Annotated in this window: 46 protein-coding genes and 1 pseudogene; 39 read left to right on the top strand and 8 right to left on the bottom strand. The window is 41.4% G+C overall.

What is annotated here, in order from left to right; all coding sequences use genetic code 11:
• Positions 1 to 310: 310 nt before the first annotated feature.
• Both AC4HAF_RS08500 and AC4HAF_RS08505 read left to right on the top strand, forming a co-directional pair.
• The gene (locus AC4HAF_RS08500) at positions 311 to 781 is read left to right on the top strand and encodes a Fur family transcriptional regulator (protein ID WP_491091499.1); all 471 of its coding nucleotides are present in this window, start codon (positions 311 to 313) and stop codon (positions 779 to 781) included.
• Positions 782 to 875: 94 nt separating this feature from the next.
• Complete coding sequence (locus tag AC4HAF_RS08505) at positions 876 to 1,022, top strand: hypothetical protein (RefSeq protein WP_491097408.1); 147 nt, start codon at positions 876 to 878, stop codon at positions 1,020 to 1,022.
• Between the two features lie 40 nt (positions 1,023 to 1,062).
• Here the strand turns inward: AC4HAF_RS08505 and AC4HAF_RS08510 are convergent, their stop codons facing one another.
• Positions 1,063 to 2,100 carry an oxidoreductase gene (locus tag AC4HAF_RS08510; protein WP_491097409.1) on the bottom strand — a complete coding sequence of 346 codons (1,038 nt, stop codon included), beginning with the start codon at positions 2,098 to 2,100 and terminating at the stop codon, positions 1,063 to 1,065.
• A 406-nt stretch (positions 2,101 to 2,506) separates the two neighbouring features.
• Entirely contained in the window at positions 2,507 to 3,442 is a 936-nt protein-coding gene (locus AC4HAF_RS08515; protein WP_491097410.1) for a dihydroorotate oxidase, read from the bottom strand.
• 249 nt (positions 3,443 to 3,691) lie between these two features.
• Between AC4HAF_RS08515 and AC4HAF_RS08520 the strand changes: the two genes are divergently transcribed.
• Together AC4HAF_RS08520 and AC4HAF_RS08525 are read left to right on the top strand one after the other, a co-directional pair.
• Positions 3,692 to 3,904, top strand: coding sequence for a hypothetical protein (locus AC4HAF_RS08520; RefSeq protein ID WP_491097411.1), 213 nt, complete (start codon positions 3,692 to 3,694; stop codon positions 3,902 to 3,904).
• Between the two features lie 729 nt (positions 3,905 to 4,633).
• Complete coding sequence (locus AC4HAF_RS08525; protein WP_491097412.1) at positions 4,634 to 5,326, top strand: phosphoglycerate mutase; 693 nt, start codon at positions 4,634 to 4,636, stop codon at positions 5,324 to 5,326.
• A 16-nt stretch (positions 5,327 to 5,342) separates the two neighbouring features.
• On the opposite strand, the gene AC4HAF_RS08530 is transcribed toward AC4HAF_RS08525, so the two are convergent.
• Positions 5,343 to 5,510: a hypothetical protein gene (locus AC4HAF_RS08530; RefSeq protein ID WP_491091493.1), complete on the bottom strand. Its 168-nt coding sequence runs from the start codon at positions 5,508 to 5,510 to the stop codon at positions 5,343 to 5,345.
• Positions 5,511 to 5,570: 60 nt separating this feature from the next.
• On the opposite strand from AC4HAF_RS08530, the gene pbp2b reads away from it, so the two are divergent.
• From pbp2b to AC4HAF_RS08605, 15 genes are all read left to right on the top strand, one after another.
• Positions 5,571 to 7,649 (top strand): penicillin-binding protein PBP2B, encoded by a 2,079-nt coding sequence (pbp2b, locus tag AC4HAF_RS08535; protein ID WP_491097413.1) that lies wholly within the window; start codon positions 5,571 to 5,573, stop codon positions 7,647 to 7,649.
• 10 nt (positions 7,650 to 7,659) lie between these two features.
• Positions 7,660 to 8,259: a recombination mediator RecR gene (gene recR, locus AC4HAF_RS08540; protein ID WP_491091491.1), complete on the top strand. Its 600-nt coding sequence runs from the start codon at positions 7,660 to 7,662 to the stop codon at positions 8,257 to 8,259.
• A 227-nt stretch (positions 8,260 to 8,486) separates the two neighbouring features.
• A complete protein-coding gene (locus tag AC4HAF_RS08545) occupies positions 8,487 to 9,533 on the top strand; it encodes a D-alanine--D-alanine ligase (RefSeq protein WP_491097414.1) in 1,047 nt (348 codons plus the stop codon).
• 157 nt (positions 9,534 to 9,690) lie between these two features.
• Entirely contained in the window at positions 9,691 to 10,644 is a 954-nt protein-coding gene (locus AC4HAF_RS08550; protein WP_491097415.1) for a bile acid:sodium symporter family protein, read from the top strand.
• Between the two features lie 360 nt (positions 10,645 to 11,004).
• Positions 11,005 to 12,381 carry a UDP-N-acetylmuramoyl-tripeptide--D-alanyl-D-alanine ligase gene (locus AC4HAF_RS08555; protein ID WP_491097416.1) on the top strand — a complete coding sequence of 459 codons (1,377 nt, stop codon included), beginning with the start codon at positions 11,005 to 11,007 and terminating at the stop codon, positions 12,379 to 12,381.
• Positions 12,382 to 12,444: 63 nt separating this feature from the next.
• On the top strand, positions 12,445 to 13,641 hold the full coding sequence (locus tag AC4HAF_RS08560; RefSeq protein ID WP_491097417.1) for a hypothetical protein: 1,197 nt from the start codon (positions 12,445 to 12,447) through the stop codon (positions 13,639 to 13,641).
• A gap of 44 nt (positions 13,642 to 13,685) precedes the next feature.
• Entirely contained in the window at positions 13,686 to 14,363 is a 678-nt protein-coding gene (locus AC4HAF_RS08565) for a YwaF family protein (protein WP_491091486.1), read from the top strand.
• Positions 14,364 to 14,564: 201 nt separating this feature from the next.
• Positions 14,565 to 16,109 (top strand): peptide chain release factor 3, encoded by a 1,545-nt coding sequence (locus AC4HAF_RS08570; protein ID WP_491097418.1) that lies wholly within the window; start codon positions 14,565 to 14,567, stop codon positions 16,107 to 16,109.
• Between the two features lie 311 nt (positions 16,110 to 16,420).
• Positions 16,421 to 16,894 carry an Rrf2 family transcriptional regulator gene (locus AC4HAF_RS08575; RefSeq protein WP_491091484.1) on the top strand — a complete coding sequence of 158 codons (474 nt, stop codon included), beginning with the start codon at positions 16,421 to 16,423 and terminating at the stop codon, positions 16,892 to 16,894.
• A gap of 45 nt (positions 16,895 to 16,939) precedes the next feature.
• Positions 16,940 to 18,076 carry a low temperature requirement protein A gene (locus tag AC4HAF_RS08580; protein WP_491097419.1) on the top strand — a complete coding sequence of 379 codons (1,137 nt, stop codon included), beginning with the start codon at positions 16,940 to 16,942 and terminating at the stop codon, positions 18,074 to 18,076.
• Positions 18,077 to 18,289: 213 nt separating this feature from the next.
• Positions 18,290 to 18,721 carry a YjdF family protein gene (locus AC4HAF_RS08585; RefSeq protein ID WP_491097420.1) on the top strand — a complete coding sequence of 144 codons (432 nt, stop codon included), beginning with the start codon at positions 18,290 to 18,292 and terminating at the stop codon, positions 18,719 to 18,721.
• A gap of 320 nt (positions 18,722 to 19,041) precedes the next feature.
• Entirely contained in the window at positions 19,042 to 20,844 is a 1,803-nt protein-coding gene (locus AC4HAF_RS08590; RefSeq protein ID WP_491097421.1) for an SH3 domain-containing protein, read from the top strand.
• Positions 20,845 to 21,037: 193 nt separating this feature from the next.
• Entirely contained in the window at positions 21,038 to 22,597 is a 1,560-nt protein-coding gene (cshA, locus tag AC4HAF_RS08595; RefSeq protein WP_491097422.1) for a degradosome RNA helicase CshA, read from the top strand.
• 288 nt (positions 22,598 to 22,885) lie between these two features.
• A complete protein-coding gene (locus tag AC4HAF_RS08600) occupies positions 22,886 to 23,134 on the top strand; it encodes a bacteriocin-type signal sequence (protein ID WP_491097423.1) in 249 nt (82 codons plus the stop codon).
• Between the two features lie 43 nt (positions 23,135 to 23,177).
• Entirely contained in the window at positions 23,178 to 23,537 is a 360-nt protein-coding gene (locus AC4HAF_RS08605; protein WP_491097424.1) for a hypothetical protein, read from the top strand.
• Between the two features lie 248 nt (positions 23,538 to 23,785).
• On the opposite strand, the gene AC4HAF_RS08610 is transcribed toward AC4HAF_RS08605, so the two are convergent.
• Positions 23,786 to 24,784 (bottom strand): GIY-YIG nuclease family protein, encoded by a 999-nt coding sequence (locus tag AC4HAF_RS08610; RefSeq protein ID WP_491097425.1) that lies wholly within the window; start codon positions 24,782 to 24,784, stop codon positions 23,786 to 23,788.
• Positions 24,785 to 25,108: 324 nt separating this feature from the next.
• Here AC4HAF_RS08610 and AC4HAF_RS08615 point away from each other — a divergent pair, with 324 nt between their 5' ends.
• The 12 genes from AC4HAF_RS08615 (at position 25,109) to AC4HAF_RS08670 (ending at position 39,373) form a co-directional block, all read left to right on the top strand.
• The gene (locus AC4HAF_RS08615; protein WP_491097426.1) at positions 25,109 to 25,861 is read left to right on the top strand and encodes a lysophospholipid acyltransferase family protein; all 753 of its coding nucleotides are present in this window, start codon (positions 25,109 to 25,111) and stop codon (positions 25,859 to 25,861) included.
• 66 nt (positions 25,862 to 25,927) lie between these two features.
• The gene (locus AC4HAF_RS08620) at positions 25,928 to 26,590 is read left to right on the top strand and encodes a helix-hairpin-helix domain-containing protein (RefSeq protein WP_491097427.1); all 663 of its coding nucleotides are present in this window, start codon (positions 25,928 to 25,930) and stop codon (positions 26,588 to 26,590) included.
• Positions 26,580 to 28,811, top strand: coding sequence for a DNA internalization-related competence protein ComEC/Rec2 (locus tag AC4HAF_RS08625; protein WP_491097428.1), 2,232 nt, complete (start codon positions 26,580 to 26,582; stop codon positions 28,809 to 28,811). The genes AC4HAF_RS08620 and AC4HAF_RS08625 overlap by 11 nt, the downstream gene beginning before the upstream one ends.
• Positions 28,812 to 29,047: 236 nt before the next feature.
• Positions 29,048 to 29,650, top strand: a complete 603-nt coding sequence (locus AC4HAF_RS08630) for a DUF805 domain-containing protein (protein WP_491097429.1) — start codon at positions 29,048 to 29,050, stop codon at positions 29,648 to 29,650.
• A gap of 252 nt (positions 29,651 to 29,902) precedes the next feature.
• A complete protein-coding gene (holA, locus tag AC4HAF_RS08635) occupies positions 29,903 to 30,940 on the top strand; it encodes a DNA polymerase III subunit delta (RefSeq protein ID WP_491097430.1) in 1,038 nt (345 codons plus the stop codon).
• 72 nt (positions 30,941 to 31,012) lie between these two features.
• A complete protein-coding gene (sodA, locus tag AC4HAF_RS08640; RefSeq protein WP_491097431.1) occupies positions 31,013 to 31,624 on the top strand; it encodes a superoxide dismutase SodA in 612 nt (203 codons plus the stop codon).
• A gap of 571 nt (positions 31,625 to 32,195) precedes the next feature.
• A complete protein-coding gene (locus tag AC4HAF_RS08645; protein WP_491097432.1) occupies positions 32,196 to 33,257 on the top strand; it encodes a serine hydrolase in 1,062 nt (353 codons plus the stop codon).
• Between the two features lie 126 nt (positions 33,258 to 33,383).
• A complete protein-coding gene (locus AC4HAF_RS08650) occupies positions 33,384 to 33,848 on the top strand; it encodes a MarR family transcriptional regulator (RefSeq protein WP_491097433.1) in 465 nt (154 codons plus the stop codon).
• Positions 33,849 to 33,890: 42 nt separating this feature from the next.
• Positions 33,891 to 35,138, top strand: a complete 1,248-nt coding sequence (locus AC4HAF_RS08655) for an acyl-CoA thioesterase/bile acid-CoA:amino acid N-acyltransferase family protein (RefSeq protein WP_491097434.1) — start codon at positions 33,891 to 33,893, stop codon at positions 35,136 to 35,138.
• Between the two features lie 168 nt (positions 35,139 to 35,306).
• On the top strand, positions 35,307 to 36,395 hold the full coding sequence (locus AC4HAF_RS08660) for an NAD(P)-dependent alcohol dehydrogenase (RefSeq protein WP_491097435.1): 1,089 nt from the start codon (positions 35,307 to 35,309) through the stop codon (positions 36,393 to 36,395).
• 36 nt (positions 36,396 to 36,431) lie between these two features.
• On the top strand, positions 36,432 to 38,258 hold the full coding sequence (locus AC4HAF_RS08665; RefSeq protein ID WP_491097436.1) for an FAD-dependent oxidoreductase: 1,827 nt from the start codon (positions 36,432 to 36,434) through the stop codon (positions 38,256 to 38,258).
• A gap of 251 nt (positions 38,259 to 38,509) precedes the next feature.
• Positions 38,510 to 39,373, top strand: coding sequence for a hypothetical protein (locus AC4HAF_RS08670; protein WP_491097437.1), 864 nt, complete (start codon positions 38,510 to 38,512; stop codon positions 39,371 to 39,373).
• 321 nt (positions 39,374 to 39,694) lie between these two features.
• Here the strand turns inward: AC4HAF_RS08670 and AC4HAF_RS08675 are convergent, their stop codons facing one another.
• Both AC4HAF_RS08675 and queA read right to left on the bottom strand, forming a co-directional pair.
• Positions 39,695 to 39,868, bottom strand: a complete 174-nt coding sequence (locus AC4HAF_RS08675) for a hypothetical protein (RefSeq protein WP_245543135.1) — start codon at positions 39,866 to 39,868, stop codon at positions 39,695 to 39,697.
• 308 nt (positions 39,869 to 40,176) lie between these two features.
• Complete coding sequence (gene queA, locus AC4HAF_RS08680; protein WP_491097438.1) at positions 40,177 to 41,205, bottom strand: tRNA preQ1(34) S-adenosylmethionine ribosyltransferase-isomerase QueA; 1,029 nt, start codon at positions 41,203 to 41,205, stop codon at positions 40,177 to 40,179.
• Between the two features lie 213 nt (positions 41,206 to 41,418).
• Here queA and AC4HAF_RS08685 point away from each other — a divergent pair, with 213 nt between their 5' ends.
• Both AC4HAF_RS08685 and AC4HAF_RS08690 read left to right on the top strand, forming a co-directional pair.
• Positions 41,419 to 42,099, top strand: coding sequence for a VIT1/CCC1 transporter family protein (locus tag AC4HAF_RS08685; RefSeq protein ID WP_491097439.1), 681 nt, complete (start codon positions 41,419 to 41,421; stop codon positions 42,097 to 42,099).
• Positions 42,100 to 42,266: 167 nt separating this feature from the next.
• Complete coding sequence (locus AC4HAF_RS08690; RefSeq protein WP_491097440.1) at positions 42,267 to 42,968, top strand: glucosamine-6-phosphate deaminase; 702 nt, start codon at positions 42,267 to 42,269, stop codon at positions 42,966 to 42,968.
• A gap of 83 nt (positions 42,969 to 43,051) precedes the next feature.
• Here AC4HAF_RS08690 and AC4HAF_RS08695 read toward each other — a convergent pair whose 3' ends face one another.
• Both AC4HAF_RS08695 and AC4HAF_RS08700 read right to left on the bottom strand, forming a co-directional pair.
• A complete protein-coding gene (locus AC4HAF_RS08695) occupies positions 43,052 to 43,723 on the bottom strand; it encodes an ABC transporter ATP-binding protein (RefSeq protein ID WP_491097441.1) in 672 nt (223 codons plus the stop codon).
• A 2-nt stretch (positions 43,724 to 43,725) separates the two neighbouring features.
• Positions 43,726 to 44,784, bottom strand: a complete 1,059-nt coding sequence (locus AC4HAF_RS08700) for an ABC transporter permease (protein ID WP_491097442.1) — start codon at positions 44,782 to 44,784, stop codon at positions 43,726 to 43,728.
• 302 nt (positions 44,785 to 45,086) lie between these two features.
• Between AC4HAF_RS08700 and AC4HAF_RS08705 the strand changes: the two are divergent.
• From AC4HAF_RS08705 to pepF, 6 genes and pseudogenes are all read left to right on the top strand, one after another.
• Positions 45,087 to 45,224: pseudogene (locus AC4HAF_RS08705) on the top strand (LytTR family transcriptional regulator); the annotation flags it as partial.
• Positions 45,225 to 45,473: 249 nt separating this feature from the next.
• Positions 45,474 to 46,406 carry a competence protein CoiA gene (locus AC4HAF_RS08710; protein ID WP_491097443.1) on the top strand — a complete coding sequence of 311 codons (933 nt, stop codon included), beginning with the start codon at positions 45,474 to 45,476 and terminating at the stop codon, positions 46,404 to 46,406.
• 85 nt (positions 46,407 to 46,491) lie between these two features.
• Complete coding sequence (locus tag AC4HAF_RS08715; RefSeq protein ID WP_491097444.1) at positions 46,492 to 48,375, top strand: BglG family transcription antiterminator; 1,884 nt, start codon at positions 46,492 to 46,494, stop codon at positions 48,373 to 48,375.
• A gap of 188 nt (positions 48,376 to 48,563) precedes the next feature.
• Positions 48,564 to 49,010 carry a PTS sugar transporter subunit IIA gene (locus tag AC4HAF_RS08720; RefSeq protein WP_491097445.1) on the top strand — a complete coding sequence of 149 codons (447 nt, stop codon included), beginning with the start codon at positions 48,564 to 48,566 and terminating at the stop codon, positions 49,008 to 49,010.
• Entirely contained in the window at positions 49,010 to 50,407 is a 1,398-nt protein-coding gene (locus AC4HAF_RS08725; protein ID WP_491097446.1) for a PTS fructose transporter subunit IIC, read from the top strand. The genes AC4HAF_RS08720 and AC4HAF_RS08725 overlap by 1 nt, the downstream gene beginning before the upstream one ends.
• 147 nt (positions 50,408 to 50,554) lie before the next feature.
• Positions 50,555 to 52,354, top strand: coding sequence for an oligoendopeptidase F (pepF, locus tag AC4HAF_RS08730; protein ID WP_491097447.1), 1,800 nt, complete (start codon positions 50,555 to 50,557; stop codon positions 52,352 to 52,354).
• Positions 52,355 to 52,734: the final 380 nt, after the last annotated feature.

A 52,734-nucleotide genomic window follows, 5' to 3' on the forward strand; every position in this document is an offset into this window, starting at 1 on the left:
TTATAATCTGGTTTTTCTTTGTGAAACATGGCCTTACCTCACAAACCGTTTTCTTTTAGTATACTCCTAAACAGAGCAAAAAGCTCTTAGAAACCAATTTCTAAGAGCTTTGTCTTCAGTCTGAACCCTGCCCGTACGGGCAGGGTTTTTGCTGCCGCTTTGATCTGACATCAAAACAACAGCCGTCAGATACTGTTAAAATGAGCTGGCACTGTGCCATTATCCTGCTGTTTGAGCTTTCTATTTTCGCCTTTAAGCGAAAATAGTGTATAATAGAAAAAGATAAAGCAGAAAGGAGCTGGGATTAAGAATGGCACTGCATGTCTATGACAATGATCCAAAACAGGCGGCATATAATCGTGTGCTGACACATCTTAAAAGAAAGCATATCCGTATTACAGAGACCCGGAAGGCCGTTATTGTTTATATGATTAATGCTCACCATCATCCGAGCGCAGAACAGATTTACCGCGACCTTCTTCCTCAGTATCCCAGCATGAGTTTAGCGACCGTCTACAACAATCTCAAAGTCTTGATAGATGAAGGGTTTGTTGCAGAGCTCAAACTCAGCAATGACAATACGGCTTATTTTGACTTTATGGGGGATGATCATCTGCATGTTGTCTGTGAGTCTTGCGGCAAGATTACAGATTTTGCAGATGCCGACCTTTCTTTAATTGAGAGGGAAGCGCACCAGCAGACGGGTTACGACATCACACGGACACAGCTTCTGATGTACGGTCTTTGCCCGGACTGCCAAAAAAGAGAAAAAATGAAATAAAAGCTTAAAAAATCAGGTGGTATGATTCCATTTTCTGAAGAGACGGAGCTAGCCATTTTTTGATATATTCTAATAAAAGAAAAAAGGAGCTGTTATGGAAAAAATTTTTCTCATTTTTTTGATGGTCTTTTCCCTTGCCAAAATAATTAGTGCTGTCATTATCAGCAAAACAATGACGGCTCCTAACGCAAGGACACAAAAGGATTCGGCAGTCTCAGCCGATAAACAAGAAAACAGTTAAAAAGCACCTGCAGTACATTTACTGTTGGTGCTTTTTGCATTTATTTTATCTGTCCGCGTTGATAAGAATTGTTGTAAGGCTTAAACTGGTGATCGTGCAAAACACTGGCAGCATCACTCAGCCAGTTAACGTTTCGAATCAGGCCGCGGCCGATTTCAATCAAATCTGCCTGCTTAGTTTGCAAGAGGTATTCATCTAATTCCGGAGAATTCAGCAGCCCAACAGCAGTAGCAGGAATGGAGACAGCTTCCTTCATTAGGCTGGTGTAGGGTGCTTGATAGCCGCCATAAATGGGAATGTTTGGGCGACCGTCGAGCAGCCCGCCTGTTGAAACATCAATACAGCTGATCCCATCACGCTCAAGCCACTGTCCGATGGTCTGCCAGTCTTCAATAGTATTTTGCTGCTGTGTATCATCATAAGCAGTCAAGGATAAACGCATCCAGACAGGCCCCTTAAAAGCATCTTTTATATGAGGCAGCATCTCTTGAACAAAGCGATAACGATTTTCCAAGCTGCCGCCGTAACGATCCTTGCGGTGGTTGGTCAGAGGTTCCAAAAATTGATTGATGAGATAGCCATGAGCCCCGTGCAGCTCAACCATATCAAAGCCGGCTTTATGGGCGCGCCCGGCTGCGGCAGCAAAAGATTTTTGAACCCGTTCAATATCTGTGAGTGTCATTTCGCGCGGGACTCCATAGTCCTGATTGTAGGCAGTAGGACTGGGAGCAATCTTATCCTTGGCATCAGCTGACTTTCGGCCGCCATGCCCTAACTGTACTCCGACTTTGGCTCCGAAAGCATGCAGCTCATCTACCAAACTTTTGAGTCCCGGAATATGTTCATCACTCCAAATACCTAAGTCATTATTAGTTAAACGGCCGTCGGGCTCTACAGCTGTTGCTTCTAAAATAATCAAGCCGACCTGCCCGATTGCACGGGCACCGTAATGCGCATGGTGAAACGGTGTGACTTTTCCGTCTTCTTTGTCAACAACATACATACACATGGGCGGCATAACGACTCGGTTTTTCAGTGAAAGACCTGCAACGTGAGCAGGTGATAATAATTTTGACATGTAACCCCTCCTTTAGATTCTTGCTTCCATTATAGCAGAAGTGCTGCCGAAAGAGGCAAATAAAAAGAGAGTGGGACAAAAATCGGTAAATCGTCATGAAATGGCGATTTCGATTTTGTTGTCCCACCTCCGCACAGTTTATTAGGGATTGACATGAACTAACGTTCATATAATTGGATATCCTCCAACAGTTCCCCAAACTGTTGGAGCTATCACTTGCCTAGCAAGGGATAAGGACTTCCAATTAGCAGTGGTTCATTGGTGCTAAAGCATCTAATGAACTGTGCAGGGGTAAGACTAAGTCGGCTAAGCCAACAAGTCTTACTCCCAACCACTGCGTTAAATATGTGATACTTTATAAATTGAAAGAGTTTGGGACTTTTGGCCCAAACTCTTCTTGAAAAAATTAGTCGATATAGGTCAGCTTGCCGCGGAAATCTTCCAGACTGTCATAACCTTTGGATGACATAATGTCTTTTAGTTCTTTGGTAATGCGTTCAAAAACTTCCGGGCCTTCCTGATGAAGGGCAGTTCCAATCTGTACCATGCTGGCACCGCAGAGAATGTGTTCAAAAGCATCGCGGCCTGTTTTGACACCGCCGGTTCCGATGATTTGAATAGACGGATTCAGCCGTTTGTAAAAGGCATGGACATTTGCTAAGGCTGTTGGCTTGACATAGTCACCGCCAAGTCCGCCAAAGCCGTTTTTAGGCTTGATAACAACTGCTTCATCTTCAATGACCAGGCCATTGCCGATAGAATTGATACAGTTAACAAAGGTTAAAGGATATTTATTGAAAATAGCGGCTGCCTGATCAAAATGCACAATATCAAAATACGGCGGCAGCTTAACACCGAGAGGCTTGGTGAAGTATGAAAAAACTTCTGCAAGAATTTGGTCAGTCGTCTCAAAATCATAAGCAATCTGCGGTTTGCCGGGAACATTTGGGCAGGAAAGATTGAGCTCAACTAGGCCTTGATAATCAGAAGCTTGGACCGCTTTTAAGATGGTATGGGTCTCTTCAGGAGACATACCAACGAGGGAAAGAAAATGATTTTTACTGTCAGGCTCTTGCTGCAGTTCAATAACATAGTCTAGATAATACCGGAATCCTTTGTTAGGCAGACCCATGGAATTAATAGAACCCAGAGCTGTGTCTGCATAGCGTGGTTCAGGGTTGCCGGCACGCTCTTTGAGTGTTCCTGTTTTGGTGACAAAAGATCCTGCAGCCGAATCTTCAATCGCCTTTAATTCCTCGCGTGTCATGCAGTAGACACCTGCGGCATTCATAAGACAGTTGTCAAAGGTAAAGGAACCAATTGTTGTATGAGTTGAAACCATAGAGCCTCCAAAAAGATGATTTTTTCTATTGTAACACTAGATATGAGCAGCTGCAAGCTTATTTGAGAATCTTCTTATGATTTTATGGCTTCCTTATGGGTGTCGGTTTCTTTTTATTACCATATTTTTTCGGAAAATTTACGTTTTTTCATAGAATATACAGTTATGTTAAATTCGGTCAAATAGTATTGATTTAGAAACATCAAATGTTAAAATAATTTTCAAATACTAAATTAACGCTTCAAGAGCTTGCTGCAAGCTGATAGAAGCTTAGATAAGGAAGATTTTTATGAATATGGTAACTTTGGATTCATTGGCGGAGCGGCTGTAGGTGCAGGGCTTGGTACGGTAACTGTGCCTATCTTCGGAACAGTATCTGGAGCAGGAGCTGTAGGTGCGAGTACTGGCTTTGCCTGTATGATGGCCGGATTAAGTTATGATAAATGTGGGCCATTGATTTAATAGGATTGCTTATGTTTTTAGAGAAATATCGACGCTATATATTTTTAAGTTATATATTCCTAGCTTTATTGTGTGTATTGATTCCCAACAATGACGCCAAGTTAATTATATTTACTTTGCTCATATTGCAATCTCTTTTTGTTATTGTCATATACTTAAAAAGTAATAGGTGAATGAAATTTTTAATAAGATAGGCTTATAAATATGGAATATTATATTATTGGAGCCATTGGAGGCCTTGTTTTCATAATGCTTCTAAGTCTAATGAATTGTAAAAAATAATAAATTGGATTGCTGCTGCACTGCTTAAAGTAGGTGTATACTAGCACTGGTTTCTTACCGCAGTAAAAACATTATTATTTCATTTATATGTGTCATTGTATTGCTTGCTTGGTTTGCTTATTCTCTTTTGCATTAGTAAAAGCAGTCAGTACTCGTTATCTGTAAGCAATACCTGCTCAGACTTTTCTGTGCTTTTAATGCTAAATGTTTTTCTTTTGGTGTCTGCATCTCAGAGGCTTTCTAATTGTTGTTGTGGTGATTACAATTGTAGCTCTCTGAGATGTTTTTGTCTGATCTCATGCGGCTAACTTCATTTTAGAACTTTCATTTGCTTTTGAAACAGGAGATTTCAATCTTTTTCGAAAATGCAGTAGATTTTTTCACGATATTTTTGTAAAATAAAACAGTAAACTATTTGACATTGGTCAAAAATAAAGGAGAACATTAATGGTAAAATTAGTATTTGCTCGTCACGGTGAATCAGAATGGAACAAGGCTAACCTTTTCACTGGCTGGGCTGATGTTGACCTTTCAGATAAAGGAACTCAGCAGGCGATTGATGCCGGTAAATTGATCAAAGAAGCAGGCATTGAATTTGACCTCGCTTTCACATCAGTTTTGACACGTGCCATCAAAACAACTAACTTAGCTCTTGAATATTCTGATCAGCTTTGGGTGCCTGTTGAAAAATCATGGCGCTTGAATGAACGCCACTACGGTGGTTTGACTGGTAAAAATAAGGCTGAAGCCGCTGAACAATTCGGTGATGAACAAGTTCACATTTGGCGTCGTTCTTATGATGTTTTGCCTCCAGCTATGGCTAAAGACGATCAATACTCTGCACACACTGACCGCCGTTATGCAAACCTTGATGATACTGTCGTTCCGGACGCTGAAAACCTGAAAGTAACGCTTGAACGTGCTCTGCCATTCTGGGAAGATAAAATTGCTCCGGCACTTAAAGACGGCAAAAATGTTTTTGTCGGTGCACACGGTAATTCGATTCGTGCCCTTGTTAAGCACATCAAACAATTATCAGATGATGATATTATGAGTGTTGAAATCCCTAATTTCCCACCATTGGTATTTGAATTTGATGAAAATCTGAACGTGACTGCTGAGTACTACTTGGGAGAATAAGTTCGGCATTGTTTGTCTAATGAGAAACAAGTGAGATTGGCTGAAGTCCAATCTCATTTTCTATAGGGAATACCCCTTTTACCCGCAGCGCAAAAAGTAAGACAGGTATGACAAAATCAGCTTTGCTCAGTTCCTGTCTTGCTTTTTCTTTGCAGGAATTTTGCCCTGTTTGAAGAAAAGTCATAAGTTTTTAGCTAAATTATGATAAAATAAAAGACGTAGTTTCATCAAAATAGGAGGAAAAATGGTACGTAAACTCAAGAAACCTAAAAAGAATCAGTCCAGAACTTTTGTTCTTATCTCAAACAGAATCAATCTCCTATTTTTCTTTATTGTAGCTCTGTTTACAATCTTGCTGTTACGATTGGCACAGATGCAGATCTACGATGCTAAATTTTACAAGGCCAAGTTAACAGAATCAACGAATTATACGATTAAAACGTCAAGCCCGAGAGGCCAGATTTATGATGCTAAGGGTGTTCCTCTGGTTGAAAATGAGGTCAAGGAAGTTGTTGCCTTCACCAGAAGCAATACGATGACTGCTGAAGACATCAAAAAGAATGCTCAAAAATTGGCAGGCATGGTTACGCTGACGGAAAGCAAGGTCACTAAGCGTCAGAAAAAAGATTATTATTTGGCGGATCCTAAGATCTATCAAAAAGTGGTTAAGAAGCTGCCGGATAAGAAAAAGTATGATAATTTCGGCAATAATCTGAAAGAATCAGATATTTATGCCAATGCTGTCAAAGCTGTTCCGGACAGTGCGATTAATTATTCTGAGGATGAAGAAAAAATCATTTATATTTTCAGCCAGATGAATGCAACATCAGTCTTTAACACGGCCTCTTTGACAACGGGAGATCTGACGGCCGAACAAATCGCTGTGCTGGCAACCAGCAAGTCAGATTTGGAAGGGATATCTGTTAAGACGGACTGGGAGCGCAAGGCCGATAAAAATTCAATTACTTCCATTATTGGTAAGGTTTCCAGCCAGAAAACCGGTCTGCCTGCTGAGGAAGCAAGTGACTATGTCAAAAAAGGCTATTCGCTGAATGACCGTGTCGGAACTTCTTATTTGGAAAAACAATATGAGGATTATCTGCAGGGCAGCCGAACTATTCAGTCCATTAAAGTGAATAAAGAAGGCAAGATTGTCAGCAATAAAACCACTGCCAAGGGTACCAAAGGAAAAAATTTGAAACTAACCATTGATCTGGAATTTCAAAAGGGTGTTGAACAGATTCTCAGCCGATATTTTAAATCAGAATTAGCGGCCGGAAACACCAAGTATTCCGAAGGTGTCTATGCGGTTGTTTTAAATCCTAATACGGGTGCTGTTTTGTCTATGGCTGGTTTAGAACATGATCTGAAATCAGGAGAAGTTTCATCCAATGCACTGGGGACCATTACAGAGGTTTTCACACCCGGTTCTGTGGTTAAGGGAGCAACCTTAACTGCCGGCTGGGAAAATAGTGTCTTATCAGGCAATCAGGTTATCAATGACCAAGCCATCCAGTTTGCAGGCTCTAATCCCATCAAATCGTGGTTTACCAATGGTTCAATTCCGCTGACTGCCAGCCAGTCTTTGGAATATTCGTCCAATACCTATATGGTTCAGCTGGCTTTAAAACTGATGGGGCAGGATTACCACAGCGGGATGACCCTGTCTTCAGACGGTTATGAAAGTGCTATGGAAAAACTGCGGACAGCTTATGCCCAGTACGGTCTTGGTGTGGCAACTGAAATTGACCTTCCGGGAGAATCAAAAGGCTACACGCCGGATAAGTTTGATGCTGCCAATGTCTTGACAGAATCATTCGGCCAGTTTGACAACTATACGGCCATGCAGCTGGCTCAGTATGCTGCGACTGTCGCTAACGGCGGCAAACGCATTGCGCCTCATTTAGTTGAGGGTATATACGGCAATAACAAGACCGGCGGTTTGGGCAGTCTGGTTCAGTCTGTCGATACCAAGGTCTTAAATGAAGTGCCGATTTCCAGTGATAACATGGCCATCATTAAAGACGGTTTCTATAATGTTGTTAATGGCGGCAGTTATGCGACTGGTAAAACGCTTGCCAACGGTGCCAGTGTTCCGATTTCTGCTAAAACAGGGACAGCCGAAGCCTATGTTACCGGTGAAGACGGCAAATCTGTTTACACATCCAATCTGAATGTTGTCGCCTATGCGCCAAGCAGCAACCCGCAGGTAGCGGTAGCCGTAGTTCTGCCGCATGAAACAGACCTGCACGGGACAACCAGCCATGCTATTACACGGGATATTATCAATCTTTATCAGAAAATGAATCCGATGAAACAGTGAGGAAGAAAGAATGCTCTACCCAACTCCCATAGCTAAATTGATTGAAAGCTTTACCAAGCTGCCCGGAATTGGAATCAAAACGGCGACACGTTTAGCTTTTTATACCATTGGTATGAGTGATGAGGATGTCAATGACTTTGCAAAAAATCTTCTGGCTGCTAAGCGGGAGCTGACCTATTGTTCAGTCTGCGGCAATCTGACCGATGATGATCCTTGCAGTATCTGTACAGACGATAGCAGAGATCACTCAACCATTCTTGTGGTAGAAGACAGCAAGGATGTGTCAGCCATGGAAAAAATTCAGGAATACCACGGACTTTATCACGTTTTGCAGGGGCTTATTTCTCCGATGAATGGTGTCGGTCCGGATGACATTAATCTGAAAAGCCTTCTGATGCGTCTGCGGGATGACAGCAGTATTACTGAAGTTATCATTGCCACCAATGCGACAGCAGATGGAGAAGCAACTGCTATGTATATTTCCAGAGTACTAAAGCCGGCAGGAATCAAGGTGACCCGTCTGGCTCGGGGCTTAGCAGTAGGATCGGATATTGAATACGCTGACGAAGTGACCCTCCTGCGCGCCATCGAAAACAGGACAGAGTTATAAAATAAGGGTGCTGCCTGCCGCAGATAATCTGACAGCAGGAGCAGTATGCTTATTTTCCATAAAATGAACCAATTGGAATCAGCCAATTGGTTTTTTGCTGGATTGGGATAAACGGATGCTGAGTTTTGAAATATTAGTCTGCGGCGGGCTTTCCAATATTTTTTGAAAATGCTTCCTAATTATGATATGATTAAAAAGAAATTACTGAAAAATAGAAAAGGATACTTATGTCTAAAGAAACGCTTGTTTTATTGTATGGCGGCCGTTCTGCTGAGCGTGACGTTTCAGTGCTCTCGGCTGAAAGTGTTATGCGGGCAGTGAATTACGATAAATTCTTGGTCAAAACCTATTTTATCACTCAAGAAGGTGATTTTATAAAGACTCAGGAGTTTAGCGGTCAGCCTGCAGACTCAGAAAAATTGATGACTAATGAAACAGTTGTTCCTTCTCAGAAAATTAAGCCTAGCGATATTTACGAAGATGGCGCTGTCGTTTTTCCTGTCCTTCACGGACCGATGGGTGAAGATGGTTCTGTTCAGGGCTTTTTAGAAGTTTTAAAGATGCCTTATGTAGGAACAAATGTGCTGACTTCAAGTGTCGCTATGGACAAGATTACAACCAAGCAAGTCTTAGAAAGCGCTGCTATTCCTCAAGTTGCTTATGTAAGCTTCGTTGAAGGGGAAGATTTAGAAGCTAAGCTGGCTGAAATTGAGGCGAAACTGTCTTATCCTGTATTTGTAAAGCCTGCCAATATGGGATCAAGTGTGGGTATTTCTAAGGCGGATCATCAGGCCGAGCTGAAAGCAGCTATTGAGCTTGCTTTGAAGTATGACAGCCGCATCTTAATTGAACAAGGTGTCAATGCGCGTGAAATTGAAGTCGGTATTTTGGGGAACAAGGATATCCAAACAACCTTACCGGGAGAAGTTGTCAAAGATGTCGCCTTTTATGATTATGAAGCTAAGTATATTGATAACAAAATCACCATGGCCATTCCGGCAGCGGTCGATGATACTGCCGCTGAAAAAATGCGAGTATACGCTGCGGCAGCTTTCAGGACTTTAGGCGGCTGTGGTTTATCACGCTGTGATTTCTTTTTGACCGCAGAAGGCGATGTTTTTCTCAATGAGCTCAATACTATGCCCGGTTTTACTCAGTGGTCCATGTACCCTCTGCTTTGGGAGAATATGGGCCTCAGCTACCCGGAATTAATTGAAAAATTAGTTCAGCTAGCAAAAGAAATGTTTGCCAAGCGGGAAAGTCATTTAATCTAAGGATAAAAGAGAGTGCTCTGCTCTCTTTTTTTATTGCCTTGCAGCTGGACAAACAAAACAATTTTTCGGAAAATATTCAGAAAAAATAAAAGAATTTTTTGAAAATTTCAAAAAAGAGGACTATAATGGAGGTGATTATTATATAGGAGGATTTTTTATGAAAAAGTTTCAGCAATTTAGCACTTGGATCAGTAAGTGGTTTACCTTGGTTGTTGTCCTATGGGCAGTGTTTAATTATTTTTTGCCGCAGACCAGCACCTGGGTTATTCCTAATACGTCTTACCTTTTAGGAATCATTCTCTTTGGCATGGGGCTGACCCTGACAACGGAGGATTTCCTGAGAATTTCTAAACGTCCGGTACCTGTAGTATTGGGAACAGTGGCTCATTACGTCATTATGCCTAGTCTGGCCTGGCTGCTTTGCTTGATTTTTCACTTAAAAGGAGCTGCCGCTGCCGGTGTTATTTTGGTTGGTTCCTGTCCCAGTGGAACGTCATCAAGTGTCATGGCCTTTCTTGCGGGCGGTGATGTTGCTTTAGATGTTTCTATTGAAGTCCTGTCTACCCTGCTTGCACCTGTCATGCTGCCGCTGCTTTTGTCAGTACTGGCAGGACAGTATATTGCAGTACCGGCAGCCAGTCTTTTTCTGTCAACTTTACGGATTGTTGTCGTGCCAATCATTCTGGGTGTCATTGTTCATACACTCTTTGGCAGAAAGATCACCGCTGTGATTCAGCTAATGCCTTTGATATCGCAAATGGCGATTCTTTTAATCATCGGTGCAGTGGTTTCAGCAAACCATGCCAATATTTTTACTGCCGCAACAGCGCTGGTTATTCCGGTTGTTATGCTGCATAATTTATGCGGTTACGGCCTGGGCTTTTTGTTTTCAAAATTACTGCATTTGGAAGAACCGCAGCAAAAGGCGATTACCTTTGAAGTTGGTATGCAGGATTCCAGCTTGGGTGCAACCTTGGCAATGAAATATTTTCTTCCTCAGGCAGCCATCCCGTCAACGATTTTTTCTATCTGGCACAATATTTCAGGGTCTATTCTGTCATCATGGTGGCGCAGGCATTCTGGAATAAATTCGGCAGAAGAAGCAAATTAAGGGCAAAACCCCGCTTAGTTTTATGTTATAATGAAATGAAGAAAACTTTATCCCGAACTCACCGTTGGAATTCACTATTTTGATTTTAGCGGTTCAAGAAGTCTGCCAAAAGGTCAGTGACATCTCTGGTGATTGCTGCACATTTTGCAGATAGGTTTAAGTGGATAGCCCGTAAGAGGTGGGAGCGAAAGCTCCAGCCTTTTAACTCTGTTGAGCAGCAGCGGCTAAGCCGAAAAGCTGATTGGGGCTGGTCATAAGCTAACGGACCTTCACTGCAATCAGCCTTTGGGATATAGGGCAGCAAAGCCGATTTTTCATAAATCACAGCCAAGGCCTGCTCCCTTATTTAGGAGAATAACTATGAAACTAACATTGCATGAAATTGCCTCGGTTGTCGGCAGTCAAAATGACATCAGCTCTTTTGAAGATATTCCTGTCCGACAGATTGAATTTGACAGCCGTAAAATTGCAGAAGGCGATCTTTTCTTACCGCTTCAGGGTGCGCGTGACGGTCACGACTTCATTGAAACAGCTTTTGCAAATGGAGCGGCGGCAGCTTTTTCCGAAAAAAAATTAGACGGCAGCAAACCTTATATTTTGGTTGATGACTGTTTGAAAGCATTTCAGGTTCTGGCCCGGTATTATTTGGAAAAAATGCGTGTCGATGTTATTGCAGTAACCGGATCAAACGGCAAAACAACGACCAAAGATATGATTGCAGAGATTTTGGCGGCGACCTATAAAACCTATAAAACCCAAGGCAATTACAACAATGAAATCGGTCTTCCTTATACTGTTTTGCACATGCCGGATGATACCGAAAAAATCGTTCTTGAAATGGGGCAGGATCACCTCGGTGATATTGCGCTGCTGTCCAATTTGGCTCATCCGCATATCGCTGTGGTGACCTTAATTGGTGAGGCACACTTAGAATTTTTTGGCAGCCGGGAAAAAATTGCCCAAGGAAAAATGCAGATTACGCAAGGAATGGACGGACATGGTATCTTGATTGCACCGGCAGACAAGATTATCAACCGTTTCCTGCCGGATAATCAAAAGGTTATTCGCTTTGGCCCTGATGCAGATATTTATGTGACGGCATTGGAAGAGCACAAAGATTTTCTGACTTTTGCTACGAATTTTTTAGAAGAGAAGGTTACATTGCCTGTCACCGGCAAGTACAATGCGGCCAATGCCATGATTGCCGCTTATGTCGGTAAGCTGCTCAATGTTCCGGAAAAAAAGATTATTGCTTCTTTGTCTGAGCTTCAGCTGACCCGCAATCGTACAGAATGGAAAAAGGCAGCCAACGGAGCTGATATCCTTTCAGATGTTTACAATGCCAACCCTACGGCCATGCGTTTGATTTTGGAGACTTTTTCGGCTATTCCAGGCAATGAGGGCGGTAAAAAAATCGCTGTTTTGGCCGATATGAAAGAGTTAGGACCTGATTCTGTTCAAATGCATAAGGATCTGATTACCAGTCTGAATCCTGATGTTTTAGATACCGTCATTTTTTACGGGGAGGACATTGCTGGTTTAGCTCAGTTAGCCGGTCAGATATTTCCGCTGGGTAAGGTTTATTATTTCAAAAAGACAAAAGACCAAAATCAGTTTGAAGAGCTGCTTGAGCGGCTTAAAGAAATCCTTCAGCCTGAGGATCAAATCCTTCTTAAAGGGTCAAATTCGATGAATTTAGGCAAGGCTGTAGAGCTTTTAGAAGCAAAACCGGATTAGCTGCCTTTGGTTTTTGGGTCAGCCGGCCAATGCTTTTGACATGTAATATTTTGGAGAAGAAGAATGGATTTAATGAAGGAAGAGTGGCACTTTTTCCTGGAAAACAAAGGCAATAGGGTTTACCAGTGTTTTTACAGTATTGCTTTTATCGTTGCAGTTTATACTTATTTTATCAAGCGCTTTGTGCCGGAGGATTCTTATATAGGGTTCAGTATGTTTTCTCTGCTGCTGAGCCTTGTGACCTTTATCTGGCACCTTTATTTAACAAGGCTGTCAAAGGAAAAACTATTTGCGGCAGCTGCGGTAGCAATCTGCTTGGTTTTGCTCCCTTATCAGTTTTATCTGTTAGATTTTGTTCCGGATTTTTCCCTGCTGTCTTTCTTTTTGCTGTCGGTTTCGGTTGATCCTAAGCAGTCTAATTTGGTTGCGATTATTTTTTATGCCAAAATACTTTTAGCCATAGGGGTTTTGCTCTTTTATATCAGCGGCAAAATACCAGATGCTACTCTTTACAGGCCTGCAAAGCATCTGCTTCGCCATTCTTACGGTTTTATGCATCCCAATTCTTTGAGTATGTTTATCATGAGTCTGTTTTATGACTTTTCACTCATGCGTAAGAAAACAGTGCCTTTGTCTGAAGTGTTGTGGCTGATTATGCTGGGTCTTCTGGTCTATTCAATAACAGATTCAAGGACAGGCTTTCTTACTTTTGCAGTTATCCTGATAGTTTCCTTGTTTAAAAAGCGATTGATGATGTATAAAGTATCGGGAAAAGTTGTTTTTCGCTCCATTTTGCTCATCTTTGTGCTTGGCACTCTGCTGTCGTATTTTTATAAGCCTGAGTCATCTGTTTTTGATTCTTTAAATTCGATGTTCTCCGGCCGCTTGAGAAATGCTCACGCTTATATCAAGGCTTACGGTTTTAAGCTCCTGCCCAGACGGGTTTCGGATCTGCACTATGCCAACGGAGCCAGAATTTTTAACGAGAATTACTATGTTGACTCTCTCATGCGTCAGGGCATTTTAGTTTATCTGCTCTTTCCAATTATGATTGGCTTTCAGACGCTGAAAAAGAAATTCACTCTTTATCATTTTATCTTTATTTTATCCGCTTTTTTGACAGCTATGATCGAAGACTACGGTGTCAGCCTTAGTATCTGCACGATTTTACTCTTTAACTATTTTGCCCTTGCTGATGAAAGGTCCGAAAGGTCCGGCAGGTCAGAAAAGGTTGAAGAGCTCAGTCAGTCAGAAATCTAAGAAATCAGCGCAAGCCTTTATAAAAGATACATAGAAAGGACAGGATGAAGGCATTTTTAACCTCTCAGCAGACTCAGCCGCCCGAGATTTCTCTTTTGTGGTATCTTGTGATGATGGCAGTGCTGTTTGCATTGATTTATATTTCTGTTAAGTATTATCAAAATCCTATTTACACTAAGGCTTTTATACTCCTTCAAGCTTTTCAGCTGATAGCTCTTTATGCCTGGTATGGGTTTGCGGCTGTTCCGCTTTCCAACAGTCTGCCGCTCTACCACTGCAGGCTGGCAATGTTTGCTCTGTTGCTGCTGCCTGATAGGACAAAGCTCAAACAGTATTTTGCTTTGATGGGGACAAGCGGAGCCATTTTTGCTTTGGGCTATCCCATCATGGATGCCTATGATTTTCCCCATATTACCGCTTTTTCTTTTATTGCCGGACATTATGCGCTATTGGTTAATGGTTTGGTTTATCTGCTCAGTCACTATGACAGCCGCTTGCTCAGCCGGCGCAGTATAACTGTTTATACGCTGGTGCTCAATCTCTTCTTGGTTCTGGTCAATAAAGTAACTGGTGGTAACTACGGGATTCTGCGCTATACCCCTTTCATCACTCAGAGTGCTTTATGGGTACGCTACACAGCAGTGTCTCTGGTTTTAATTGCTATGCTGCTCCTGATTGATGAGATTTTCAAAAGGGTAAAGGAAAAGACAGCCGTTTTTTAAAGAATGTACAGGCAAAAGAGCTGATTAAAACAGCTCTTTTGTTTTTTACAGCCGCCGGATTTTGAAGATGATTGAAAAAAAGCTGAAAATTAAGTATACTAGTAGGGTTGGTATGCTTGGAAACAGCAGAGTGATTATCATTAAAAATGCATCTCTGATAAGCATCAAAGAATTGTATACAATTAACTAAAAAGAGGACTTATGAATTTACAAGAAGAAATCAAAAAACGCCGAACGTTTGCCATCATCAGCCACCCGGATGCGGGGAAAACGACAATTACCGAGCAGCTGCTTTATTTTGGCGGTGAAATTCGTGAAGCAGGAACGGTTAAAGGGAAAAAAACGGGAACCTTTGCGAAATCAGACTGGATGGACATTGAAAAGCAGCGCGGTATTTCAGTAACATCATCTGTTATGCAGTTTGATTATGCGGGCAAGCGTGTCAATATCCTTGATACACCGGGGCACGAAGACTTTTCAGAAGACACCTATCGGACCCTCATGGCAGTAGATGCCGCGGTCATGGTTGTGGATTCGGCTAAGGGGATTGAGGCACAGACCAAAAAACTGTTTGAAGTTGTTAAACACCGCGGTATTCCGGTATTTACCTTTATGAACAAATTAGACCGTGACGGCCGTGAGCCGCTTGATCTCTTGGAAGAACTGGAAGAAGTTCTGGGAATTGCTTCCTACCCTATGAATTGGCCTATCGGTATGGGAAAATCTTTTGAGGGCCTTTATGACCTGTATAATCAGCGTTTGGAGCTCTACAAAGGCGATGAGCGTTTTGCGGATTTTGACAAAGGAGCAAAGCTTTTTGCCAATAACCCCTTTTATGAGCAGGTCTTAGAAGATGTCGAATTGCTGCAGGAAGCAGGCAATGAATTTTCAAGAGAAGCCGTTTTAAAAGGAGAGCTGACCCCTGTCTTCTTTGGCTCTGCCCTGACTAATTTCGGTGTTCAGACATTCTTAGATACCTTTTTGGAATTTGCGCCTGAGCCGCATGGGCACAAAACAACCGAAGGAAGTGTGATTGATCCGCTCAATAAGGATTTTTCCGGCTTTGTTTTTAAAATTCAGGCTAACATGGATCCAAGACACCGTGACCGGATCGCCTTTGTCCGTATTGTATCCGGAGAATTTGAACGCGGTATGTCAGTGAACCTTAGCAGAACCGGCAAAAATGTCAAACTGTCAAATGTTACTCAATTCATGGCAGAAAGCAGGGAAAATGTTACCAATGCCGTTGCCGGTGATATTATCGGGGTTTATGATACAGGCACCTATCAGGTTGGCGATACTTTGACAGTCGGTAAGAACAAGTTTGAGTTTGAACCGCTGCCAACCTTTACGCCGGAATTATTTATGAAAGTAGCAGCTAAAAATGTCATGAAGCAAAAGTCCTTTCATAAAGGGATTGAACAGCTGGTGCAGGAAGGAGCTATCCAGCTTTATACAAATTACCAGACAGGTGAATATATGCTGGGAGCGGTCGGCCAGCTGCAGTTTGAAGTTTTCAAACACCGGATGGAGAACGAATACAATGCAGAAGTTGTCATGACATCAATGGGCAAAAAGACTGTTCGCTGGATTAAGGAAGAAGATCTGGATGAGCGGATGTCTTCCAGCCGCAATATCTTGGCGCGTGACCGTTTTGATCAGCCTGTCTTTCTCTTTGAAAATGACTTTGCCCTGCGCTGGTTTGCTGATAAATATCCGGATGTTGAATTGGAAGAAAAGATGTAAAGCAATCTTTAAGGATAAAACTTCTGATTATTCTTACATCAAAAATTAAGAACTGATATGTTCAGTTCTTTTTTTGTCAAAATGAATTTGAGCTAAAAAATCTCATCCGCTGCCGGTCTTGACAGGATAAATTTGCTGATTTTGATTTTGCCTAGAGAACACACAACAGGTTTGTTCAGTTTATGTTATGTAACAATAATAAGGTCGGCCGGCAGCTTTACAGTTTGTAGATGTATTTTCATTATATACACCATTTTTCTTCTTTTCTGATATAATAATTCAAGAAAAAATTAATTTTAGAAAGGAGCAAAATGAAACAGTCCGTACAATTCAGCGATGCCATCCATATCATGGTTTATGTGTCCTGTACCAACAATCCTGATTTTTTAAAAAGTGAAATGATTGCAGCCAGCGTTCAAACCAATGCTTCCAATGTCCGTAAAATCATGGGCAATCTGAGAAGAGCAGGCTTGATTGTCAGTCAGCGCGGCAAGGCTCAGCCACGGTTGGCAAAAGACAGTTCAGAGATTACCCTGTTAGATATTTTTGACAGCCTGCCGGCCAATAATACCCTGCTGCAGGTAGACAGAAATACCAATGCCGACTGTGTCATCGCAAGTGGTGTTCAAGAAGTTTTGACTGCCAGATATCAAGAAATACAAGAAGCGGCTGAAAAGGCCATGGCTAATATTACCTTATCCGATATTATGGCTGATTTTTCGCAGATTGCTGTGCAAAGATACCCTCATTTTGCTGAGGAGCTAAGCCGATTTTTACCCGATTAAGCAGCAGGACTGAGATGATAAGGTACTAACTATTTTGGAGGATTTATGACTGCACTTATTAAGCACAAAAAAGTTGAACTGACAGAGCTCTTTTATGACTTGGTTTTTGTCTATGGAATCAGCAAGGAGACAGCTCTGATTCACCATGTTCATGGAGGAGTTGTTCCTTTTGCGTCCTTTTGGGCTTTTGCCATCGGTATGGTGATTATGATTAATTCATGGATGGTTCAGACCGTCTTTACCAACCGTTTCGGTAAAAACTCACTGACCAATATTTTATTTATGTTTGCGCAGATGAGCATGCTCTTGATTTCTTTAACTTCGATAACAGGTGAGTTTAATCATCGAAGCTTTCTTTATTTTTACGGGCCTTTTGCGGTTATTTCTTTTTTGCTTTTGCTGCAGTATGTTACCCAGTATTTTAAGACTGACAATCCGGCAGACAAAGCCTTGATTATACGCTTTTTTTATATTTTGAGCAGCCGTTCGCTGGGACTGCTGATTGCCTTATTTCTTCCTTACAGGTTTGGTTTAATCGTTGCTGCAGTCAGTGTAATTGCAACATGGATTTTGCCGGGAATTCTGGCAAACAATAAAACGGAAGTCATCAACGAACGGGTTACGCCTGTCAGTTTTCCTCACCTTGCTGAGCGCCTGTCTCTTCTGGTTATCATCACTTTTGGTGAAATGATTATCGGTATTGCAGATTACTTTGCTCCCAATCACCTTGGTTTGTCATCTTTCTTAATCTTTGTCTCTGTTGCCAGTCTTTTTATGGTCTATATTGTGGAGATTGACCACATGCTGGATTTGGAAACGCAGGAATATGCTGTTAATAGTTTGATTTACTGGCACTATCCTATTTTTTTTGGATTGAGTTTTGTGACAGTGTCGCTTGGTTTTCTGGAGCGTCAGGAGGCTCAGAACAGTTTTGCTGTCTGCTTGCTTTATCTGGGTATTTTTCTGCTGCTGCTTGGCATTTACGGTATTCAAAAATTTAATAAAGCCAGCCACAGCTTTACCAAGTCCTTAGTCATTGCTCTTCTGGGAGTGCTGGCGGCAGGTTTTTTGCTCAGCTGGCCGGCAATAGCAGACAGTCAGCTGCTGATTGTTATTTTATTTACAATCAGTTTGGCTTTAGCCGTGCTGCTGGTCAGATTCAATCTCTCCAGACAGCCTTAGCAGCAGAGATTTTGTATGATAAATTCTTGGTTCATTTGCCCGTACTTTATTTTTTGCTATAATAGAAGCGGTATAAAAACACATTGCAGTTGGTAGTCTGTAAGCATCGTGAGATGTCAGTAACCTTCCCTCCAAGGTCGTCCCATACCAGTTACAATATTATTAACCGAAAAGGAATCAACCTTTTTGGTTTCTTAGTTTGGAGGGACTGGCATGAAAATGACAGTTTATTTTGACGGTGCCTTTTGGGCTGCCCTGATAGAATACGCTGATGTTAAAGGGCAGTACAAGGCTTTTCGCTATGTTTTTGGTAAGGAACCCAAAGATGAAGATATCCTTGCTTTTATTTATCGAGATTTGGGAAAATGGCAGAGCAGGTATGATCATATCAATACACATGTGAGTACAGACAGCTCAGCTCTTTCGCCAAAGAAAAGCAATCCCAAGCGCATGCAGCGAGAAATGAATAAGGCAAAAAGAAAGCCTGTTGTAACTTCGACTAGAGCGCAAATAGCTATGCAGGAGATTCATGACAGCCTGAAAAAGGAGCGCAGATTGCAAAGCAAAGAGGAGCGCGATGCTGCAAAAGCTCTTAAATATCAGCAAAAGCAAGAAAAGCGCCGTCAAAAGAAAAAAGGACACTGATGTGTCTTAAATAAAGGGCCGAGACAGATGTTTCGGCTTTTTATTTATTGACAAGTGGATAAAAAGGTTCTTCTACTGATGAGTATGCTGAAAAAGAGTGCGGCAAAAGCGTACAGAGGTTTTAGTCTTGCTTGTTATTGGTGAGATTAGGTCAAACAATATTTCAATTATTACATTTATATTGCGTTATATTTCTTTTATGTTACAATGAAGATGTAAAAAGTAATCTTAAGACGTGCTTACTTTTAAAAATCAGCTAGGCAGCTCCGTTAAACGGCAGGGATCCTTGCTGAAACTCAAGTGGATAGAAGGAGAAAATCATGAAAAGAAATTATTTAGATCATCAGGCACAGCGTTTTTCAATCCGTAAATATTCGTTTGGAGCGGCTTCTGTTCTTATTGGCTGTCTCTTGTTTCTAGGTGCTCAAAATATTTCTGCAGATGAAGTGACAAGTCCGCTTTCAACAGCTGAAACGACGGTGACTCAGCCAGCTGTTTCTGAAACTGAAGCTAATCAAGACAGTCAGACAGCATCAGTTGCTGCTGTTCAGCCTGAAAATGAACCTGTCAGGACAGCTGAAGCAGAAACCAGCAGGCAAACAGCAGAGGTTCCTGCAGCTAACACGAGCACTGCTGTCAGCCCCGCTCCTGAAAATCCTTCTGCTGTCTCCTCAAAACCAGTCAGCGAAGTCAAAGCTTCTGCTATGACAAGCGAGGTTAAACCGGCTGCTCAGCCAGTAGAAAAGCCTGCTCCTGTAAGCAGCAAGTCTGCGGTCAGCACCCCAGCTCGCACTAGCAGTAAGGTCAGTGTCAAAGCAGTTCAGCAGCCTGTGAAAAAAACGACAGTCGCTTCAGCAGTTTCTCTTGCGCCCCAAGGCAACTATACCTTTAAAAAACAAACGCCCGTCAAAAATCAACCTAAAATGTCCAGTACAACCCAATTCTTCTTTAATGCGGGAGATAAGGTCTATTATGACAAAGTTCTGAATACTGACGGACATCAATGGTTAAGTTATATTTCCTACAGCGGCACTCGCCGCTACGCTCCAATCGGGGTAACGTCTTCTGTACCTGCAGTGCCAAAACCTGCAGATACGAAACCATCTCTTCCGGCTTCCGGAACTTATCATTTTACCAAGCAGGCAGATGTGAAAAATCAGCCTAAAATGTCCAGTCCGACCCAATTCTCCTTTTATAAGGGTGACCAAGTTTATTATGATAAGATTATGACTGCGGATAATCACCAATGGATCAGCTACATTTCTTACAGCGGTATCCGCCGCTATGTGGTTATTGCTTCGCTGACCTCACCAGCCAAACCGCAGCCAAAACCAGCAGCTCCGCAAGCAGCCGGCAGCATTAACATTCAAAATAAGACTGCTCAGCAGTTTGATGTTCTGATTTCTAAGGTTTCAAGCAATCAAACTATTAAAGAAGTCAGAGTTCCTGTCTGGTCAGACCAAAGCGGTCAGGATGATATTGTTTGGTATAAGGCAGCTAAAGCAGCAGATGGCAATTATAAGGTTACTGTAAAAATCAGCGAACATAAAAATAACACTGGTAAATATCATGTTCACCTCTATTACCTGCTGAGCAGCGGTCAGCAGATTGGCGTCGGAACTGCTGCAACGACTATTGAAACAGCTAAACCATCTCCATCAGCACCGGCTAAGTTAACTCTTCCGGCTTCCGGAACCTATACTTTCACAGCCAAGACAGATGTTAAAAATGAAGCCAGAATGTCCAGCCCAACCCAGTTCTTCTTTAATAAGGGAGATAAGGTCTTTTATGACAAGGTCCTAGAAACTGACGGCCATCAATGGATCAGCTACGTATCCTACAGCGGTATTCGCCGCTATGCTCCAATAGCTGTACTTTCATCAAAGAATAGCGGCCAATCCAGTCAGCCGGCACCAGCAAAACCAAATCTTCCTGCCCAAGGCACCTATACCTTTACCAAGGAAGTCAGTGTGAAAAATGCAGCTAAAATGTCCAGCCCGACCCAATTCACATTTAGAGCAGGTGAAAGCATTAATTACGATAAGGTTCTGACCGCAGACGGTCATCAATGGCTCAGCTATGTTTCTTACAGCGGTATCCGCCGCTATGTTCTCTTTGCTTAATAACAAGCCTCCGGAAAGCAGTGCAGTAAACACGGCGTCACTTTCCGGAGGTTTTTAGTTTTGAAAACGGATTATTGTTTCTTTCAAAACTAAAAAACTATCAATTTATGCTATTTATGTTATAATAATTAGGTTGCACATACTAATACGTTTAATAAGGCAGCTTCGCACTGCCTTTTAGAAAGAGAAACCATTGAAATTTACAGAATTAAACCTAACAGAAGACATTCTTTCGGCTGTTGAAAAAGCCGGCTTTACTGAGCCCTCACCTATCCAAGAATTGACTATTCCTCTGGCTTTGGAAGGAAAAGATGTTATTGGTCAGGCTCAGACAGGAACCGGGAAAACAGCGGCTTTTGGCCTGCCGACTTTAAATAAGATTGATATTGCCAGCAACTTGGTGCAGGCGCTTGTAATTGCTCCAACACGTGAGCTGGCTGTTCAAAGTCAGGAAGAGCTGTTTCGTTTCGGCCGTGAAAAAGGTGTTAAGGTGCGTTCAGTTTACGGCGGCTCCAGTATTGAAAAGCAGATTAAAGCTCTGAAATCAGGTGCCCATATTGTTGTCGGTACGCCGGGACGCCTGCTTGATTTGATTAAGCGCAAGGCGCTTAAACTGGATCATGTTGAAACCTTAATCCTTGATGAAGCCGATGAAATGCTTAATATGGGCTTTTTAGAGGATATTGAGGCAATTATCTCCCGTGTTCCGGAGACACGTCAGACTCTCTTATTTTCAGCAACCATGCCGGAGGCTATTAAGCGCATCGGCGTGCAGTTTATGAAAAATCCAGAGCATGTCAGAATTGCCGCTAAGGAACTGACAACCGATCTTGTTGACCAATATTATGTCCGTGTCAAGGAACATGAAAAGTTTGATACCATGACGCGTCTCATAGATGTGGAGCAGCCTGACCTTGCGATTGTATTTGGCCGGACCAAGCGCCGAGTGGACGAATTGACCCGCGGCTTAAAATTGCGGGGCTACCGTGCAGAAGGTATTCACGGTGATTTGGATCAGGGGAAACGCCTGCGTGTTCTTCGTGATTTTAAAAACGATACGCTTGATATTCTGGTTGCGACAGATGTTGCTGCACGCGGACTCGATATCTCGGGTGTCACTCATGTCTATAATTATGATATTCCTCAGGATCCGGAAAGCTATGTTCACCGTATCGGCCGTACGGGCCGTGCCGGCAGACACGGGCAGTCCATTACGTTTGTTTCGCCAAATGAAATGGGCTACCTGCAAATCATTGAAAATCTGACCAAAAAACGCATGAAAGGGATGAAACCAGCTACTGCAGAGGAAGCCTTTCGTGCTACTAAGAAAGTTGCTCTTAAGAAAATTGAACGTGACTTTGAAGATGATAAAATCCGTTCTAATTTTGAAAAATTCACAGATGATGCTCAAAAATTAGCTGCTGAATTTTCATCGGAAGAGCTGGCGCAGTATATCCTGACTCTGACCGTTCAAGATCCGGAAATGATGCCTAAGGTCGAAATTGCCAAAGAAAAACCGCTGCCCTTTAAATTTGGCGGCGGCAAGGGCGGCAGCGGACGCCGCCGTGATGACCGCCGCGGAGGCCGGCGCAGCCGCAACGATGGCCGCAATCGAGATAAGAATCGCCGTGAATTCAAGCGCGTATCCAACAAGAACCGCAAGGATTTTGAAAACAAGAGCAATAAACGTCCGCATCGTACTTCCAGCGAAAAACAAAGCGGCTTCACCATTCGCAATAAGGGTGACAGATAAGCAGTCAAACTCTCTTGAAACGTGTATTTCAGGAGAGTTTTTTGATAAATTTCAAATTAAGTTAATAGCTTAAGAAAATAGTCTGAAAATTTGCTCTTTTTTTATGGTTTATTATCGATTTCATTAAATAAGCCAAATTCCCTTGAATAAGAGAAAATTAAGCACTAGAATAGATGTGTAGTTTTCACAGGGAAACTTTTAGAAACATTTCATGCTTCCTTAGGAATCTTGTGAAAATAAAAAACTTGTAAGCTGATAAGCTTATGTGAAATTTTAGGAGGACATTTTATGAACACAGTAACATTAGATTCAGCGGCCTTTGATAACTTTGAGGTTGCAGATAATCAATTACTCGCTACTTTGGAGGCTGGAGATGGTGTGGACTCTATACTTTCTGGTGTCGCTACCTATGGTGCTGCAACAATGGGGCTTTGTGCAGTTTCTGGTCCAATTGGATGGGGACTCGGTGGTGCATATCTACTTACATGTGCTGCTGCAGGAGGAATGATAGGTTACGGTGCAGCAACATTAGATTAAAATGATTTGATGATAGTATTTTCAATCATTTGAGGTATAGATAATGACAAAAAAATGGTCGTTTATTTTTTGTTCATCTTTGAATATTATAGCTAATTTGTTAATGATTTGGCCATTCAATAATGGAGAAGAGACATTTTCTAATTTATTTTTGATTATTACTACTTTACTGCTGCTTCCTAGTTTTTTACGAACAGTTGACAATCAACTGACTTCCCTGATTAGAATTGAATCCTCGCTGCTGATTATACTTACAGTCGTTTCAATTATGCGGCTGCTATATAGAGTTGATGCTATATCTGGGACAGTTGCCAGTACAGCAGCACTTATAGCTTGTGGTTTAATAACAGTATTGCTGTTTGCTGGTATTGTCAGGTGGATAAAGAAAGATAAAAATCATTGATGGCTATCTTCTTTTTCATGACTTCTGAAAAGAAAAGCGGCTTCACTATTCGCAATAAGGGTGACTGGTAAATAGGCAAACTTTCCTGAAACATGTGTTTCAGGAGGTTTTTTATGTGATAATTTGTGCGCTGGAAAAACTCGTTCACGTTTAGGCCTCTGATTTTGTGAGTGCATTTTTTTCAAAATTTTTCTGGAAAAGATGTACCCAATTAAGAAAGAAACAGGCGTAGTGCGCCTGTTCTAGTCTTATTTAGTATGTTTTGCGATATAATCCAGCTTTTCCTGACGTGTTTTTTGTTTAAATTTTGCTTCGGCACTCATGGCAGCATTTTTGTGGTTAAATGTTTCAAAGTAGACCAATTCAACCGGCAGTCTGGCTTTGGTATATTTGGCGCCCTTGCCTGCCTGATGGGCGGCCAAACGTTTGTCAATATCGGTCGTGTAACCCGTGTAGAGGCTGCCGTCAGCACATTTGAGAACATACATATAGGCCTTGTGATCCTTGCCAAAGTAAATATCGTGAATCTCGTCGGTATAATCACCATTATCCTTATGAACAATCAAAGGTGGCAAAAATTTCATACCATCGATAGCTCCATCTTTAATCGCTTCAATCAAAAGCATGTTAGCTTCTTTGTCAGCCTTAGGGTAGACAAACTGGATGCGTTTTGGCGCCAGTTTGTATTTTTTCAAAGTATCAATGATTTCAAGGAAGCGATCAGGACGATGTACAATCGCCAGCCGCCCCTTGGTTTTAAGCGCCTGCTGGCTGATGCGGCAAATCTCGTCAAGATTAGTTGTGATTTCATGGCGAGCTAAAAGGTAGTGCCTGCTGGCATTCTTTTTAGATGTCTCGCTTGCTTTAAAATAAGGCGGATTGCAAAGGATGAGATCGACTTTGGAGCGGGGAACATGGTTCATGAGATTTTTTAAGTCGTCGTTAATCATACTGACTTGGTTTTGCAGCTGGTTGAGTTCGATTGAGCGTTGGCCCATATCAGCCAGCCGTTTTTGAATTTCAATTTCAACAATTTTAGCCTTGGTTTTAGTTGAAGCAAATAGTCCGACGGCTCCGTTGCCTGAGCAAAGGTCCACAATCAAACCTTTGGATGGAAATTTTGGAAAACGAGAGAGCAGGACACTGTCAATAGAATAAGAAAAGACGTCTTTATTTTGAATAATTTTGACATCGGTAGAAAAGAGCTGATCAATCCGCTCTTTTTTCTTTAAAAGAGGAGTTTTCATAGGACTTATTATAGCAAAAAAATAATGCCTTGTCTGTCGCTTCAATCTGTCACGGGTGTCGAAATTCTTGTCATACGCAATAGTTTTTCAGAAGTCTGACAAATAGTTTAACGATAAATCAAATGGCAGCTCTGGAATAATTCTTCTGTCAAAAATGTTAAATTTTGATATAATGAAATCATTACTGTGTTATCAAAATTGAATACGGGCTAAAAGCGTCGAGAAAAAGACAGCCTGCCTGATGCGCCAGCGCATGGCGCTAGGGTTCTATTTTCTTCTCGCTTTCTTCATGCCCTTTGTATCTTAAATAAAGGAGAATTTTCAGTGCTTTACACGTATCTGCGCTCTCTGCTGGTCTTTTTAATTTGGGCAGCTAACGGCAACATTCACTATCATCATCGGAATAAGCTTTTGCCTCAAGATGAAAATTATGTTTTGGTGGCGCCTCACCGTACGCTGTGGGATCCTATTTTTCTGGCTTTTGCAGCTCGTCCCAAGCAATTTATTTTCATGGCCAAAAAGGAACTCTTTAGAAATCGTGCCTTTGGCTGGTGGATCCGCATGTGCGGAGCTTTTCCTATTGATCGGGAAAATCCGGGAACGGAAGCCATTCGCTATCCTGTGAAAATGCTTAGAAAGAGCGATCGTTCTCTTATTATGTTTCCAAGCGGCAGCCGCCACTCTTCTGATGTCAAGGGAGGTGTTGCTGTTATTGCAAAAACCAGCAAGGTCAAAATCATGCCGGCAGCCTATGCCGGCCCTACTTCAATCAAGGGTCTTCTTAAGCACGATAGGATTGATGTGACTTTTGGAAATCCTATTGATATTTCGGACATCAAGCGCATGAATAACAACGGAATTGAAAAGGTTTCGCATCGTATTGAAAAGGAATTTGCTCAGATGGATGCCGAAACTGCATCTTTCAAGGATGACAGCCGTCCAAGCTGGTGGAGCTTGATTTACCGCCTGCCTGCTATGCTGTTGGTAGTCGTTATACTGGGGTTGACTTATATCTTTTCTTGGTTTGCAAGTTTTGTCTGGAATCCTGAAAAACATAGGGAAAAAAATTTAAAATAATGTAAAAAACTTACCTCAAGGTAGGTTTTTTCTTTATTCTGCGAATAAAGAAGTAAGGAGGATTATATGATAGAAGAAATGCTGGATAAATTCAGAGACAATAAGTGGCTTCTTACGGCAGTCGCTGTTTTTGCTGCTCTGGGACTGGGTTTTTATTTTCTTTCTTCAAGCGAAAAAGAGGGACAAAGCAATTGGCCGCAGTCACAGGAGCAGACTTTTTCAGCAACAAGTGTACCAGCCCATTCGAAAAATAAAAGGAAGGCGCAAGCAGCTTCAACAATAATGGTTGATGTCAAGGGTGCAGTAAAAAACCAAGGAGTCTACCGCCTGCCGGCTGACAGCCGAGTTAATGAGCTTATTGAGAGGGCCGGCGGTTTTTCTGAAAAAGCAGACCGCAAATCAGTCAACCTTGCGCAAAAGCTGCAGGATGAGGCTGTTATTTACGTTGCATCAGTCGGAGAAAACATCAGTGTCATTGGCAATCCTCAGAAAGAAGCAGCCAGTCAGGCAAGCAGCTCTGAGGCCGCAGCAAATGATAAGATTAATCTAAACACAGCCAGCCTTGCTGATCTGCAGACCATATCCGGTATCGGTGAAAAACGGGCGCAGGACATTATTGATTATCGTGAGACAAACGGCAGTTTTCAGTCCATAGAAGATCTGAAAAATATTTCCGGCATTGGAGACAAAACCTTTGAAAAACTGAAAGACATGGTGAGTGTTGATTAAATTACCGTTAAAGCCTGTGTATCTAGCATTTTTAACTATTTTGATTTATTTTTTAATCTATCGTTTTTCTTTAGTAACTGTCTCCTTAGTTTTTTTAAGTTTAATTTTTCTTTTTGTGCAGTATGATCGGAAAACCTGCTTCAAAACATTCTTATTTTTGCTGTTTTTTGGGCTTTATTTTTATCTTTCTTACCAGAAAGCAGAGTCTGACTATCAACACGCGCCCAAGCAAATTGAAGAACTTAGAATTATTCCGGATACTATCAGTGTTAATGGCGACAGCCTCAGTTTTCAGGGAAAATCAGAGCACCGCACTTATCAAGCTTTTTACACCTTAAAATCTCAGAAAGAAAAACAATACTTTGAGAACCTCTGGAAAACAAGTCTTATTAAGGTTGCTGCTGATGTGCATAAAGCTGAGCAGACACGGAATTTTGGCGGGTTTGATTATCGCAGCTACTTAAAAACACAAAAGATCTACCGCCTGGTGAATGTTGAAAAAATAGAAAAAATAAGGCCCGAGCAAGGCTTAACTTTTTTTGATAGGCTGCATGAGCAGCGGCGGCGGCTCTTGGTGTTTGTCAGTCAAAAGTTCCCGATTCCTATGCGCCATTACATGACCGGCTTGCTTTTTGGTCATTTGGATAGGTCTTTTGATGAAATGAGTGACATTTATACCAGTTTGGGGATCATCCATCTTTTTGCACTATCAGGCATGCAGGTAGGCTTTTTTATCGGTAATTTTCGCTACCTGGGTCTGCGTTTAGGTGTGAGACGGGATTATATGAACTGGCTGCAGCTGCCTTTTTCTGTCATCTATGCCGGGCTGACAGGTTTTTCAGTATCTGTTGTCCGCAGTCTGCTGCAGAGTAATCTGTCTAACTTTGGTTTTACAAAGATGGACACTTTTGCAGTGACCGTATTTACCATGTTTGTTATCATGCCGCATTTTCTCTTAACAGCAGGCGGAGTGCTCAGTTTTGCCTATGCTTTTATTTTAAGCATGATTGATTTTAAGCACTTGTCCCAGCCCAAGCGATGGGGTGCTCAGATGCTGACCTTGTCTTTGGGTGTGCTGCCGCTTCTGATGTGGTATTTTAGCAGTTTTCAGCCTCTTTCAGTCTTTTTAACAGCGGTTTTTTCCCTTGCGTTTGATGGTCTTCTCCTGCCGGTTTTAACCATCGTTTTCTTTTTATCACCTTTTATATTATTGGCAAATGTTAATTTATTTTTCATTATGCTAGAGCGATTTATTGTTTATATCAATCAGATTTTCAGCCGTCCTTTGATTCTGGGGAAACCGTCTTTGTGGCTGTTAGTGATTATTTTGCTGACTATGGCACTGTTGCATGATTATCGAAAGAAAAGGCTCTTAGCCGCTCTATTGACTGCCTTTCTTGCTTTATCATTTTTGATTGCAAAAAATCCTTTAACTAATGAGGTTACCATGGTTGATGTCGGACAGGGCGACAGCATTTTTTTGCGGGATATAAAAGGAAAGACAATTCTAATTGATGTAGGAGGCCGAGTGCCTTTTGCTAAGCCGGCTGAGTGGCAGCAGCGCACAAGCAGTGCTAATGCGGAGCGAACCCTGATTCCTTATTTGAAAAGCCGCGGTGTCAGTAAGATTGATCAACTGGTTCTCACCCACACAGATAGCGATCATATAGGCGATATAGAAATTGTTGCAAAAACATTTAAAATCGGACAGGTTTTAGTCAGTCCGGGCAGTTTGGCTAATGAGAATTTTGCAGCAAAACTAAAGAAGCTGCAGCTTAAAGCAGCTGTTCTTAGAGCTGGAGACAGCCTGCCTATCATGGGCAGTCAGCTGCAGGTACTCTATCCTTTTAAAACAGGAGATGGAGGGAATAATGATTCTGTGGTTCTTTATGGCAAACTTTTAAATCTGAGCTTTCTTTTTACAGGTGATTTGGAAAAAGAAGGAGAAGAACGATTGCTTGGAGCTTATCCCGCTCTGACGGCCGATGTTTTAAAGGCAGGACACCATGGTTCTAAAAGCTCTTCTTCTGCTGAGTTTTTAAAACAGCTCAGCCCTCAAGTAACCCTTATTTCTGCAGGAAAAAACAATCGCTACAAGCACCCGCATCAAGAGACTTTAAGGCGTTTGACTAAGATTAAGAGCCGGATTTATCGGACAGATCAGAACGGTGCCCTTCGTTTTAAAGGAATCAAAACTTGGACGCTTGAAACGGTGAAATAAAGATAAAACTGCTGCCGATGCTCTCATGGTGTCTTTGTTGATTGAAGCTGATTTTACTGGTAAATGGGTTGCCGGATTTTTAATCATAACTGGTCTTGTAGGAAGAAGTGGCTTTTGAATAGTCTGTGACAGGCTTGCTGCTGGCTGCGTCCCGAGTAGGGAGACAGAGGTGTTCTTGTTTTCCTGATGAAATTGTGGTATTCTGGTAGAGTAAAAAATAGTAAGGGAGTTTACCTATGTTTACAGCTTATAAAAAATTCTGGACGAACTATGTCAATTTTACAGGCCGAACCAGCCGAACTGATTATTGGTGGGCACTTCTGTGCAATGTCTTGCTTGTAATGCCTTTCGCTTCTGCAATTACATCCATTTATTATTTCAATTATTATGAATATATGGGAAGGGTTTACAATGGAGACATGGAATCCTTAATGGTTGATACGACACCAAATCTTTTTACTGTTGATATTATTATTCTTACAGTTATTGTTCTTCTCTTTTATTTGGCCATTTTAGTACCGAACTTAGCTATTTCTGTTCGCCGCTTGCGTGATGCTGGTTTTCACTGGTCACTTATTTTTATTCCCGTAGGAGCAGCAGTCTTCTCATTGCTCCTGTTTGTGCCTTTCTTGCGTGCTATTGTATTTGTTCTTGTTGGATTCGCAAATATTTTCTATACTATTTTGCTGTGTCAGCCGACAAAACCTTATCAAGCACCTGCACAGCCTGTGCAGCCAACGCAAACGCCTAATGCTTATCAAGGACAGGCACCGCAGCAGCCAACCGTTCAGCCTGCTGCACCTGTACAGCCGCAGGCACCGACGAATCAGCAACAGTAAGTATAAGCCGTTTAATAAGACTTGGAGCAGTTTGCCCAAGTCTTTTACTTTTTATCTGGAAAGTTTGAGCAGCAGGCAGTTTTTGTCTGCTGAACATTCATAAACTGTCAATAAAGCAGGCTTTGAACAGTAAGGCTGAACTGACAGTCTGAATAGGGGATCCTAAGTCTTTGTCTCAGTACGTTTTGGAATTTTTTCTTCTGCCTTTAGCTGAAGGTCATACTCCTTGCTATTTTCTGCTATAATAAGGATATGATTGCTATAGAAATGATTGAACGTTTAAAAAAGGACGAGCTTACTCCCATTACGGTTTTAACCGGAGAAGATTTTGGGCAGTACAGCCAGATGAAAGAACTCTTTTTAAATCAAATTGGTTTTGAACCCAGTGATTTGAATTATTCTTATTTTGATATGGCCGAAACGGCTTATCAGGATGCTGAAATGGATTTGGAGAGTCTGCCTTTTTTCGCTGATGAAAAAATAGTCATTTTTGATAATGTTGCCGATATTACAACGGCTAAAAAATCTTATCTTGATGATAAAGAATTGAAGCGCTTAGAAGCTTATTTAGCCAATCCTCTTGCAAGTACAAAGCTGATTTTATGTGCTTTTGGGAAATTGGATGGCAAGAGACGCCTAGTTAAATTACTGAAACGGGATGCGCAGATTTTTGAAGCCAATCCTTTAAAGGAAGCAGAGCTTCGGACCTATTTTCAAAAGCGGGCCCATAAGGAAGGTTTGGTTTTTGAGTCCGGTGTTTTTGAAGAGCTGCTTGCCAAGTCAGGTTTTGATTTTAGTGAGGTAAACAAGAATCTGACCTTCCTGAAGTCCTATAAAGCAGGCGGTCGGGTAACCAGCCAAGACATCCGTCAGGCCATTCCTAAAACGCTGCAGGATAATATTTTTGATCTGACCCAGCTGGTTTTGTTGGGGAAGGTAGATGAGGCGCGTGATTTAATTCGTGATTTGCGGCTGCAGGGAGAAGATGAAATCAAATTGATTGCTGTTATGCTGGGACAGTTTCGTATGTTTACTCAGGTTAAATTACTGGGCAGTCGGGGGAAAACAGAACAGCAGATGGTAGCGGAATTATCTGACATTATAGGCAGAAGGGTCAATCCTTATCAGGTTAAATTTGCTGTCAGAGACAGCCGCAGCCTGCCGCTGTCTTTTCTTAAGAAAGCTATGGTTTATCTTATTGATGCGGATTATCACATTAAAAGAGGTGTCTATGATAAGGACTATTTGTTTGATATGGCGATTTTGAAAATGGTACATGAAAGGCAATGAGCAGAATAGTTGTAAGCTCTATTGTTTTACGATATGATGAGGGTGTATTAAAAAAGAAAAGAGGTAATTGACATGGCAATTATTTTACCAGATCTTCCTTACGCTTACGATGCTTTGGAACCTTATATTGACGCGGAAACAATGACTCTTCATCATGATAAACACCATGCTACCTATGTGGCAAATGCTAATGCAGCTCTTGAAAAACATCCAGAAATTGGTGAAAATTTAGAAGTGCTTTTGGCTGATGTTGAACAAATTCCGGAGGATATCCGTCAGGCTTTGATTAACAATGGCGGCGGACACCTTAACCATGCGCTTTTCTGGGAGCTTCTTTCACCGGAAAAAACAGAAATCACTGCAGAAGTAGCAGCAGCAATTGATGAAGCTTTCGGCTCATTTGAAGCCTTCAAGACAGCTTTCACTCAGGCAGCCGCAACACGCTTTGGTTCAGGCTGGGCTTGGCTCGTTGTAAACGCAGAAGGCAAGCTTGAAGTAATGTCAACAGCCAACCAAGATACCCCGATTTCACAGGGATTAAAGCCAATTTTAGCGCTTGACGTTTGGGAACATGCTTATTATCTCAAGTATCGCAATGTTCGTCCGGATTATATCAAAGCTTTCTTTGAAGTAATCAATTGGAACAAGGTTGCTGAACTTTATGCAGCAGCTATCGCAAAATAATTTTTAATAGATTAATTGGCGATACGACCAAAGGAGAACGATAATTTCTCCTTTGGCCGTTAGTCAGTCCTCTAGAGTATGGGACAAAAATCGGTAAATCGTAATGACATTACGATTTTGATTTTGTCGTCCCACCTCCGCACAGTTGATTAGGATGGCCGCTATCACTTGCCTAGCAAGGGATAAGGACCTCCAATCAACCACTGCGTCAAACTGCTATATTGTAAATAGTTAAAGGAGGAGAGACTTTTGTCCCAGCCTCGTGTAACATCGAGCGTTTAGCCGATGGAACTGAGGAGTGGAAGAAGGTTGCTGAACTTTATGCAGCAGCAAAATAGTTTTTCGCTATTATTTAGCAGGGACTGAGGCATTTTACCTCAGCCCCTTTTTATTATTCATAATAGGTGCCTAAGTCAGCAGTAACAGATGTTGATTTAATGTTTTTCTGAGCACAGTTGCATGGAGTGAAACTTTTTCCTGATTAAAAACTGCTGAAACACTAAAGAAATTTTTTTAATAGTCTTGTCATTTCACTGTCAGTCCTTTATAATGGTAGGGTCAGGAGAAAATTGTGAATCGAAAAAAATTAATTGTATCAGTACTGGTTCTTGCTTTAGCAGTATTATTGGGTAGTTTTTTCTTTCAATCTAAAAATATCATGAAGCAAAACCGGTCTTCATCAACGAAAACGTCATCCAGTCTTAGTGAGACCAGCGAAACAGCAAATGACAGTAAAGAAAAGAAAACGCCGCCTCAGGTTGTTGAAAAAACAGCAGAAGAAAAACAAGCGGTCATGGATGCTGACGCAGCAACGATGGACGCTATCGGACTGCGCTATGACTACGCTAATTTGACCCTTCCTCAAGTCGTTCAGACCTATCTGAATGAAAGGGGAATTGATCATTCCTGTGTTGCTTTTTCCTATAAAAATACAGCCAGCGGTGAAGTGATTGCCATGAATGAGGCACAGCCAATGACTGCAGGTTCAACTTATAAGCTGCCTTTAAATATGCTGGCAGTGGATGCTGTGAAGAAAGGAGAACTTTCTTTAGAGCAGCCTTATGATATTACAGATCTTGAGTATGAATATATCGGCGAATACCAAGCTTACCGCAACCAGTTTGGTGATGATATGACCATTCCTGAAATGCAGGAGTACTCACTGATTTATTCCGAAAACACCCCTGCCTATGCTATGGCTAAAGCTCTTGGAGGCTTTGATAAGGTTTATCCGATGTTTAAACGTTATGGCAAATCTAAAGGCGATGTTAAAACGATTGATCAAGAAGGCAATAAAACGACAACAGACTACTATATTCAGGTTTTAAGCCATCTGTGGCAGCATCAGGATAAATACGCTGACATCCTCGGCTATTTAGGTCAGTCTTTCCCGGGGCTTTACTATGAAACCTATCTTCCAGACATCGACATCCGCCAAAAACCGGGTTATGTCCGTGAAGCTCTTAATATTGATGCTCTTGTTTATGAACAAACACCTTATTTGATCGCACTTTATACCGCCGGTTTGGGGGGTACAACTCCCGAAAACGATGAAATCAACGATGTCGGCTATTCTCAGCTCTGCCAAATAGCCTATATTATCAATGAATGGCATCGCGTCAACCGCAATTAACAGACAGACCCTCAGCTGCTCGTGAGCAGCCGAGTTTTTTTATAACAGCTTAATCATCGTTTACATCAAATTTATCTTGACATTTTTTTACTATTTGTTAAGATACTTAACAAAGGAGTTAATGTAATGGATAAAGAATTCCTGATTGCTTTTAATAAAAGATTTCAACAGTTTCTTAAAGCTTATGCTCAACTGGAAAAAAGCCAGCATTATATAAAGTCTGTACCAGAGCTTAATTTATCAGAAATACATACGCTTATCAGTATTGCTGATAATCAGCCTCTTAATTTAGTGACTCTGTCTCAATTAAAAGGAATTTCACGCAGTGCTGTAACTCAGATGACTGCAAAGTTAGAATCTAAAGGATTTTTGCTCAAAATCCCCAATAAGGATAATCGTCAAGAAATTCTTTTATCTCTGACACCATCTGGAGAAGAAATATATAAGCTTCATCAAAAGCAACATGATTACTTAGAAGAAAAAATATTGACAGTTTTACAGACGTATCCAGAAGCATTATTAACTGATTTAGATCACTTAATGTCTGATCTGGAAATGATTTGGCAAGACTTACCTTGGAAATCAAGGTAATTTTTTTAAAGAAACTGTTAAGCAACTTAACAAAGGAGAAAAATGGTTACTTTTTTCATCAAAAGTGAAAATAATATGGCAGACAGCCCTTTTAGTCTGACTATTAAAAATTTACCAATCAATTGTCAACTAAAAGTCAGAATGATTTTAAGACACTATTATAATATTAATGCTCCAATGGACTTATCGACTGAAATCCCCTGGCAAGCAGAAACTGTTATGCAGGCAGATTCCAAAGGGAGTTTAGTATTATCAGAGGATACAGCTGTTTCTTTTGATGGGAAAGAGCCTGTTTCTGCTATGGATCTATTTGCAAGCTGCCAGGTAGCAGTGAAGAAGAAAATGAAACTCGCTTCAGGGTTAAAGAATATTCCTTTGAATCCATTTTATGAGATTCAGATACAGGTACTTAAAGATCAAAATTTGCTAGGGCAGGAATCCTTTAAGCGTTATTATCAAAGTCCGGATATCAGTCATAGGGATTTGCTGTTTCAGAGAGGTCAAGGACGGCTTTTTTACAGTAAAGCCAGTCCTAAAAGGCCAGCAATTATTGTTTTAAGCGGAAGTGATGGACGAATTGAAAAAGCACAAAACATCGCTCAGCTGTTAGCCAGCCATGGTTTTACGACAATCGCCGTTGCTTATTTTGGGTTAGAGGGACTTAGCCCGTATTTGGAACGAATACCTCTTGAACTCATTGGAGAAGTCTTAGATTATTTAAAAGAATCGCCTTATGTTGATAAGCAAAGAATTGGCATGTATGGCCGTTCAAAAGGAGCAGAATTTGCACTTTTAGCAGCCAGCAGATACTCTGATATTAAATGCTTGGTGCTTAATTCTCCATCTCATCTTTGTTTAGAAGGTATTAAAAATTGGCGCAATTCTAAAACATCTTCGTGGACTTGTAAAGGCCGAGAAGTTTCATACCATCCTTTCTTATGGCGGGATTTTTTCAGACGCCGGTTTATGAAAAAACCATTAAGAGTTCTTGATTCTCATAGTTTTATTCCTGCCGCAAATGTACAGGGAGCCTTGCTTCTTTTGGCATCAAAAAATGATGAAATATGGGATGCTTACCAATCAGTTTTAGAAATAAAGAAGCAGTTGCAGAGCAAGAATTTTAAATATCCTTATCAGACAGCGTTTTATGAAAATTGCGGGCATATGATGACGGTTGCCTATCAGCCCAATCATCGTTACCAAAAGACTGAAAACAGCAAAGTTATGGCAGATACAAACGATTCTTGGCAAAAGACAGTTGCTTTTTTCAAAAAATATTTGAAACAGTAATTGTAATTTTAAGTGTTTCAGTCTTTATCGGTTTCAATCAATTATTCATTGAGTATTATAAGAGAAAATGATACACTTAATGTGAAAACGCATACAAACTTATGGAGAAAGGAGGAGACTGCGTCAGGAAGCGCCTATTCATAATAATAACGTCAGGAGGTGAAGTCTATGAAAATAAAAGCTGTCGTAACACATGAGCAAGGGGAAACCTTGCGGATTGAAGATGCAAAACTGAGAGAACCTAGAGACGATGAAGTCTTAGTTAAAGTCGTAGCTGCCGGAATCTGTCATACAGATGCTTTGGGAAGAGACATTGGTATGACACCTTATCCGGTGGTGCTGGGACATGAGGGCGCCGGTATTGTGGAAAAGACGGGAAGGTTTGTCACCAGTGTTAAGCCGGGGGACCATGTGGTCTTATCCTTTGCTTACTGCAATCACTGTGTTAATTGTCTAAAAGGACATCCGGCCAATTGTGTCAGCAGCGGACTGTTAAATTTTGGCGGACGGTTTGCGGATGGGACAACACCTTTAAAGCAAGGGAACCAAGAGTTGTCTACTTTCTTTGGACAGGCCTCTTTTGCGACTTATTCCGTTGTGAAAGAAACGAGTGCTGTAAAGGTAGATAAGGATGTTGATCTTAGCTTGCTGGGAGGCTTAGGATGCGGTTTTCAAACGGGCAGCGGTACTGTTTTAAATCGTTTAAAGCCTGAATTTGGAACATCCATCGTTATTTACGGAGCGGGAGCTGTAGGGCTGTCAGCCGTTATGGGAGCTAAGCTAACAGGCTGTGCCAATATTATTGCGGTAGATATTCACGATAGCCGTTTAGCTTTGGCAAAAGAGCTGGGTGCTACGCATACGATTAACAGCCAAACTGAAGACTTTGAGAAACGCATTAAGGAAATCACAGAAGGCGGAGCAGACTATGGCCTTGACACAACAGGAGTACCTGCTGTTGTGCGTGCCGCTTTGCGTGCTTTAATTCCTATGGGAACACTGGCTGTCGTAGGCTTAACACCGGAGATGCCTATTGATATTCATGCTGAAATTATGTCTGTCAGCAAATCTTTGATTGGTGTTGTTGAAGGTGATGCTGTGCCTCAGATGTTTATCCCGCGTTTGGTAGATTTCTATAAGCAAGGCCGATTTCCAATTGACAAATTGGTAAAACATTATGCTTTTGAAGACATCAATCAAGCTTTTGCAGATTCTGCAAATGGTTCTGTCATCAAGCCGGTTGTAAAAATTGGCTAGAGGTTATTTTATATTATATTGAAAGGAACAATTATCATGGCTCAGTTAAAATCAGGAACTTATAAGGTGATTGCAGAAGGCTATGAAGGCAATACAACGCCTTACGAAATTATTATTAAAGAGGGCAAACTTGCAGAAATTAATCCACAAAAGGAAATTATTCCGGATAGTTTAGAGGATACTGTTATTAAGCGTTTAACACAGCAGATGATTGGAGAGCAGACCCTTGAGGTTGATGCGATTTCCGGTGCGACTTCAACGTCCAAAGGCTTGGTTAAAGCTGTCGGTGAGGTGATTGCTCAGGCCGGTGGTAACCCTGACGATTATCATCAGTCAGTCTCTGGCTCTGTTAGCAATTCCAAAGCATCTGCAGCAGCTTCAAAGGCCGCTACTGCAGATGATTACAGCGAGTGGCGAACAGCGCCTGAAAAGATTGATAAAGAAATAAACACCGATTTTCTGATTATTGGCGCAGGGATTTCAGGATTGGCAGCTGCCGTTCAGGCCGGTGAGCTGGGACTGAAAACGACTGTTCTTGAAAAGATGCCTTTTGTTGCCGGCAATGGCGGCGGTGTTGAGGGGATTTTCGGCATCAACACTAAAATGCAAAAGGCAGCAGGCATTCACGCCAATAAAGAAGAAATCATTGCGCGGGAAGCTGAGCTGGGGCAATACCGTGTAGACGGCTCTTTCTGGGTTGATCTTGTCAATAATTCGGCCGACAATATTGACTGGCTGGTGGATCATGGTGTCCAGCTGACATCTGTGGATGACTACCACGGAACTTGTCAGTTTCCGACCTTCCATTGGTATAAAGGCGGGTTTGCTTCTGTCGGCTATGTTCCTTATATGAAAGAACACGCTGACAAACTGGGCGTCGAATTCTTGCTGGAAACCAGCGCTCAGGGCCTGATTTATGAAAATGGCACAGTCCGCGGAGCCTATGCTCAAAATAAAGACGGCATTTTAAAAATCAATGCCAAGGCAACTTTGATTGCTACAGGCGGTGTGGGTCACAGCGAAGAGCTGATTGCAAAGCAAGGCTGGCAAACAGAAAACCTGCATTACTGCTCTATGCCAAGTAATACTGGTGACGGCTATAAGATGGCCATGTCTCTGGGTGCCAAGGACATGCTTTTGGAATCACCGGAATTCATGATGAATTATATCATGGCGCTGCCGCACGAAGGTGTGCACCTGTACATTGATCCTATTAACGGTTTTATGGCCCTGCCATCCGGCGGTCCTGTTGTATGGGTAAACCAAGAGGGCGTGCGGCTGGTCAATGAAAATGTTAAGAAATATAATCTGCTCTATCAAAGAATGGCTATCCACTCAACCAAAAACACCTATCAGATTTTCAATCAGGCTATTTATGATAAGATTACCGAAGGGGTTGAAAATGCTCAGGAAGTTTTGGCAGAAGCTGTTCGGACCAATGACGGCAATTCTTTGTATAAAGAAGACCGCATTGAAGATTTAGCACAGCATTTTAACCTGCCCAAAGATACAGTGGCTGATACGATGAAACGCTACAATCACTATTGTCACCAAGGCAAGGATGAAGAGTTCAACAAGGATGCGGACATGCTGATTCCGATTGAAGAAGGACCGTTTTATATCGCTCGGCTGGATCCGTCAAATCTGATTGGTATTGGCGGTGTCGGTTCTAACCGTAAATTTGAAGTTATTGATGAGAAGTTTGAAAAAATTCCTGGCCTTTACATTTCAGGAATGGACAGCACCATGCAGTACCGCAGTGTTTATACCATTACCTTGGGCGGTTCCGCCTGCGCTCACAATGTTAATTCAGGGCGTCACGCTGCCATGAATGCAAAAGATTACATTGTTAATGAATTGTAGATGCCAAAAGAAAGGAAAGGGGCGGGTAAAATTTTGCCGCTTTTTCCGTATATTAGGCAGAGCAGCTTGCTGAATTTTTAAGGGATTGCTTGTCCTGCCGGTGATTATCAGTCGTGCCAAGGCAGGAGACAAAATCAAATGGCTGTTAAGTTCCTGATTTTTTAGCAATCGTGTTGATTGCATCGGTTTATGGGTGACGGCGGAGCCAAACAGGTGTGTCTGCTCCGCTCTCATTGTTAGATTTAGGGGTTATGATGAAAAAAAGTCACAAGGTTCACACCGGTCTAAGACTGAGCCTTTTAATAATTGGTTTACAGTTATTAAGTGTGGTTATCAGCATGAATTTTGGACGAACGGTGAACGAGCAAAGAATACTGTTTCTTGTTCTTTTTATCCTAGTATGGATTTTTGTAATATTCCTTTTAAGGAAGCATTCGAAAATCATTGCGGCCAAAAGATTTGCTGCGGCCATTGCAGTCGTTTATGTCTTACTTTATGGTACTTTGTTTATGACTATGATAACGAATTCGTCACCCAAGCCGATTCAGGGCAATAATCTGGTGACCATGAATTATACTAAAGACCTTCTTGCCAAGGGTTATCCTCATATAGAAGATGTTCTCAAAAAGGAGAAAGTTTCTTCTAATCGTTATAAGGAAATCTACCGGTTTGAAAACAAAGATTCGGCCTGTGTCATCTTTTATGCACCTGCACCAAAATCAGTCAAAAAAGGCCCTTCACAAGCAAAAAATCCATTCTATCTATGCCCAAAACTGGAAAGTACTGAAATGTATAAAAAGAATGGGAAATACTACTACATTGGCAAAAGAAATCTGAACTGCTCATTTTATAAGAAATACTCCGATGAAAAGACGCTGCGATCGGATCTGCAGGAATCTCTGAAAAAGAAAGGGACATTTCCGGAATTTCAATCGGTTTATGCTTGGGGCTGCTCTGCTTACCCGAATATGGAAAATGTTTCTATAGCAGGGAAAAAATGCAGGAAGGTCATTCCGCTGGCTGGGAAAGATGGAAGCACACTGTATTTTTGGCTGATTGATGACATTAGCGTTAAGACCAATCCGGCTTCCGTGGCTATTCGGGGCATGAATTAAGCATTTTATGTAAACTTATCATAACTCCCTAATATCTGCATAAATACTGCCTATAAAGATAAAACCAGTTAGAGGATCGCTGATTGACTATTCACTGAAAGCACAAACAGGTACTCCAAAGATGAAGTACCTGTTTTTTTATCTAATGCTGAAATCGAAAGAGTTTGAGACTTTTGTCCCAAACTCCGGATTATTTTTATCATCCACTGTACCTGACAGAGTGGCCAAATAACTATGTTACAGGACTGACAATCATATCAAATGCGATTAACTGCTTAAGCAATACCATTCAAACTAATCTCAGTTATTCTTCACAGAAAATTATAACCAAGAAATAGGGGTGTGGATAGAATATCCAGCAAATCCGGCTAAAAGTCCGCCGATTATGGCACCGCCGATAGTCATCATCCAGCTGCCTGAAAAACTATAGCATAGCAGACCAAGTCCCAATGCTCCAAAAACGAGCCCAACTAATCCTAAAATTACAGATTGCATTCTAATCATCTCCGATAATTTTTATTTTTGTATTTATCGCTTTATTTCAGCTGACGGTACTTACTTTAGCGGAATTATGTTCAGTTGGCAATGAATTTAAGGTTTTTTAATAAAATAAAAATAGTAATGAGATATTGTAAAAATTATTCTGATAATTCACAGCAAAACTCAAAAACTTCGGCTGGAAGAGCAGCATAGTCTTTAGAGATTATTCTTAGGTGACAATAGGCAGTGACTTTTTTGTACTCAAAAAGCTCTATAATTTCTCTGCCTACAGCAATGATAAAGCCGATTTTTTATGTTTAGCCTTACTTAACAAACATGGCATCGCCAAAACTAAAGAAACGGTAGTGTTCGTCAATAGCGTGCTGATAAGCGTCCAAGACAAATTGGCGTCCGGCGAAGGCTGATACGAGCATGACCAGTGTTGATTTTGGCAAGTGGAAGTTTGTAGAAAAGGCATCAACAATCTTAAATTGGTAGCCCGGTTTGATAAAAATATCGGTCCAACCGGAGTCAGCTTGGATATGGCCGTCAAATTTGTTGCCGATGGTTTCAAGAGTGCGAATCGACGTTGTACCAACAGCCACAATGCGGCCGCCCTTTGCTTTGACATCTTTTAACGTCTGGGCGGCTTCTGCGGACAGACTGTAAAATTCTGAATGCATCTGATGCTCTTCCACATTGTCAACTGAAACAGGGCGGAAGGTTCCAAGTCCCACATGCAGGGTTAGGTAAACGAGTTTGACCCCTTTGGCTTTGATTTTAGCCAGCAGCTCTTCTGTAAAATGCAGTCCTGCTGTCGGTGCTGCTGCAGAACCGTTTTCTTTAGCATAAACGGTTTGATAGCGGTCACGATCGGTCAATTTTTCATGGATATAAGGTGGCAGGGGCATCTCCCCTAAGCTCTCTAAAACTTCCAGAAAAATGCCATCGTAAGAAAATTCAACGATGCGGCCGCCGTGTTCTAATTCTTTCATAATCGTTGCTTTTAACCGGCCGTCGCCAAAAGAAATTCGGCTGCCGGCTTTCAAGCGCTTGGCTGGCTTAGCAAGGACTTCCCATTGGTCACCCTGCGTATTTTTCAACAGCAGCAGCTCAACATGTCCGTGTGTTTCAGCTTTTTCTCCGTGCAGCCGGGCAGGAAGCACGCGCGTATCATTCATAACCAAGGCATCTCCCGGATTCAATTCATCAATAATGTGATCAAAATGAGTGTCTTTCATGGCCTTGGTCTTATGGTCGATAACTAAAAGTTTGGAGCTGTCGCGCTGCTTGAGCGGTGTTTGAGCAATTAAATGTTCGGGTAAGTCAAAATCAAAATCAGTCGTATTCATAGTATTCCTCTAATAATCACTTTTTCAGCCTTACCATTATAACACGAGATAGCTTTTCAGTCATCATTGTAAATTGTATTGTAATGATTTTAGATGAAAGGTATAATAATATTATCTATAAAAAACATGTCATAAAAACCTGCGGTCAACAAAGTTTAACAGATTGCCGGTTTGTTTTAGATTATTATGAAGAAAAACAGTTGGGAGTTGCCTATGGAACAGGAACAAAGTTTTTCAAAGCGCTTGAATATTCTGCGCGCAGGTGTTCTGGGAGCAAATGACGGTATCATTTCTATTGCCGGTGTGGTTATCGGTGTTGCCAGTGCAAAGGCTGATTTATGGATTGTTTTTTTATCCGGCCTTTCGGCTATTTTGGCAGGAGCCTTTTCGATGGCAGGAGGAGAGTACGTCAGTGTCAGCACGCAAAAAGATACGGAGCAGGCAGCTGTTGCCCGCGAGGAGCATTTGCTCAAAAGCGATCCTGATGCCGCCAGAAAATCTCTCTACAATGTTTATCTGGCTAAAGGCGAGTGCGAAACATCAGCGGAGCTTTTGGTTAACAAGGCCTTTCTTAACAACCCCATAAAAACTCTGGTTGAAGAAAAATATAGAATTGAATTTGGTGAATTTACCAATCCCTGGCATGCAGCCATGTCAAGTTTTATTTCTTTTGTCGTCGGCTCTGTATTTCCTACTGCGGCTATCATGCTTTTTCCGGAGAATATTCGGATTATTGCAACCGTTGCAGTCGTGGTTGTGGCCCTGCTGATTACCGGTTATGTCAGTTCCCGTCTGGGAGATGCCCCGACCGGACCGGCTATGCGCCGCAATGTTTCCATCGGTCTTTTGACAATGCTTGCGACCTACCTGATTGGCCAGCTCTTTTCGCTTTAAGAGAATGCCGACTGTTTTTCTAATCAAAGAAGGCTAAGATTGCTGTCTTGGTCTTTTTTTTCGCTAAGATAATAAAATTGTGATTTATTTAGGATTGGCTGCAAAGCTTGACAACGATTGGTCTATACCATATAATGGTTGTATAGACCATTTTTAAGGAGGATGCCATGAAAATAATCGTCGTTAAAGATCAAGCAGAAGGAGGCAGGAAGGCCTTTGAACTTTTGCAAAGAGAGATAGAAGCCGGCGCTAAAACTTTGGGTTTGGCGACAGGCAGCACGCCTTTGGAGCTTTATCGCGAAATACGAACTTCTAAGGTAGAATTTTCAAATTTAGTGTCTGTCAATCTTGATGAATATGTTGGTTTGTCTGCAAAAAATCCACAAAGTTATGCTTATTTCATGCAGCAGCATCTCTTTGCTGCTAAGCCCTTTAAGGAAAGCTTTCTGCCCAATGGTTTGGCAGCTGATTTGCAGGCAGAAACCAAGCGCTATGACCAGCTTATCACAGAAAATCCTATCGATTTCCAAATTCTGGGCATCGGCCGCAATGGTCATATCGGTTTTAATGAGCCGGGCACCGCTTTTGACAGCACAACCCATGTTGTCCATTTAAGTCCGAGTACCATTGAAGACAACAGCCGCTTTTTTGATAAGTCAGAGGATGTCCCGACTCAGGCTATCTCCATGGGGATTGCTTCTATTATGAAATCTAAAAAAATTGTCCTCATGGCTTACGGCAGCCAAAAGGCTGAAGCTGTTGCCCGCATGGTTAAGGGACCGGTTACAGAAGATCTGCCGGCCAGCATTCTGCAGAACCACCCTGATGTGACACTGATTTTGGATCAGGCAGCAGCCGGCAAGTTATAATAAAAAGAAGGAGCTGACAAGCTCCTTTTATGCTGTAATGAATCCATGTGTTCAGATAGATGACTGTTTCAGGCCTATTAAAGTTATCCTTTTTCCAGAACGCCGTCGCTGAGATGGTAGATATCATCTGCGAAGGCTTGCAGACGGCTGTCATGAGTGACAATGACGATGGCTTTATCACCTTGATGAGCCAGGTCAGCTAGAAGTTTACCGACTTCTTTGACCCGCTCACTGTCCAGTGCAGCCGTCGGCTCATCAGCCAGAACAACTTCCGGTTGGGTGTAAAGTGCCCGAGCAATAGCTAGGCGCTGCCGCTGACCGCCAGAGAGTTGGTCGGGGTACTTATCTTTTAACGCGTAGATATCAAGCTGCTTGAGGAGCTGTATCAGATCATCTGAGCTGATATTGCCCTCTTTTTTGATGCGGTCGACCAGCTGAAACTGCTCCATAGCTGTCAAATAAGGAACCAGACTGTAGTTTTGCAGGACAAAGCCAATCTTGTTGAGACGCAGGCTGTCCCGTTGCTTAGGAGTCAGCTTGAGCATATCCTGATTATTGATTGAAATACTGCCTTTGTCCGGTGTCTGCAGACCGCCTGCAATAGTCAAGAAGGTGCTTTTACCCGAGCCGGACGGTCCCAACACCAGAACAAGCTGCCCCTTATCAACGCTGAAATTCAGGTCTTTAAGGACGTGAACGCGGGCGCTGTCTTTGCCAAAATATTTATTGATTTGTTTTAATGTTAAAACTGCCATGCTTAACCTCCGATGATGCTTATAGGATCAATTTTAGCGGTGATGCGAATCGGGATGAGCGATCCCAGCAGAGCCATGACAATCATGCCAACTGACACCAGAGACAAGAGATCGATCTGGAAGGACATAGGAACACTGTTAGGGATAACCATGGCAGTTACAACTGTCAGACCAATCCCGATGACAAGTCCAACCAAAGTTAATAAGAAGGACTGAGCCAGTGTAGCGCTCATCAAACGCCCGGCAGGAATCCCTTGAGCTCTAAGAACAGCATAGTTGTTAATCTTCTGGATGGTAATAATATATAGGAAGACCGAAATGATAACCAAGGAGATAATCATCAAGAAAGCAATCATAAAGATGAATGTCTTATTTTGCGCCGAATATCCCGGCAGTTTTTGAATCATGGCATCGATTGTGTAGGATTTGACACCGTTCTTGTTAATCTTTAGGTTGGCATCTTTAGAGATGATGGCACTGGCCGCAAAATCTTTCGTTCCTTTGAGGGTTTGCCAGTCTGAAAGCTGTCCGTAAATAACAGGAGAAATATTGAGTTTGGCACCCTTGGTAAAGCCAACAATGGTAAAGGTTTTATCAGAGCCGTTGAGTTTGATACTGTCACCCACATCATAACCGTCCTCAGCCAGAGAATCATCAGCTACAACTTCGTAAGCTTTTTTAAAGAGGCGTCCCTTGGAAATAGCCATGTCTTGGGCAATGAACTGATTTTCCTCAATCCCGACAAAAGTTGCCGACTTTTTATCAGCACCGTCAGCTGTCACAATCACAGTCGTTTCACCGATTTGAGCCTTATCCTTATCTTTGCTGTAAGGCCTCACCTGATTCTTGGTCAAGAGCGACTGACGCAAGGTTGTATTAGCGTTATCGTTGAGCAGGATACTTTTGACCTTCCAAGACTCAATAGCAGCAGTATTTTCATGAGCCAGACCCAAAGCCAGACTAGTCATGATAAAGATGAGATAGGTGATGAGGGTAATCATGGCGATAACCATTCCATAGCGAACCTTCTCATGTTTCATTTCCTTTAAAGCTAAAAACATAGCTTACCTCCTGTTTTGTCAATGCAATGATACTATACTACTCTGATGAGAGCTTGTCAAAAAGTTTGCAGACAAAGTAAAAAGTGCTTAAAGGAGCCAGGCAGACAACTCTTTTATACAGCATTTATGAGGCCGAATGATCGGATGTATAGCCTATTTGAAAGGTTTGGCAAGATCACCATAAACGGCTGCCTGCACACTGTTTTAGCTATCCGGTTGACAGAAAGGCTGTAATTCAGTTGCCCTATCCTGTATCTTAGTGGATATGGGATTTTTTTGCTGCTGGGGCTATGCTATAATGAATGGCAGGTGATACTATGAAATTAACAATCAAGCAAGACCCGTCTGTTAAAGATACAGCTGTCCACCTGACTTATGGGCAAAAAGATGAATTGGTCAGACGCATTCTTCGTTTTTTAGAGTCTGTTGATAAGCAGCTTCTTGTTTTTTGTATGTCAATGCCTCTATGATTTCGGCAAAAAGAAGCAGGTACCGGCACCAACCTTTTATAAAACTTATAAAGAAGCTTTGCAAAAGATAAGCGGCAATAAAATCGAATTTTGAGAGCTGGTTAATACGTTAATCAGCTTTTTTTCTGCGACTAAAAGTTGTTGAGGCAGCAAGGCTTCTAAAATGAAAACAGGAGCTGGGCTCAGTTCCTTTTCGTATAACTAAGTAGGAGGTCATTTATGTTAGCAGCATTTGATGAAGAAGGAAAGCTCGTGAATCTGGCTGAAGCCGTTCCTCGCAAACAGCACTTTAGCTGTCCGGCTTGTGGGGAAGCAGTGCGTCTTAGGCACGGCTCTGTTATGCGGCCGCACTTCGCTCACATCAGTCTTCAAAACTGCCGGTTCTACAGTGAAAATGAGTCAGCAGAACATTTAGGCTTAAAAGCAGAACTTTATAAAAGTTTTTCGGCATTTTCTTTAGTTGAAGTAGAAAAGCTGCTGCCTGAATTAGGGCAGACAGCAGACCTTATGGTTAATGACCGATTAGCTTTAGAAGTTCAATGCAGCCGCCTGTCTAGGGAGCGTTTGCATGAGCGAACACAAGCCTACCTAGAACATGGCTGTCAGGTCCGCTGGCTGCTGGGGAAAAAGCTTTGGCTGGGCAGAACGATGACCAGCCTTCAACGAGATTTACTCTATTTTTCAGCCAATATGGGTTTTCACCTGTGGGAACTAGATTTGGACAGGCGCTGCCTGCGTCTGAAGTATCTCATTTACGAAGATTGGCACGGACATGTTCATTATCTGGTAAAAGAGTGCCCTTTTGACGATAATCTTCTGGCCTTTCTGCGCCTGCCTTTTATTAAACAGAAGATGGCTTCCTATCAGGTCAAAATGGATCAGCAGCTCCTGACTTATATTCAAAGGCAGCTGGCAGGACGCAATCCTCATTGGCTCAAAAGACAAGAAGCTGCCTATTTAAAAGGAACTAACCTGCTCAGCCTAGATGTGGCCGCTTTTTATCCGCAGGTCAGACCGCTTGACAGCGAAATTGGTTTTTGCCAAATTACTCAAGATTTATCAAACTTCTATACAGCCTTTTTTCACTATTATCAAAAACAGGAAAATAAAAGCGTTCAAAGGCTCTATCCGCCGGCTTTTTATGAGAAATAAACAACCTTTTAACAGATTATTGTGGAAGAAATTTAACTGTTAAGAATGCTATTTTTCTTTTAAAATAAAGACAGAGGTGTTCTGTATGAAACGATGGCAAACTATTTTACAATTATTATCCAAAGATGAGTTTACGACAGCAGAAAGTTTAGCTACCAAGTTGGAAGTCAGCAGCAGAACTGTTCGAAACGACATTGCCTGGTTGAATAAGGATTTAAAAAAATATGGAGCAGTCATTCTTGCTAAGTCAAGAAAGGGATTTCTTTTGCAAATTACGGATGAAGAAGCCTATTTTTATTTCTTTAACAGATTAAAAAATCAAGATTTAGTCAGTGAAGATAACCGAGTACAGCAGCTGTTGGAATATTTGTTAATGGCAGCTGATGCGGTAAAAATAGAAGATTTGTGTGATATTTTTTTCGTCAGCCGCTCCACTGTTAAAAATGATTTAAAAAAAGTCCGAAAAAGATTGCAGAAATATGGTATTTACCTTGACTATCGGGCTAATCAAGGATTGAAAGTCATCGGCAATGAGCAACAGCTGCGCCTTTGTCTGGCACGTTCAAAAATGGAGGATTCTGTTCAATTTGGCAAACAAAATGATAGTTTGGAAATAATTAAAAGGATTATTCAAAGACAAGCCGATAAATATAAATTTGGAATCTCTGATTTTTCGATTAATAATTTAGCTATTCATATTTATATTGCCCTGAAGAGACTTCAGTCTGGAAGGGTGATTGAGCTGATAGACAGTGCCAAAAAAGAAGTTGCACAAAGTGCAGATCTTGACATGGCTTTAGCCATTGTTGATGATTTGGAGACTGTATATAATGTCCAGTTTCCACAAAGTGAGATTTATTATCTGCTTTTACATCTGTCCAGTAAAAAAATTATTAGTCTTGATTCGCTGACTGCTAATACCGTTGTTAGTGATGATATTTATAAAATGGTATTAACAATGCTTGAGCAGGTTAACCTTGTCTTTAAAATTGATTTTAGATATGATTTAGAATTAATTACTTTGCTGTCACTTCACCTAGTTTCTTTTCAAGTCAGGATACTTCATGATTTATCGTCATATAATCCTATGATGGATGAAATCAGACATCATTATACCTTGGCTTATAATATGGCAACAATCGCGTGTGAGAAACTAGAGGAAAAATACCATAAAAAAATAACATTAGATGAAATTGCCTATATTGCTCTGCACTTTAATGTCGCTCTGGAGAAAAAACAGACTAAGAAGAAGGAGAAGGTTCTAATTGTTTGTGGAGAAGGCAGGGCTAATTCGGAATTACTAGTCTATCAGGTTCAAAAACATTTTGGGAACCAGTTGACTATTGCCGGCACCATCAATTTGTTTCAGCTGGATAAGGTCAATTTTAAGCAAATTGATTATGTTTTAAGTACCGAGGTGATTACACAAAAAATTCCGATTCCTATTATTGAGATTAACAGTTTATTGGCAGAAGAAGAAGTTGAGCAAGTCAGTCAAAAGCTAAAAAATGTTCATGGGCATCAGTTTATTAATTATTTTAAGCCAAACTTATTTTTTAAAATTCCGGCACATCAGCAAAAAACGGCTGCTTTAAGTTATTTATGTGAGGCTATAGGCCGGCAAATTTCCTTGCCGAATGGTTTTTATCAGTCAGTATTGGACAGAGAAAACATCGGACATACTGCCTTTGGTAACGGCGTGGCTATACCGCACCCCATAAAGCCCATAGGTCAGCAAAGCTTTATTGCTGTTGGCATTTTAGATAAAAAAATCCTTTGGGATGAAGAAGATGTGCAGCTCATATTTTTATTGTCTATGAAGGAAAATGGTGATGAAAATATGCAGGATCTATATAAGATTCTCAGTAGAATTATTAGCAGCAAAGCTTATGTCAATCAAATTATTAAAGCTGGGACGTTTATTGAGTTTAAAGAACTTATTATCAAAATTGTAGAGAGCATGAGTTAGTATTTTCCGCTTTTTTCTTGAAAAAGACTGTCTTTTCATTTTTTCTTGGACATGTTTTAATGAATTTATGAGTTAAGTAATTGGACCCACCTACAACTCTTTGAAGTTCAGTAACCTTATTCTCCGGCGGTACATTTTCTCTAGAGTCACTTAATGGCTTAATATTTTAATAAAGGAGGCGAAAATTGATGTTTGAAAGGCATTTAGTAAATTTTTCTCAAGAAACTTATCAAAATAAGTATCAGGTAATTGAGTCAACAGGGCATCTTCCTAATAAACATATTAATAATGCAGATATCTATATTCAAGATGTCAAGGAAAGGGAAGACGCTGTACCTACTTATATTGGTTTTGGTATTGCTATTCCTCATGCTGTATCAGAAGGTGTCAAGGAACCTTTTGTTATTTATCGCAAATTAAAAGAGCCTTTGATTTGGAGTGAGGATATTGAAAAGGTTTCCCATATCTTCATGATTGGTGTTCCAAAAGACAAGGGGTCCAAGCAGCATTTGAAAATTATTTCAGAACTAAGTAAGAGCTTGATGAGAGAAGATTATCGTAATCAGCTCCTTCATGCAGAAAATGAAGATAGCGTCTACCGATTATTACAGCAAATAGAAGAGAGGTTATCCTGATGAAATTAGTAGCAGTATGCGCCTGTACAGCAGGAATTGCCCATACCTATATGGCTCAAGAAGCTATTGAGCAAGAATGTCGTAAACGAGGCATTGATTGTAAAGTTGAAACGCAAGGAGGAATGGGCATTGATAATGAATTAACTGAAAAAGAGATTAATGAAGCAGATGCAGTTGTTTTAGCTATCGCTATTGGGATTAAAGGAGAAGAGCGCTTTGATAAGCAAAAAGCTGCGGGGAAGTGTATTGAGGTTGATCCTTCAAAAGCCATTAAAAATATTACGGGTGTTATTGATGACGCAGAAAAACTGACGACTGGCAAACAAAGTAAGGGGCTGAAAGATCTAGGCAATACTTTGTTTAAAGCGTTTAATACTGGGATTTCTTATTTTCTTCCGGTTATCATAGTTGGCGGTATGCTTTTCTCTTTTACCCTGATGACCGGAAAAATTGAACATGGGCAAATCACACCGTCCAATCAGTTTTTTAAAACACTCTATGATATGGGACAAGCGGGCTTTGCTATGATGGTCCCAGTCTTGTGTGCCTATATTGCCTATGCTATTGCTGGAAAACCAGCTTTGGCACCAGGTTTTATTCTAGGATATGTGGCTAATAATCCCATAGGAGCTGATAAATTGTCAACTGGATTTTTAGGAGCTATGCTGCTTGGAGTAATTATTGGATATCTTGTTAAATGGATTAAGACTTGGAAAGTACCTCAAGTGATTCAAGCTGTTATGCCAACGATGATTGTACCACTGATAGCAACCCTGATTGTCGGAATAGGATATGCTTATATCTTGATTTATCCACTAGATGCTTTTGTCAAGCTTATGGTTAGTGTACTTAGTAGTTTAAATGGCTTTGGTGCAGCAGCTCTTGGAATCGGAATCGGTGTTTTAGCTGCTTTGGATATGGGCGGCCCCTGCAGTAAAGCAGCTACAGCCTTTACGTTGGCTCTAATGGCAGAAGGAATCAACGGACCCAATGGAGCATTTAGGCTATGCTGTGCTGTTCCGCCATTAGGCTTGGCTCTTTCGTCTTTGATTATTTCAAGACAAAAATACACAGAAGCTGAAAAACAATTTGGTATTTCTGCACTGTTTCTTTCAAGCGCGGGTATTACAGAAGGTGCCATTCCTTTTGCTGCTAAAGATTTTAAACGTGTTATCGTCTCTATTGTTATTGGGACAGCTGTAGCAGGAGTACTTGGCATGCTTCATGGTGTTGAATCCATCGTTGCTTTTGGTGGTATTGTCGCTATTGGCGGTGTAACAAAAGGTGCCCTTTGGTATGTTCTAGATATGCTGATTGGGGCCTTGGTTATTGCAGGCATTTTGCATATCTGGAAACCTGATTTAGATGCCGATGGAAATCCAATTATCAAAACTTAATTTTTGAAGTATGAGAAAGTACAGGGCGAGCTTATCGCCCTTACTTTTTTATGATCAGATTAATATATATGAAACATGAATTTGCTTTCTTAATACTCGCTTTTTATGTTAAAATGGTTGATAATGACAGCGAGAGAGGGGAAGCAAATGTCTGATAATCGTAAGCATATTGAGAAAAGATACCAGTGGGATTTAACAACCGTCTTTTCAAAAGATAAGGATTGGGAAAATGAGCACCAGGCACTTGGTAAGGAGCTTGAAAAAGCTAAGGCTAAGGCAGGGCATCTTCTTGACTCTGGCCAGAGTCTTTTGGAGATTACTGAACATTATCTGGCTTTGAGCCGCCGTTTGGAAAAAATCTATGTCTATGCTTCCATGAAAAATGACCAAGACACGACGGTAGCCAAATATCAGGAATTTCAGGCTAAGGCGACAGCTCTGGCAGCAAAATTCAGCCAGACCTTTGCCTTTTATGAACCTGAATTTATGCAGCTGTCTAAGGAACAGTATCAGGATTTTTTGACAGACTGTCCCCAGCTGACTGGCTACAGCCATTTCTTTGAAAAATTATTTCAGCAAAAAGAGCACGTCCTTTCCCACAAGGAAGAGGAATTGTTGGCTGCTGCCGGTGAAATTTTCGGTTCAACCGGTGAAACTTTTGAAATTCTGGATAATGCCGATATTGTCTTTCCGGTGATTCTGGATGAGAATGGTCAAGAAGTGGAATTGACACATGGCAATTTCATTACATTGATGGAATCCAAGGACCGTAAGGTCCGAAAGGCTGCCTATGAGGCTTATTACAGCGTCTATGAGCAATTTCAGCATACCTACGCCAAAACCTTGGAGACCAATGTCAAGGTTCATAATTTTAAGGCTGAGACAAGAAAATATAAAAATGCGCGTGAGGCCGCTCTGGCTGAGAATTTTATCCCGGAAAGTGTCTATGATACCTTACTAAAGGCTGTTAACAGGCACCTGCCCTTGCTTAGACGCTATGTTAAACTTCGCCAGAAAATTTTAGGACTTGATGATCTTAAAATGTATGATATTTACACGCCTTTATCAGAGATGGATATGAGTGTCACCTATGATGAAGCCTTGAAAAAAGCTGAGGAAGTACTGGCAGTTTTTGGCAAAGATTATTCAGAACGCGTGCACCGTGCTTTTACAGAACGCTGGATTGACGTTCAGGTCAATAAAGGCAAGCGCTCAGGTGCTTATTCCGGCGGATCCTACGACACCAATGCCTTTATTTTGCTCAACTGGCAGGACACGCTGGATAATTTGTTTACGCTGGTTCATGAGACGGGACACTCTATCCATTCAGTTTTTACCCGTGAGAATCAGCCCTATGTTTATGGAGATTACTCCATTTTTCTGGCTGAGATTGCCTCAACCACCAATGAAAATATTCTGACGGAGACACTTTTAAAAGAAGTGACAAATGACAAGCAGCGCTTTGCCATTCTCAATCATTATCTGGATGGTTTCAAGGGAACAGTCTTTCGGCAAAGTCAGTTTGCCGAGTTTGAGCAGCGCATCCATCAGGCCGCTCAAGCAGGTGAGGTATTAACCAGTGACTATTTAAATAATCTTTATGCCGAGCTGAATGAGAAATACTATGGCTTAGCCAAAGAAGAAAATCCTCAAATTCAATTTGAATGGGCAAGGATTCCGCATTTCTACTATAATTTCTATGTTTATCAGTACGCAACAGGCTTTGCAGCGGCCAGCTATCTGGCACATAAAATTGTGCACGGCACTCAGGAAGATAAGGACAAATACCTTAGTTATCTCAAGGCGGGAAATTCAGACTACCCACTTAATGTCATTGCCAAAGCAGGAGTTGATATGACCAAGGGTGATTATCTGGATGCAGCCTTTAAGGTCTTTGAAGAACGGCTGACAGAATTGGAAGAATTAGTTGAAAAAGGAATAGGTTAGAAAAGAATTGATGGTTGGTTAAAAGCATTTTGTTTTCCAACATAAAAAAGCTAGAGCTTGTGTACTGACCCCAAAAAGTTGGACAAGAAATATTATTGAAAGGATTTAGTTCTGTATTGCACAGGGCTAAGTCCTTTTCTACCATTTGTCAAGCATATCAAGGTATTTGATGAAAAATAGTTTGAGTTCCATAGTCACAATAAGGAAATTATCTTATTTTCTACTAAAAATTAGTGAAAAAAGTGTACACAAAATCAACACCTTATGTTGAAAATTTTTGATAAGGTGTTACAATGATAGGGCATAAACGACTTTACCGATTTTGGGTGGAAAGATAATCGTAAAGCTTGTTATGCGTGACGAGGTAATACATTGTCCTG

This window comes from Streptococcus sp. ELY_90 (assembly GCF_058314475.1).

What these genes read in the sequence shown, in the direction of transcription:
- AC4HAF_RS08505 (WP_491097408.1), top strand. Translation starts at nt 876, where the DNA reads ATGGAAAAAATTTTTCTCATTTTTTTGATGGTCTTTTCCCTTGCCAAA.
- AC4HAF_RS08565 (WP_491091486.1), top strand. Translation starts at nt 13,686, where the DNA reads ATGAAGGCATTTTTAACCTCTCAGCAGACTCAGCCGCCCGAGATTTCT.
- holA (WP_491097430.1), top strand. Translation starts at nt 29,903, where the DNA reads ATGATTGCTATAGAAATGATTGAACGTTTAAAAAAGGACGAGCTTACT.
- AC4HAF_RS08550 (WP_491097415.1), top strand. Translation starts at nt 9,691, where the DNA reads ATGAAAAAGTTTCAGCAATTTAGCACTTGGATCAGTAAGTGGTTTACC.
- AC4HAF_RS08575 (WP_491091484.1), top strand. Translation starts at nt 16,421, where the DNA reads ATGAAACAGTCCGTACAATTCAGCGATGCCATCCATATCATGGTTTAT.
- AC4HAF_RS08525 (WP_491097412.1), top strand. Translation starts at nt 4,634, where the DNA reads ATGGTAAAATTAGTATTTGCTCGTCACGGTGAATCAGAATGGAACAAG.
- AC4HAF_RS08660 (WP_491097435.1), top strand. Translation starts at nt 35,307, where the DNA reads ATGAAAATAAAAGCTGTCGTAACACATGAGCAAGGGGAAACCTTGCGG.
- AC4HAF_RS08630 (WP_491097429.1), top strand. Translation starts at nt 29,048, where the DNA reads ATGTTTACAGCTTATAAAAAATTCTGGACGAACTATGTCAATTTTACA.
- AC4HAF_RS08685 (WP_491097439.1), top strand. Translation starts at nt 41,419, where the DNA reads ATGGAACAGGAACAAAGTTTTTCAAAGCGCTTGAATATTCTGCGCGCA.
- AC4HAF_RS08720 (WP_491097445.1), top strand. Translation starts at nt 48,564, where the DNA reads ATGTTTGAAAGGCATTTAGTAAATTTTTCTCAAGAAACTTATCAAAAT.
- pbp2b (WP_491097413.1), top strand. Translation starts at nt 5,571, where the DNA reads ATGGTACGTAAACTCAAGAAACCTAAAAAGAATCAGTCCAGAACTTTT.
- AC4HAF_RS08530 (WP_491091493.1), bottom strand. Translation starts at nt 5,510, where the DNA reads ATGACTTTTCTTCAAACAGGGCAAAATTCCTGCAAAGAAAAAGCAAGA.
- AC4HAF_RS08605 (WP_491097424.1), top strand. Translation starts at nt 23,178, where the DNA reads ATGACAAAAAAATGGTCGTTTATTTTTTGTTCATCTTTGAATATTATA.
- recR (WP_491091491.1), top strand. Translation starts at nt 7,660, where the DNA reads ATGCTCTACCCAACTCCCATAGCTAAATTGATTGAAAGCTTTACCAAG.
- AC4HAF_RS08700 (WP_491097442.1), bottom strand. Translation starts at nt 44,784, where the DNA reads ATGTTTTTAGCTTTAAAGGAAATGAAACATGAGAAGGTTCGCTATGGA.
- AC4HAF_RS08590 (WP_491097421.1), top strand. Translation starts at nt 19,042, where the DNA reads ATGAAAAGAAATTATTTAGATCATCAGGCACAGCGTTTTTCAATCCGT.
- queA (WP_491097438.1), bottom strand. Translation starts at nt 41,205, where the DNA reads ATGAATACGACTGATTTTGATTTTGACTTACCCGAACATTTAATTGCT.
- AC4HAF_RS08675 (WP_245543135.1), bottom strand. Translation starts at nt 39,868, where the DNA reads ATGCAATCTGTAATTTTAGGATTAGTTGGGCTCGTTTTTGGAGCATTG.
- AC4HAF_RS08670 (WP_491097437.1), top strand. Translation starts at nt 38,510, where the DNA reads ATGATGAAAAAAAGTCACAAGGTTCACACCGGTCTAAGACTGAGCCTT.
- AC4HAF_RS08545 (WP_491097414.1), top strand. Translation starts at nt 8,487, where the DNA reads ATGTCTAAAGAAACGCTTGTTTTATTGTATGGCGGCCGTTCTGCTGAG.
- pepF (WP_491097447.1), top strand. Translation starts at nt 50,555, where the DNA reads ATGTCTGATAATCGTAAGCATATTGAGAAAAGATACCAGTGGGATTTA.
- AC4HAF_RS08725 (WP_491097446.1), top strand. Translation starts at nt 49,010, where the DNA reads ATGAAATTAGTAGCAGTATGCGCCTGTACAGCAGGAATTGCCCATACC.
- AC4HAF_RS08715 (WP_491097444.1), top strand. Translation starts at nt 46,492, where the DNA reads ATGAAACGATGGCAAACTATTTTACAATTATTATCCAAAGATGAGTTT.
- sodA (WP_491097431.1), top strand. Translation starts at nt 31,013, where the DNA reads ATGGCAATTATTTTACCAGATCTTCCTTACGCTTACGATGCTTTGGAA.
- AC4HAF_RS08610 (WP_491097425.1), bottom strand. Translation starts at nt 24,784, where the DNA reads ATGAAAACTCCTCTTTTAAAGAAAAAAGAGCGGATTGATCAGCTCTTT.
- AC4HAF_RS08560 (WP_491097417.1), top strand. Translation starts at nt 12,445, where the DNA reads ATGGATTTAATGAAGGAAGAGTGGCACTTTTTCCTGGAAAACAAAGGC.
- AC4HAF_RS08690 (WP_491097440.1), top strand. Translation starts at nt 42,267, where the DNA reads ATGAAAATAATCGTCGTTAAAGATCAAGCAGAAGGAGGCAGGAAGGCC.
- AC4HAF_RS08600 (WP_491097423.1), top strand. Translation starts at nt 22,886, where the DNA reads ATGAACACAGTAACATTAGATTCAGCGGCCTTTGATAACTTTGAGGTT.
- AC4HAF_RS08515 (WP_491097410.1), bottom strand. Translation starts at nt 3,442, where the DNA reads ATGGTTTCAACTCATACAACAATTGGTTCCTTTACCTTTGACAACTGT.
- AC4HAF_RS08580 (WP_491097419.1), top strand. Translation starts at nt 16,940, where the DNA reads ATGACTGCACTTATTAAGCACAAAAAAGTTGAACTGACAGAGCTCTTT.
- AC4HAF_RS08570 (WP_491097418.1), top strand. Translation starts at nt 14,565, where the DNA reads ATGAATTTACAAGAAGAAATCAAAAAACGCCGAACGTTTGCCATCATC.
- AC4HAF_RS08555 (WP_491097416.1), top strand. Translation starts at nt 11,005, where the DNA reads ATGAAACTAACATTGCATGAAATTGCCTCGGTTGTCGGCAGTCAAAAT.
- AC4HAF_RS08620 (WP_491097427.1), top strand. Translation starts at nt 25,928, where the DNA reads ATGATAGAAGAAATGCTGGATAAATTCAGAGACAATAAGTGGCTTCTT.
- AC4HAF_RS08655 (WP_491097434.1), top strand. Translation starts at nt 33,891, where the DNA reads ATGGTTACTTTTTTCATCAAAAGTGAAAATAATATGGCAGACAGCCCT.
- AC4HAF_RS08695 (WP_491097441.1), bottom strand. Translation starts at nt 43,723, where the DNA reads ATGGCAGTTTTAACATTAAAACAAATCAATAAATATTTTGGCAAAGAC.
- AC4HAF_RS08665 (WP_491097436.1), top strand. Translation starts at nt 36,432, where the DNA reads ATGGCTCAGTTAAAATCAGGAACTTATAAGGTGATTGCAGAAGGCTAT.
- AC4HAF_RS08510 (WP_491097409.1), bottom strand. Translation starts at nt 2,100, where the DNA reads ATGTCAAAATTATTATCACCTGCTCACGTTGCAGGTCTTTCACTGAAA.
- AC4HAF_RS08650 (WP_491097433.1), top strand. Translation starts at nt 33,384, where the DNA reads ATGGATAAAGAATTCCTGATTGCTTTTAATAAAAGATTTCAACAGTTT.
- AC4HAF_RS08500 (WP_491091499.1), top strand. Translation starts at nt 311, where the DNA reads ATGGCACTGCATGTCTATGACAATGATCCAAAACAGGCGGCATATAAT.
- AC4HAF_RS08710 (WP_491097443.1), top strand. Translation starts at nt 45,474, where the DNA reads ATGTTAGCAGCATTTGATGAAGAAGGAAAGCTCGTGAATCTGGCTGAA.
- AC4HAF_RS08585 (WP_491097420.1), top strand. Translation starts at nt 18,290, where the DNA reads ATGAAAATGACAGTTTATTTTGACGGTGCCTTTTGGGCTGCCCTGATA.